This window comes from Thermomicrobium sp. CFH 73360, from assembly GCF_023806465.1.
GTDB lineage: Bacteria > Chloroflexota > Chloroflexia > Thermomicrobiales > Thermomicrobiaceae > Thermomicrobium.
Genome location: NZ_JAMSLS010000008.1, coordinates 1 through 57,671, shown reverse-complemented (window position 1 = coordinate 57,671; position 57,671 = coordinate 1). Strand labels below are relative to the sequence as shown.

Genomic DNA, 57,671 nt, shown 5'->3' with positions numbered 1-57,671 from the left:
CGCCGCCGCGGTCTCACTGCGCGTACGGCAATACGCTTTGTTGGTTATTGTCAAGCAAAAAGAAGGGAGGATCGCCATGTGGTCGTTGCCCCAACCGGTCGCCAATCCTGACGAACTCCGTGAGACCCCGTTGCTCCCACCCGGATACCGGGTGCCCGCTTCTCGTTGGGTGCACCCAAGCACACGGCTGCGCCAACTTCTCGAGACGCTGCCCTTCGTCTTCGCACCCGGTGTGTTCGATCCGCACGGGGCACAGCTCGTGATGTACTACGGCTTTCCCGCTGTCTACTTCAGCGGCTACTCATTTGCTATCGGCCATCTCGGGACAACCGACATGGACCTCTACTCAAGTGTGGAAATCGCCGACGCTGCCCGTCGCATCGTCTCAGCGCTCCGCAAGTTCCAACTGACGATGGCCGTTGGTGACCCTGAGAAGGGTATTCCGCCCAAGCACCTGCATATCCCCCCGGTGGTCGCCGATATGGATACCGGCTATGGGAACATGTTCAACGTCCAGCGCACGACCGAACTCTATGTCACAGCTGGCGTGGCGGGAGCGCACATTGAAGACCAGGTGATGCCGAAGCGCTGCGGGCATATCGGCGGCAAGGCACTCATTCCCGCCCAGGAAATGGTCGGTAAGCTCAAGATGATGCGTGCAGTGGCCGATGATCTTGGCAATCGTGACTTCGTCATCATTGCTCGCACTGACGGCGTCTCAGCCGTTGATGCACCGGAGTCAATCCGCGGCCTCCCGCTCGCTATAGAGCGAGCCCTCCGCTATCTTGACAGTGGTGTGCCTGACCTTCTCTGGTGTGAATTCCCCACCTCGGACCGCCGTCCCCTCGAAACTTTCGTGGAAGAGGTGCGCAAGCGCTTCCCCGATGCCCGCTTCGCCTTCAACTGGTCCTCGTCCTTCAAGTGGTTCACTGACCCGAACCCGATCAGCTTCCGCGAACTCGGCGAGATGGGTGTCCGCTTTATTTTCATTACCCTGGCTGCCCAGCACGCCATGGGACTCGGCTTCAGCCAACTCTTGCAAGACCTCGCTGCTCGCCAGGAGCAGGCCTATATCGACTTGCAGCGCCGTGAGTGGGCACCAGACACCGACTTCCCCACACGCAGCCATCACTTCTTCTCCGGTGTCCCATATCACCATCTGCTCGGTCAGGCATACAACGCACCACGCCTCGGGATCCAATTCGAGGAGGAACTTCCTGAAGAAGCTGTAGTCTGAAGCAACCGCTGACGCCGGGATGTGGAGAGAGCTCTCTCCGCATCCCGGCGTCATTTCGTTACACTAACCGCGAGCATATCGTGCGGTGATCAGGTGAGGGAGGCAACCTGATGGGAGGAGAAATCCGTATTATCGGCCCGGTGACTGCCGAGTTCGCCGAAATCCTCACCGAGCCAGCACTGGACTTCGTCGCCGCGCTCCACCGCGAATTCAACCCCCGCCGCCTTGAACTGCTGCAGCGGCGGGCCGAGCGCCAGCAGGAGATCGACGCCGGACATTTTCCTGACTTCCTTCCCGCGACGGTCCACATCCGGGACAGTGAGTGGAAGGTCGCACCGGCTCCGTCTGATCTGCAGGATCGACGGGTTGAGATCACCGGTCCAGTGGACCGGAAAATGATGATCAACGCGCTTAACTCCGGTGCCCGCGTCTTTATGGCCGACTTTGAGGACGCTCTCTCACCAACCTGGTCGAACGTTATCCAAGGGCAAATCAATCTCCGCGATGCTGTCCGACGGACGATCAGCTTTGAGAGTCCTGATGGACGGATCTACCGCCTTGCTGAACGAACCGCCACGCTCCTCGTCCGACCACGCGGCTGGCATCTCGTCGAGCGACATATCTTGGTCGACGGCGAGCCGATTTCAGCCAGCCTCTTCGACTTCGGGCTCTACTTCTTCCACAATGCCCACGAACTCCTGGAACGAGGCACCGGCCCCTACTTCTACCTACCAAAACTTGAGAGCCATCTCGAAGCGCGCCTCTGGAATGACGTCTTCAACTTCGCCCAAGACCGCCTTGGTATACCGCGTGGCACGATTCGTGCGACTGTCCTGATCGAAACGATCCTGGCTGCCTTTGAAATGGACGAGATTCTCTGGGAGCTCCGTGACCACGCCGCAGGACTCAACGCTGGCCGATGGGACTACATCTTCAGCGTGATCAAGAAGTTCCGACGCCACCGCGAATTCCTGCTTCCGGATCGTGCACAGGTGACGATGACAGTCCCCTTTATGCGCGCCTATACCGAACTGCTGGTCCGCACCTGTCACCGGCGGGGCGCTCATGCCATCGGTGGAATGGCTGCCTTCATCCCCAGCCGCCGCGATCCACAAGTGAATGAAGTCGCCTTGGCCAAGGTCCGTGAGGACAAGGAACGCGAGGCCAATGATGGCTTCGACGGAACTTGGGTCGCCCACCCTGACCTGGTTCCTATCGCCATGGAGGTCTTCGATCGCGTGCTCGGCGAGAAACCGCACCAAAAAGATCGTCTGCGCGAGGACGTCCGCGTCACAGCCCGCGATCTCCTCGATGTGCGTGTCCCCGGCGGTCAGATCACCGAAGGCGGCCTCCGCAACAACGTGAGTGTGGCTCTTCAGTATCTTGACAACTGGCTGCGTGGACAGGGTGCGGCCGCAATCTTTAACCTGATGGAGGACACGGCGACCGCCGAGATCTCACGCGCACAACTCTGGCAGTGGCGTTATCATGGCGCACTGCTGGCAGATGGGCGCCCCGTCACGTCCGAACTCTACTCCCAAATCCGTGACGAAGAACTTGCGAAGCTTGCCGGTGAGCAAAACGGGCGGCTCCGCGAAGCTCGTGAGATCCTCGATCAGCTTGTCCTTGCTGACGAATTCACCGAGTTCCTCACGTACATTGCCTACAACTATATCGACTGAAGAAGCACAGTTCTCCTGAAAGGAAGCGAGGGCGAGAAGTTGCTCCGCGAGAGGCTCCAGCTCCTCGCCCTCGCAACATGACGTGCCTTTCCTTTCGAAATGCCTCGGGGCCTGACAGTACTTCGGCTCGCGCCCCACTTCGATTCTCGGCACCGCTGGCTACTGCCTTCGCCGAGGCTGGAGAGCAACGTTCGGGCCTTTACTTCAATCGCTGGTAACGTGAAAGTTCCAACCACCGTCGACTGTACAATGGGCGCCGCCCTCAGACGATCATCGCCCCGCTCAACTTGACAGCATCGATCCCCTTTCATCGGCAGGTCGTCTGGCCACCGAGGCATCGCCTCACGCACCCGCCTCCGTGCCAACCGGTTCCCCAACCACTGCCGAGTGCTTCAGGGGCGTAATCGTCTGGAGTGCGATGAATGACGTGAGGGCCGGTACGGTTACCTGACCGAGGACCACAACGACTCGAGATGCTGAACTATGTGACAAGCGAGCACGAAAGCCGCCGCACTTTCGGTGCTGAGGCGCAGTGTCGAAGAACGGACGTCTGTCACGCGCGCGGCGTACATGTAGTCGACATTGGGTAAATTCCCTCGCAGCTCTCCCCTCCGCGCCTGGATTTCGTGTCACGACGTCTCCTCTGGCCCATCATCACGAAACACTAGTGCCGATGGCAGCTGACCGCCCGCAGCGGCCTCAAGCTGCGGTACCACTGCCCGCCAATAGGCTTGTCGCCCGGGGACAAGGTTGGCCAGAGTGATCCAGGTTTCACGCCCCTGGGTTGACCCCGATGACGCATCCCACAGGATCCGTGCTGAGATACCGGCGACCGTACCGGAGAGCAACTCCGCCAGCGACGAAAGTGGAACAACAACCACCTGCTCAACCTCTTGTACATCAGGCCAAAGCATCTCTGGTGCTGCCGGGAGCACCCACAGAAAGAGTTCCTGAATTTCTCGATCCCACTTTCCGGTCTCGCGATGTTCGGACCAGCGTGTCCCGATCCAGTGCACGTTCGTCGTGCACGCCACAAGGCCAAGCTCCTCGTGGACCTCACGAAGGATTGGTGTCACGGCCTTTCCCTGCCGGAGATACTGTCGATGGTACTCCCCGTGCCGGAAGTGTCCACCAACGCTGACGTCAATCCGCCCCGGCATTGTGTCCTTCGTTCGACTTCGGCGCTGTAGGAGGACGACCGTACCATCTTCGTCGCGCCAGATGATCCAAAGATGGAACGCTGCATGCCACAGACCCACCCGATGCACGACACCACGCGGTGCCACTCGTCCGGTTGGCTCACCCGTTGGCGTGAGGACGTCAAACAGCTCATCCTGCGGATCAGTTGTCATGGAGCTCGCCATGCCGGCTTCACCTTCACGCAGCGATCGAAGCACTCGACCGTGGTGATGGTACTCTTTCGCCGACGAGAAAGGAGGGATGATGGACGCCAAATCACCGATTGACATGACGCTCTTCCAGCAGGTCGATATGCGCGTCGGGCGCATTATCGGTGTCGAACCATTCCCAGAAGCGCGTAAACCGTCGTATAAATTGACCATCGACTTCGGGCCGCTCGGGATCAAGCGTTCATCGGCCGCCATTCGCCCCTGGTATCAGCCGGAAGATTTGCTCGGTCGGCTCGTCGTTGCCGTCGTCAACCTGCCGGTCCGTCGCGTGGCGGGATTTCCCTCTGAGGTGCTCGTCCTTGGAGCCATTCAACCCGATGGTCGGGTTATCCTCCTGCAACCGGACAATGCAGCCGAACTGGGAACTCCAATTGCCTAAAGAGACGGTAGCGTCCTGGCGCACTGGGGTACTCGTGGCGTAATCGTCACCGCGATCCATGATCATGCAGCAGAGAGGTGAAGCGTCAGCGAGGCTTGTGCTATACTTAAGCCGGAGTAAATGTGAGATAATTTTAGGTAGCTTGGGTCAGGATTGGAGATACAGTGATGAGCACTCCATCACGCAGCCGCTGGCTCGGACTTGCCGGGCTTGCGCTCGGACTGGCGATAATCATCGTCGATGCAACGATTGTCAACGTCGCCATTCCCAGCATTATCCAGGACCTTCGGCTCGAACTCACTGATGCCGAGTGGGTGAATACGATCTACTCGCTGGTTTTCGCTGCCCTGCTCGTTACTGTCGGCCGACTCGGAGACCTCTTCGGTCGGAAACGCATGTATCTCCTGGGTCTTGCAGTCTTCGTGATTGCGAGCCTCATTGCAGCCCGCTCGACATCTGGGTCACAACTGATCGCGGCACGGGCACTTCAAGGGATTGGCGCCGCGCTCATTCTGCCCTCGACACTTTCTTCGGTCAACGTCATGTTTCGTGGGCGTGAGCGCGCCATTGCCTTTGGCATTTGGGGCTCCGTGATCGGTGGCATGGCAGCTCTCGGTCCGCTCCTCGGCGGGTGGCTGACCACCAATTACTCTTGGCATTGGGCCTTTTACATCAACTTGCCGATCGGCGTTGTGGCTGCCACTCTCGCGGCACTGACTGTTCCTGAGACGCGCGATCCATATGCCCAACGCGGTCTGGATCCGCTCGGTATTCTGACGAGTGCCCTCGGATTTGGCGCTCTCGTTTTTGGACTCATCGAAGGGGAACGGTACGGCTGGTGGCAACCGACGGAGACGTTCCGTCTCGGCTCGTGGACCTGGCCGCTGGAGACAGCCTCCCCCGTCCCAGTCGCGCTCGCCATCGCTGCGGTCCTGCTCCCAGCTTTCGCGTTGTTCGAACTCAACCGCGTCCGCGGCGGACACCCAGTACTTCTGGATTTGCGGCTCTTCCGTTACCGCAGTTTCCGTTGGGGAAACCTCGCCGCACTGATTGTCAGCCTGGGGGAATTCGGCATCGTCTTCGTACTCCCGTTATACTTGCAGTCTGTCCTCGGCTATTCAGCGTTCCAGACCGGACTGGTACTTGTTGCGGTTGCACTCGGCGCGTTCTTCGGTGGGCCTGCTGCAGCGAACCTTGCCCAACGTTTTGGCGCACGCCAAGTCGTTCGCGCCGGTATGCTCCTTGAGGCAGTTGGCCTGCTCGCGATCATTCCCGTGCTCGATCCGACCACGACCGGGTGGCGAATTGCCCCAGCACTCTTCCTGTACGGGCTCGGGGTCGGGTTGGCCACGGCGCAACTCACCAGCGTCATCTTGGCGGAGGTTCCGACTGCCCAGTCCGGCCAAGCCTCAGGGACACAAAGCACGACCCGTCAGGTCGGCGCTGCCCTTGGAATCGCGATCCTGGGCACGGTGCTGTCCGCTGGACTTAGTTCTGGAACAGAAAGCCGTCTTTCGGCGCTCCCGGGCTTCCCAGTAGAGCAAGTGACCCAACTCGCCAGAGCAACCAAGCAATCGGCGGGACAGATCCTTGTTCAGCTGCGAGCTCAGCCGGGCACTGAAGCAGTCGTTCGTGCCATTGAAGACGCGTTTACCACTGCTGCCCACCGTACGGCCCTGGTGGCGGCGGCGTTTATCATGATCGGCTTTGTCGCGAGCTGGCTAATCCCGGATATTCGTCCCGGCCAGCAGGACGAGGTAGCCGAGCGACTGGCAATACGTGCCAAGGCTCAGGCTGCACCCCCTGCCTCAAGCCCGTCTTGAACCGTTCACTGGTGGACGCCGGCTGCTGCACACCCGTTGAAGTGAGCGGCAGGCCCTCCTGCCAGATACGCCGCCCCGGGAGCTGGCTCACCCGCTGCCCACCCTGCGAATGCGTGGGTCAGCGTAATACAAGAAGCAGCAACACCGTACCCAGGGCAAGCCGATACAAAATAAACACCCGCGTACTGTAACGTTGGAGAAATCGCAGCAGAAACGCAATCGCGAGAAATCCGGTGATGCTTGCGCTCGCGAGACCAAGTGCGAACGTGATGAACTCTTCCTGCGGGAGACCAGTCCGCAGGAGCTGGAGACTTTCGAGCAATCCAGCACCGAGGATCGCTGGCGTACCAAGGAGGAAAGAAAATCGCGCTGTCGCTGACCGTTCGAAACCAAGAAACAGCCCAGCCGTGATCGTACTTCCGGAGCGGGAGACACCGGGTAACAGTGCGAACATCTGAGCGACACCGATCAAGAATCCGTCACGGAGGCCTAGCTGGCCCAGGGCACGGACATGGCGCGCACGAACTTCCGCCACCCACAGCAAGATCGCCAAAACCACCAGGAGTACCGCGGTGATCGCAATCGCCAGTTTCCCTCCACCACCTGCGTGAAAGAAGTGATCTAAGAGATCATTGCCAAGAAATCCCGCGACACCGGCAGGGACAGAGCCGACGATGATCGCCCAGCCGAGCCGTCCCTCGACCGTCCCGAACGGGTGTCGTGTCCAGAGACCCTGCATCCAGCCACGAGCAATTCCGAGGAGATCCCTCCAAAAGTAAACGACCACCGCTGTCAACGTTCCCAGATGAAGAGCGACATTGAACGCGAGCCCGGGCTCCGGCCATCCAAGAAGCCAAGGAACGACGATCAGATGTGCCGAACTACTGATCGGAAGAAATTCGGTGAGTCCTTGAATCACCCCGAGGATCAGAGCCTGCAACGGATTCACGACCCAGACGCCTCCTCTGCCTGCGCCCGACGGATGACCGTCCAACTCAACTGGTGCTGCCACCAAAAGGCGAGGCCAACAAGGGTTATTGGGACGTACAGAGCCCCATGCAAGACAATGGCATACGAAAAGACTGTCGCACGCGGCAGTCCAGCAAGCCCGGAGAGTGCTAGGAGGATTGCGGCCTCGAACGGCCCCACATACCCAGGAGACGATGGAATAAGGGTTGCGAGGTTCGCAACCGCTGTGGCAAGCAGCACAAGCGCCGGTGAGAGGTCCAGCCCGAAACTCCGAGCAATCAGCCCGTACATCGCCGCTTCGGCCAACCAAGCAACAACCGACAGGACCGCCGCTGTTCTTACGGTGGGTCCATGGCGAAGCGCAGCAATACCGTCGAAACCGGCACGCACCATCCGGTCAATTCGCGGGCGAAATCGTCCCGGCAGGAGCAACGTCACTCGTTGAACCAACTTCATACTGTGCCGTGATCGCGCCGCAACAAGCGCCAGCGCGAGCGTGGGCAAGAACACTCCGGCGGCCAGGAGTGCGACATGACGCAAGGTTGAGTTGAGTGCCACCACGACTGAGGCAACGAGGATAAAGGCAAGCATCGTCAGGCCATCAAGGAGGCGCTCGATCACGATGGTGGCAAGCGTCGCCGTCTTGCTTGCGCCGAACCGCTGCGAGAGGGCATAGGCACGGACCACCTCTCCGGTGCGGAACGGCAGGACGTTGTTGGCCATGTAGCCGATCGCCACAACCGGAAGAAGATCACGCCAAGATGCCCGGCAGACCGGGCGCAGCAGCACCGACCAACGGATTGCCCGCACGGTCACTCCGAAGAAGTACACGAGGATTGCGGGAATCAACCACCAGTATTCGGCCGCTCGAAGTGCAGCGAACAGTGCCGCGAAGTCCTGACCGCGCAGCGCGAGAAAGAGAAAGACGATGCTAATCAGAACACCAATGACGACGCGTCGCACTGGTTCGCTCGTCCCTTCCTCGCGCCTCGCGGTCGGCGCCGCTGGAGTATAGCAGGACGCGTCTGTAAGCGCCGGCGGACCTCACACCGCTGATGGCTCTCACTGCCAGCTCTCAGATTTGGCCAATCGGCCTATGAGAAGCACCCATGATCCCGAGACCTCCGGAATCAATGCCAGTACCACTCCTTTATCTCTTTCGTCGGGCCCGGGAGTTCTCGACTTCTACCAATAGGGCGACCACTCGCCTCTCTGCCGTCAACCATCTACCATCACTAAGGTACCAGAGACATCGATCCGTTACGTCTTCTGTCTTCAGAGAAGACGCGGACAAAAGAGGTGCGGTTCCGCATCGTGCACAGGTCACGGACGTAAGGCACTACCGAGGCGAATCAGCATCGTTTCGGTCAGATCCTCCTGGAACTGCAAGCTCACGCCTTGCTTGGTTGTCCCATCGCTCCTGTTGACAGCGAATGCGTCGGCACGTACGCTGGCCGTGGTCCGTCGACTGTCGACGATCGACGGGCCACGGCATTCATGACCGGGAGATCCGCTGACCGTGCGTCGACTGCGAGCGATCTCGACCTCCACATTGTCACAACGCGTGGAAGAGCAATTGCGTAAGACTATTCTGCTCGGCCAACTCCCGCCAGGTCAGCGCCTCATCGAGGAGCAGCTGGCTCGCGAACTTGGTGTCAGTCGCGCACCAGTGCGCGAAGCGCTGCAGCGCCTGGCACACGAAGGGTTCCTTAGCGTTCGTCCGCGACACGGCTATGTCGTCCAACCGCTGACGGCGACGATGGTCGAGGAACTCTTTGATCTGCGTCTGGCACTCGAGCCACCGGTCTTCCGCACGGTCGCACAAGCGTTTACGGAGGAACTCGCTCGGGAGCTTGACGAGATTCTCCAGCGGATGGACGGTGCTGCAAGCCGCAGTGATTGGGTCTCTCTTGTGCAGGCCGATGCCGCCTTTCACGCTGCTATCGCTGTGGCAAGTCGGCGACCGATCACTGCCCAGCTGCTTCGTCAGCTTGAGACACTGATCGCGCGCACAGTCATCTTGCTTGGATCGATCTACCCGGATCCGCAACTGCTTGTGCAGGAGCATTCTCACCTCCTCGCGGTCCTGGCAAGTGGAAAGCCGGAACGTGCAGAAGCGGCGATCCGCGACCACCTGCGAGATGCCCGTACAAAGCTCCTCGCCTCGTTTGGAGAAACTTCACCGGTGGTCCCGACCCAAGTCCGACGTGAGGAAGAATAGATGAATGAGATACACCGAGCTGCGACGAGCGGCACACTGGGCTCGCGGCGGCAGCTCTTACACGCTCTGCTTGGGATTTCGGCCGGTCTCGTCAGCGGATCACTGCTCTCCGCGTGTGGACAGGAGGCCACGAGTCCCACGTCCACGACGAGTAGCGGCGCCAGCACGGCGAGTACTTCGACTCCCGCGACCAGTGGAGCGCCGACGGTCTCCAGCGGTTCGGGTGGAAAACTGGTTGTCTACAGTTGGTACCAGAAATGGATCAAGGAGCAAGCCATCCCGGCCTTTGAGCAGGAGACGGGGATTACAGTAACCTATCTTGGTGCCTACGCGTCGAATGATGAATGGTGGGCCAAGCTCCCAGCAGGTGAATCGTAGGACGTTTTCATCCCATCCACGAGCTATGTCATACGAGCCATGGCAGCGGATCTGCTCACTCCGCTGGATTTGACGGTGATCCCGAACTATCGGAACTTAATGCCAGAGTATCAGAACCTCGAGTACTACGTGAAAGACGGTAAGACCTACGCAGTTCCTTTTGATCGTGTCTTCTACGCCCTGGCCTACCGCACTGACGTCTTTTCGGAACCACCGAACTCCTGGGCCGTAACCTCGAATCGAGCGTACGCAGGCCAGATCGCCCTTCATGACAATGCGTACTCTCGGATCGCTTACGCTGCCCTGATGATCGGAGACGACCCGATTCAACCGACTCGTTGGGACGAAATCCGACAGAAGCTTCTTGAGCAGAAGCCCTTGGTTCGCAAGTATTGGAAGGATTACCAAAACGGAATGGAACTCTTTAACAATAAGGAAGCGGTGGTTGGCCAGCTCACTGACGGACGCGTACGCATGGCACAGGACCTTGGCGCCCTGGTCGGCTGAACGGTTCCTAAGGAAGGTGTGCTGATCTTCATCGACACCTGTGCGATCCCAAAAACGGCGAAGAACGTCGAAAATGCACACAAATTCATTGACTTCCTCTTGCGACCCGACATCCAGCTTCTGCAGCTACTGAGTATGCGTTACCATGTCGTCAATGCGGTAGCTCGCGAGGAGTTGCCACCCGAGGAGCGCGCTCGCTTCGAACCACCCGCCGGTGCCAAGTTGATCCTTGGCGACCTTGCTTCTGCTGCAGTACTTCAGAAAGCCTCGGAACTCTGGAACGAGATTAGGTTGGCATGAGCGAAACAAACGTGCCACTGATACCGCCATGACGGCGATTTACGACGTCGAGCTGATCACTGTTACCACGTTCTTAATCTTGCTCGGACCATCCGGCTGCGGCAGGACCACCACCCTTCGCCTGATCGGCGGCTTCGAACACCCCGACAGTGGCGAGATGGTCATCCGCGGTCAGCCCATGGGAAGGACCCCGCCGTACCGGCGTCCTACCTCAATGGTGTTTCAGAACTACGCGCTGTTCCCGCATCTGACCGTCGCCGAGAATATCGCTTATGGCTTGCGGGAACGTCGCGTCGACCGCATCACGATCCAGAGGCGTGTCCGCGAAATGCTGGAGCTCGTCGCGCTCCAAGGACTCGAGAATCGCTATCCACGCCAGCTCTCTGGCGGACAGCAGCAGCGCGTTGCTCTCGGTCGGTCGCTCGTGATCGAGCCAGCTGTCCTCTTGCTCGATGAGCCCCTTGGGGCACTCGATTTGAAACTGCGTCGGCAAATGCAACTCGAACTGAAGCAACTCCAGACACAGGTTGGCATCACGTTTATTTACGTGACCCATGACCAAGAGGAAGCGCTCACCATGTCCGACCGTGTGGCGGTTATGAATCACGGACGTATCGAGCAACTCGGGACACCAGAGGAGTTATACGAGCGACCACGTACCCGTTTCGTTGCTGAGTTTCTCGGCGCGGCCAACGTGCTTCCGGCCGTTGTTCGCGCTGCTGATGCAACGAGTGCATGCCTCGAGATCGCTGGGCATCGACTGACCGTTCCGGTGCGTGGTCTCACTCCGGGCCGACCCGAAGCCCTCGTGGTACGTCCTCACTGGCTGACACTTCGATCAGCTGAAAATGATTCGGTCGTGTGGCAAGGGACAGTCGCGGAACGCATCTATAAGGGATCCACAATCACCTACCGCGTCGAGATGCCTGGTGCAGTTAGCGTTTTGGTCGATGTTCCAACTGGTTCCGGCGTGCGCGTTTTTTCGGTAGGAGAAGCGGTCACCGTCGGGGTTGACCCGTCGCGTGTCCACGTTGTCACTGAGTGATGCAATGTCCGCCTTGCGGCTGCGCCATCTCCGCTATGCTTACCACTCCGGTCTCCTGACCGGGTTGCTTTTCGCGACTCCGGCAGTATTCCTTCTCCTCCTGTTTCTTATCCTTCCTGTCTTCTTAGTTGCTAGTTATAGTGTGTATTCAACCGACCCGATTACCAGCCTCATCCAACCGGACTTCACGCTCGCCAATTACGCACGGATCGTCAGCTCACCGGTCTATCGCCGTCTCTTCCTTCGCTCACTTGAGATCGCGAGTGTCAGCACCGTAGTGGCTTTACTTCTCGCCTACCCAATCGGATAGACGCTCGGCACCCTGATTCCGCGACGGCGACAGCCGCTCTTCCTCCTGTTTGTCATTGTTCCCTTCTGGACCAGTTATATCGTCCGTACGTACGGGTGGATCGGCTTCCTCCAGAAGGGTGGCTTCCTGGACAGCGTGGCCTCTTTGCTCGTTCCTGGGCAAGTGGAGCTCGGTCTCCTATACACCCGAGCAGCAGTGATCGTCGGTTTCGTGCACGTTCACCTGCCGCTCATGATTCTCCCGATCTACGCGGCCTGTCGCTCGCTCGATCGACGTCTCCTGGAAGCCTCTTCTGATCTCGAAGCCCGCCCCTGGCGAACATTCTGGCGCGTGACCTTGCCACTGACCCTCCCGGGTCTTGTAGCCGGAGCGGCACTATTCTTCGTCGCTGTGTTCGGCTCGTTCGTTACGCCTCAGCTCTTGGGCGGTACCGGTGATCTCATGATTGGCAACCTCATCGCCGATCAGTTTGGTGAGGCATTCAACTGGCCATTTGGAGCAGCTTTAGCCGTTGTGATCACCGCAGTTGTCCTCTTGGCGTTGGTACTCCTCTTTCGCCTCGTCGACCTGGAGCGCTTCTATGGCTGAGCGATCCGCCGCACAAGTGACTCTCCAACCACACCGTACAAGATCTTGGAGCCACCTCGTCCTCTATACGGTGACCGCACTCGTCTATGCGTATTTATTCGCTCCAATCATCGTCGTCGTGATCGCATCCTTTAACACGAGCGGACTAACCAGCTTCCCACCGACCGGGTTTACATTGGCCTGGTACCAAGAACCTTTACGTGATGGTGATCTCCTGCGTGCCGTGCGGACTTCCCTGCTCGTCGCCACCACTACAGTTTTCCTTACCATTCTCTTCGCGCCGCTCACCGCGCTCGGGCTCGTTCGGCTTCCCTCGCGTCGGCGTCGTCTCCTCCAAGCCTGCTTCTACTTACCGGTCGTCGTTCCTGGTATCGTGTCTGGTATTGCGCTGGACTTCTGGTTCAAACGCATTGGGGTCCCTCTGGGATTTCCCAGTGTGCTCATCGCCCACGTTGTTCATGCATTTCCCTATGCCCTGGCCATCGTTCTGAGCGCCTTCAGCGGCTTCGACCGGCGGCTTGAAGAAGCATCCCAAGACCTCGGCGCATCACCTTGGCGAACCTTTTGGCGTGTTACCTTTCCGCTTGTCTTCCCCGAACTCGTCGCTGGTTTTCTCCTCGCGTTTACGTTATCCTTTGACGAGTTCGTGCTTACCTTCTTTGTTACAGGTAGTGGTGTGATCACCTTGCCCCTGGAAATATAGAGTCGCATTCGCTTTCTGATTTCTCCCGTCGTAAACGCTGTCGCGGCCTTTGTACTCGTCGTGTCAATCACGCTCGCGGTGCAACTCCTGATTTTCCTCCGTGCGCGGCGGGCAAGTTAACGGCAAATGGCAGCTCACGAAAGTCTTCGCCAAGCGATACCAGCTGTTTAGGAGGGGAAGCAAAGAAGAAGACGAACATACTACAGGAGCAAAGCCGTCTGATCTCGATGCCTTACCGTAACCGTGTCGGGGGTAGGCAGTCCTCGTGTTTGATCTTTCCCAGTGCTATCTGTGGTCGAATTGGTCTGCCACCGGTGAACGACGCCTGTGCAAGCATCACCCGAGAGTTTTCATTACACTGTTTCTTGCTTCCGACTCCACAGGAGTCTCCGTGCCCTAGCGTTGTCACCATTCGTCAGCAGACACTTGTCTGCGCCCACCCACAGACAAACAGCAGTTTCCCACGATCGACGCTTCATTACTCACGGTCCCGAGTGCTCCCAGCAAACACATAACGCTGTGATGCCAAGAGATTTTTTGCTTAGTGACTTTTATTTTCGTGCTATTGTCGATAGTCGTTGCAGTATTTTTCAGAACATGATCATGTACTCAGAATAGCTTCTTATTCAAACAAACACACTTCATCACATCCAAGCATCCGCCCTGGGGTCTTTGCCAGAATTCCGCTGACGTGAACCATCCGTGGCGTGCCCCAGAAGACCGTTTCCCACTTTGGGTCCTTGACTCAGTCCTCAGCGGTGATCGATGGCTTGGTTGCTCTTTGGCTCATATTACCTGGGATTTTGGCTTATCCTGAGGCTTTGGCAACCGGGAGACAAGCGTTTTGCCTTGCGTGCGGAATGCCCGTACCGGAGCATCACTTTTCGCTTCGCGCAGACCCCGCCTGTACCGCTGCACCGCACGAGCGCTTCACCAACCGTTCCTTGTCCCGCGCGCCCCTAGCGACGCCTCTCTTGTGCCTCGTGCCTGGCTCGTTGTCGCCGCGGCTCCCCTCATGCGTATGTATCACTTTGTCCCCCCCGGCATTGTCCCTTGCAACCACAACAAGCCACCTTTCACACCGCAACACCCCAACGTCACCCACTCAACCGGGGCTTATCGAATGTCGAAAAACTTGAACGCCTCAGCCAAGAGCATCTGCTCAGCATTGGGCCAGCCACGACGGCGCGCTTCCGCGGCCGTATCCTGCGCCCACAGGCGGAGCATCGGTTCCGGATCCCAGTCGCCCAGTTGACTCCGATGCGCCCGCAAGGCCTCCACCTTCCGCTCAAAGAAGGCTGTGATGTCCACAAACACATCTGGCTCTCGCGCACCCGTGAGATACACGTATGGCACGACGTGAGGTTCCAGACCTTCCCGTAGGAGCTCCGGAAATGTCAGCCGATCGCGAGCGCTTGGGAAGACCGCAGCAAGTGTTGCTTCACCAACGGCAATGTGGTCGGGATGTTGAATGTACTCTTGGCCAAAATACCGGGCGGTTGGATCCTGGCAGACAACCGCATCCGGGCGAAACCGTCGGATCGCTCGGACGAGATCGCGCCGCAAGCGAAGGTCAGCCACAACTTCCGCGTCCCGATACCGGAGAAACTCCACGTGTTGCACACCAAGAAGACGAGCTGCCTCGCACTGTTCGGCCTCACGGATCGCTATCAGCTGTTCTGGCGTCATCGTTGGATCGTTGCTGCCCTTGTCACCACTCGTCACCAGCAAGTAGATGATCTCGCTGCCTTCACTCGCCCACCGCGCGACCGTCCCTGCGCAGACGAACTCCGCGTCATCTGGATGAGCTATCACCACCAGTGCCCGTTGCGGTCGCTCTGGTATCCGCACGACTTCACACTCCCGTCAACTCTTCGTCATTGTCCTTCTCAGAGGTTCCACCACACCAGCGCCACTCCGGCAGTGGTGGGGCGGGAGGCAACGCGCCTGCCTCCAACCAAGCGAGATATCGTGATGCTCCGATACAGAGCGCTTCGATATCGATAGCAAGGCATCCATTCGGGTACTGTTGCACACGCCGAAGCCCCCGTGCCAGCACCCTTCGCGCTCCTACGTCATTACCACGCTGCGCGTGATAGAGTCCAACCGCGACTTGAATTAACCCACGATAGAGGTCGCGGAGTGGCCCCTCTGTGCGTCGCCACAGCTCTTCAAGCACCTCATGGCAAGTGAAATACTGGCCGCTCGCAAAGAGCTCACGGGCCTGCACAAGCTCGGCAGGCGGTGCTCCGCGGCAAGCGATTTCTAGACCGTCCTTCAGCGACATCCGGCGCACTCCGGACCCACCACCGCAGTCTGTACAGAATCTCCACCGTTCAAAAGCTGCCAGGCCGCCGTCAATTGGGCATCGGTTTGGAGATCATCTTTCGTCAGGAGCTGGCCATTCCGAGGAACCAGAGGCATCTCGTTCGGCCCGAGTGTTACTGGCACGTCTGGTTCAATCCCGTTCCGCCAAATAACCCGACCGTTCGGCGTTACCCAGATTTGGGTGCCGATAAGGAGTGCAGACCCGTCCTGCAACCGGAATTCGATGAGCACCGTCCCCGTGCCAAACGTGCGTTCGCCGACGATCCGGGCACGACGATAGTCCTGGAGAGCTCCGGCGACAATCTCCGCCGCTGAGGCGGAGTCGCGATCCACAAGAACGACCAGCGGGAGCGTGGTCGGCTGGCTGTCCGGCTTCGTCCGGTACGTCGTCTCATTCCCGCTCCGGTCACGTGACCGAAAGACAACCGTATCTGGCGGCAAGAACAGTCCGCTCACGTTGACTGCCTCATCCACCAGTCCCCCAGGATTCCCGCGGAGATCAAGGATGAGGCCACGCACGCCGAGCTCCTCCAGTTGCGTCAGAGCTGCGCGCGCTCCGTCCGTTGCCCCGGTCGAGAACGAGCTGATTCGCAACACGCCAACCTGCTCGGGCAGGAGCGCCCAGCGTACTAACGGCGCCCGAACCTTGGCACGCACGAGGGTGACTTCGAACGTTTGGCCATCACGTGGTCGTTCAAGTGTCAAGGTCACTGGAGTCCCTTCTGCTCCACGAACATGCTGCACCACACCATCCAGACCAAGCTCTTTGACCGGGAGTCCGTCCACAGCAACGAGGACATCACCGACCTCAATACCCGCCCGCTGCGCAGGCGACCCTTCAAAGACATCACGGACGACGATAAGCCCGTCTCGCTCTTCGATCTCGATGCCGACCCCAGCATATTCGCCAGCAAGCTGCTCGCTGTGTTGTGCAAGCTCCTCCGGAGTGAGATACCGTGTATGACCATTGTCCCCTACTGCATCGGCAAGCCCTCGCAGCGCGCCAGCAAGAAGACGCTTATCATCAAGCGCTGCCGGATCGACATAGTGCTCATAAAGTAGCGTCCAGGCCTCGTTGAAGATCGCGACGGGCGTCGGCACCTCGGCAGCAGTAGTTACTGGAGCCAGTGGTTCCCGCCATGCCTGCCCGATCAAAAGTCCGGCGAGGAAGAGCGCCAGCGAGATCAGAATCCAGGGCCCTTGCGGTGCCGGTGGCCGTGCCCGGTTCTTGTTACCATTTGTTGTTTGCACGCTTCGCCTCCACGAGAGGGGGATCCACAACCACGGGCACAAGCATAGCCAGTCACCATGCGGACTTTGGCTTCCCGTGGCCTTCAGGACAGACGCTGCTCCTTCTCGGCGCGCAGAAGGTCGAGTGTCTCCACCGCGTGACGCACATGTGGGATCACAATGCTTCCACCTACCATGAGTGCCACCTGCATGGCGTCAGTGAGTTCGCTCTCTGACCATCCGAGTTCCACGCAACGGTCTAGGTGATATTCGACACAATCGTTGCACCGTAGGACGAGCGAAGCCACTAGACCGAGGAGTTCCTTGGTCCGGGCATCGAGTGCTCCGTCCCGATACGTCGCGCTATCCAAGGCAAAGAAGCGGTTCATCTCCCGATGCCCCAACTCGCTGATTCGCTGGTTCATCCGAGCTCGGTAGGCTCGGAACCGTTCCAACCGGTTCTCACCACTCATCCCCAATTACCCCTTTCCTTCGCCGAGCTTCACTGGTACGACCGCGAGAGCAACCTTGTGACAAAGGGTGAACTTGTGTGAGTTCGTCGGCAATAACACTTCCATCGCCGCTCCCTAGACGCATGGGAGTCAGCCAAGCACTGACGACTCGCCCCTCTTCGCAGAGCCAGCTGGAGGCACGCGACGAGACGCAAGATCCTTGTTGCCCTGTCCGGCCGCTGACCCTCTTTGCGTCGACTCTCGCGAGAACGTTGTCCGTGTTGGCACATCGGAGCGTCAACCAACCAGAGAGGCAAGAACGGCCCAGCGATGCTTCCGGCTGGGCCGTCCTCCACAAGTACTCCGACGTCAAACCGTTTTGACCGCTTCCACGAGACGCTTGAGCGTTTCCTTTGCGTCTCCGAACAGCATGCGCGTCTGCGGCATGTGGAAGAGCTCGTTCTCCACACCGGCAAAGCCTGGACGCATGCTCCGCTTCAACACGAGAATGTTCTTTGCCTGATCAGCATTCAGAATCGGCATGCCGTAGAGGGGGCTGGAGGGATCCGTCCGCGCCGCTGGATTGACAACGTCATTTGCGCCCACAACGAGCGCGACATCTGCACGCTGGAATTCCTCGTTGATTTGCTCCATTTCGTACAACTTGTCATAGGGAATGTTGGCTTCAGCCAACAGCACATTCATATGTCCCGGCATACGACCAGCCACCGGGTGGATTGCAAACTTCACCCCAACGCCACGCTTTTCGAGTTCGTTAGCAAGCTCCGCAAGTTCGTGCTGCGCCTGTGCTACGGCCAACCCATAACCCGGAACAATAATGACGAGATTGGCATATGCAAGAAGTACTGCCGCATCGTCAACCGTGGTTTCGCGAATCGGTTTGGCTTCACCGACGGCCGCACCGGCCGCACGGGCACGGTACGCTCCGAAGAGCACATTGGCAAGTGAGCGGTTCATGGCGCGGCTCATCAAGATGGTGAGCAGCGAACCCGAAGCGCCCACCAGCGCACCCGCAACAACGAGGATCTGGTTCTCAAGGACAAACCCCGCGGCAGCAGCTGCCAGGCCAGTCATCGAGTTCAGAACCGAGATGACTACCGGCATATCGGCACCACCAACGGGGAGCACAAGCAAAATGCCAAAGAGGAGCGCCAGACCAAACATGATCCAGACGCTCGGGGTCGAGCCAGCGAACCCCAGTAACCAGATCCACATCGCCACAATTCCGGCCGCAACCGCGACATTGACGGGAATCTGCAGCGGGAAGCGCACCGGCCGCCCGGTCATCAGCTCTTGCAGTTTCAAGAATGCGATCACACTCCCGGTAAAAGCGATCGCTCCCACGGTGGTTCCGAAGGCGACGGATGCGCGCTCACCGCTGGTCACTGCGCCACTGGCGACAAAACGCTGAAACTCTGCAACCGCAACCAGTGCAGCAGTTGCGCCGCCCATGCCATTGAACAGCGCCACCATCTGTGGCATGGCCGTCATCGGAACCACGCGAGCCAAGTAGATCGACCCAGCGGCACCCACGACGGTACCGACAAGGATGACCGCGATATTGGCGGGTCGCCAATGAAGGTGTGGATCGAGTAAAGTCACGGCAACCGCAACGAGGAGTCCGGCCGCAACGAGTTGGTTACCGGAGCGCGCTGTGCGCGGCGAACTCAGCCGCTTGAGACCAAGGATGATTCCAATCGCACAGGCGAGATACGCAAGATCGATGATCGCGTCACGCAGGTTCTCGATCACCGCTGCCCCACCACTTCCTTCTCACGCACCGCAGCCGGCGCCGGCGCTTCCGCCGCCGTGGCCGCCGGCTCCTTCTTCTTGAACATCTCGAGCATCCGATCCGTGACGACAATTCCACCGAAGAGGTTGCCAGCTCCGAAGAGACAACCCAGGAGACCCAGCAAGAGCGTCAGCGTGTTCTCAGCCGTTCCCGCGACAAGGATCCCACCCAGCAAGACAATCCCATGGATAGCGTTCGTTCCAGACATGAGGGGTGTGTGAAGCAAGGTGGGAACACGAGAAATAACTTCAAAACCGAGAAAAATCGTGAGCATAAGGACATAGAGACCGAGCAGCAGTTCCTGATTCACCGCACTTCCTCCTTCAGTCGCTCGAGCGTTGGGCCGTGCAGGATCTGGCCATCCTTGGTCAGAACAACGCCCCGGGTGATTTCATCCTCGAAGTTCCACGCGAACTCGCCCTTCGGCGCAAGGTGCTCGAGCAAGGCAGCCACATTCCGCGCGTACATTTGACTTGCTGTGAACGCCATCTCGCTCGGGAGATTGAGCGGGCCCATGATCGTGACCCCATGGCGCACGATTGTCTCACCAGGTACGGTGAGTTCGCAGTTCCCCCCCATTTCCGCCGCAAGGTCCACGATCACTGACCGTGGCCGCATTTGGCGCACCGTCTCCTCACGGATCAGCAATGGGGCACGCCGCCCCGGGACGAGCGCCGTCGTGATCACCACATCTGCTTCCAGACAGTGGTTGTGGATCAGCTCCTGTTCTCGGCGCAGATGCTCTTCCGCGAGTTCTTTCGCGTACCCTCCGACCTCTTCAGTCGTCACGCCGAGTTCGAGGAACTTCGCCCCAAGGCTCTCCACCTGCTCTTTCACCACCGGCCGCGTGTCGAACGCTTCGACCAGCGCACCAAGACGCCGCGCCGTTGCGATCGCTTGCAGTCCTGCCACTCCAGCTCCGAGGACAAGCACTTTGGCAGGACGAATTGTTCCCGCCGCCGTCATCATCAGTGGGAAAAACTTCGGCAGCTCGTTCGCCGCGAGTAAAACAGCTTTGTACCCCGCAACCGTGCTCATCGACGACAAGGCGTCCATCGGCTGTGCCCGCGTAATACGCGGGATCGTATCCATACTGACCGCGATGACTCCCCGTTCTGCCAGCGCAACGACAAGCTCCGGTGCGATGAGTGGCTGGAGGAAACCGATGACGACTTGCCCTGAACGGAGCAGCTCGACTTCCTCCGGCAAGGGCCGTTGGACCTTCAGGACAATGTCGGTACGCTGGTACACATCAGGTCCTGTTTCGACGAGCTCCGCACCCGCTTCGGCGTACTCGTCGTCCGTAAATCCCGCGGCCAGCCCTGCTTCACGCTCAACCAAAACCCGAAACCCGAGTCGCCTGAACCGTTTCACCGTTTCAGGCGTCGCTGCCACCCGTCGCTCTCGGGGTACCCGTTCTCGGGGAATGCCAATGGTCCGAAGGGGATCGCTCGAAACCTGCTGCACCGCCGCCGCCCTTTCGTCGAGCACGTCCGCTACACGACCGCCCACGCTCTCTATATTGTCTTTTCTCGGGCTCGAGCCACAGCCCGAGTGGATACGCAGCATCTCAGCTAACTCTAGTCGCCCTCCGCCGAACCAGTCAAGGACCGTCCAGTATTGACGAACGAATGGACTTTTCCATAGAAGTTTTCCCTCTTGCTAGTCCCGGTGCTCTTCAGTCATCACAATTCGCTCACAGATGCCTGGCGTCTTCTTCTGCACCACCCTACCGTCTCACGCTCCACCTGTTCTTCCATCTCTACGTCTTCCGAATGAGATTTCGACCGTCCATCCAACGTCATCTGGCAGGAATACACCCGCAGGACGCTGCCTCTCTGGGACACGGCAACCCACCGTTCCATGTGCTCTAGAGCTTGACGTGCAACAGACTGGAGCAGTCGCTCAAGCTCCGCCGTGATTTGGTGAAGCGAAGACCGCCTCTCGGCTCCAGCCACTGGTCGCGCAGGGCACCCAACCGCGAGTGCATGATCTTTCTCGCTCATCGAGACCAGACACCCCTCACCCCGTTTTTTCACGAAGCACGCTGAGACAATGAACTCCTTCTCCGTTCCTCTCGCTCACCAAGCGACAGGCTTGTGCAAGACGCTCCCTGGGGCTGACGCCCGCTTCCTCTCGAACCTGGGGATCAGCAGGACCCGAGAGGATCGCAAGAGGCCTTTTCTGAGGAAGCGTCATTCTCCCTGCGTGCGAGACGAACTCTTTGTGGAAAAAGAGAACTCGGTTGCTCTTGCTCCTCGACGTCGATCTCCATAGGATCACAATTCGTGTCGTTTCGCGACACGCATGCGCAGCGGAGCTCGACTGGGGGGTAGACGATGACCGCGTGGCTGTGGACAACCGTACGATGGATCCATCTTGTGGCGATGGCGTTCTGGCTTGGTGGGCAACTTTTTCTCATCCTCGTCGTTCGACCCGCACTGCGCCGCGAGCTCGACCGTCGCCTGCAGACCACACTCACCGCCACGCTCGGGCGGCGCTTTTCACCACTCGCCTGGGTGAGTCTCGTACTCCTTATCGTGACGGGCTGGCTTACGGGTGAACACCGAGGCGTCGTCTGGAGCACACTCCTCGAACCAAGGAACACTTACGGCCGCATTCTGGCAACGAAAATGCTCCTCGTTGCACTCCTGCTCCTGCTCACACTGATGCATAGTCGCATCTTCGGTCCGCGTCTTGCCGCTCTTGCTCAATCGCGAGAGCCAGCGGACTGCCAGCGGTATCACCGCCTCCTCCGCCTTTCTCTTGTCGTCTCCGCACTCAACTTGCTTCTGACGCTTGCGATCGTGTTTCTCTCGGCACGACTCGTCGCCTAGCCCCACGGAGCTGGCTGGATCCGGAGCATCATGCCCTCAAAGTAACCCCATGAACGGACGAAATCCTCCCAAGCGAAGGCACGGTACTGACCATCGCCAGGATCCGCTACGTAGACTCGCTCTTCGTCGTAGCCGTACACGACTACGACGTGCTCCTGCGGTACGAGCACGAACTGCTCGCCCTCAAATTCCTCGACAAGCGGCGGTTGCACGGATGCCATGTTCGTTATCCAGACGACGACTGGACGTCCGGCGCGAAGTTCGCTCTTCAGAAGCTCGGTGTTCCCCTGCGCGTAGACGGCCTCGGCCTGAAAGCCGTAGCGTTGCAGCAAGGGAACCAAGGGTTCGGCATAGATGCCGTAATCGTCGGTGCCTCCAAATTGCCCATTCATATCACCCCGGAAACCACGGTGCGGATTCGGGTGACGCGGCATGTTCTCGATGAAGACCCACTCCGAAATCGGACGCCCCCAGTACGCCGTCACCATGCTCAAGGCGGCGGCTTCGCAGCTCAGCGGCAGCGACTGACGGTACGCCGGCACTCCCTGCAAACGAACAGTACTGCCTGCAGTTCGCGGGATGACTAACACCTGCCCGACCAGAATTCGGTTTGGATCCGACAGGCCATTGACGACGGCGAGCTCCCCGACTGGGACGCCAAATCGTTCTGCCAGCGCCGTCAGCGTATCACCCGGCTGCACGACGTAACGTCCAACTATCTCGTCGGGTTGCCCCGTGTCCTCCCGCTCTGGGATCTCCAGGGGCTGGCCGACCAGGATCCGATTGGGATCAGCCAGGCGATTGGCTGCGACCAGTGCAGCGACCGAGACACCATACCGTCGTGCAATCGCCGAGAGCGTCTCACCCGGTTGCACTCGGTGGATGCGTGCCCTGACAAGCTCTCGCTCTGGGATGACGAGCCGACTCCCAGCCCAGATGACATCCGGATTTACGATCTGATTCGTTACGACGATTTCCGCAATGGGAACACCATACCGAGCAGCAATCCCGCTCAGGGTCTCCCCCGGCTGTACCACATGGAATGTCGCTGCACTCACGCGCTGTGCCGCGAGGGTCGTGAGCGCCGCCAGAATTCCTGCTACGGCGCGCCGCGCCCGCGGTTTTTCCTGTCGAACTCGTCTGCCGAACCACCTTGCTGGTTCGGGCTCGACCGATGCTGCCAACTCAAGTTGTTGCCGCCGTCGCCAACGCTCGCGCTTGACGTAGTGCTCCACCAAGCTGCACGACACGGCATCCTCCTCCCGTGGACGTGCACGGACAGTGTGTACGTACACTATAGCGTTGCCGGCGCCAATCGCCAAGGGGACGCTGACTTCGCTCGCGCTCGAAGATGGCTCAGATCTCTCCCCTTGTGATGGATCAAGGGTGAAATAATGACTTCCTCGCCTCTGTCCTTCGTTTTTATCTCACGCCCCACCACGTCCAGGCAGCGGAGTGGCAACGGAAGCAACGGGAACTCCGTCCACTTCGCTTTGGAGCGAGCCGGTATTTCAGTTCGCAGACCGTCGGAGTACCCGTACGTCGTTCACACTGCCGACCACGACCGTATCCGCGAGGTGGAGGAAGAGCCCATGGTCGACGACACCTGGCAACCGCTTCACCAGTGCGTCCAACCGCTCAGGCTCCTCAATTTGCCCGAACTGCACGTCGAGTATTAGGTTTCCGTTGTCCGAGCGGTAGGGACGACCATTCGGTCGACGACGCAACGTCGGCTGCCCACCGAGTTCCTTGAGCCACTGGGCGCACCAGAACCACCCGAACGGCACTACCTCGACGGGGACAGGAGAGCGCGCGCCCAGGCAAGGCACCAGCTTCGTCTCGTCAACCACAATGACAAGACGCTGAGCGGCTCGAGCCACTAGCTTCTCGCGGACAAGCGCGCCTCCACGCCCCTTGAGGAGCGCCAACGACCGTTCTTCAACTTCGTCGGCCCCATCGATCGCCAGATCAACCCGGTCGACGGACTCTGGGTCACACAGTTTCAGCCCCATACGCCGCGCAAGAGCAGCCGTCCGACGTGACGTCGGCACACCGACAATGCGGAGCCCGGTGCGAACGCGCTCACCGAGCGCGCGCACCGCCAGCTCGGCTGTCGAGCCGGAGCCAAGACCAACCACCATGCCATCCTCGACCAGTGAGGCCGCATAGTGCGCAGCGCGTTCCTTCGCTCGCTCTTTTTGCACCGTCACGTCCGTTCCAAAAGCTCGATAGCCGAGGCGACGATCCGATCACTCGTCAAGCCATAGGCCCGAAGGAGGTCGTCCGGCGCACCTGATTCAGCATACGTATCGTCGAGATCGACGAATGCCATCGGAGAGGGATGATGCTGCGCCACCGTCATCGCCACGACACTTCCCAGCCCACCATAGTGGAGGTGTTCCTCGGCCACGACGATTCCGCGCGTCTCCCGGGCCGCCCCGACGACTGCCTGCACGTCAAGCGGGCGAACAGTGGCCATGTCCAGCACGCGTGCCTGGACACCGCGCGCCGCCAGCTCCTCGGCAGCATCGAGCGCAGCAGCCACCATCAGACCGTTCGCGATCAGTGTGATGTCGTTTCCCTCGCGAAGGCGAAATGCGCGGCCGATGACAAACTCGACCGACGGCTCGTAGATGACTGGTACCGGTGGACGACCCAGTCGCAGATAGGTCGGCCCCTCCCACGTGAGCATCGCTCGTGTCGCTGCTCGCGTTGCATGCTCGTCTGCTGGCACCAGCACCGCTACACCTGGCAGCGCGAGCGCAAGTGCCACGTCTTCGATCCCCATCTGTGAGGGGCCATCCTCGCCGATACTGATGCCGGCATGGCTGCCGACCAACTTCACGTTGAGCCGCGGAAATGCGACACCCATACGAATCTGATCAAATGCATTGCAGAGGAGAAAGCAGGCAAAGCTTGCAGCAACCACCCGCTTGCCGCTTGCTGCCAGACCGGAGGCAACTCCGACAAGATTCGATTCAGCGATGCCGACATTAAAGAAGCGTTCGGGAAATGCTTGAGCAAAATATTCTGTCCGCGTCGAATTGCTCACGTCACCATCGACAACAACAAGATCAGGAAACTCCCGACCGAGCTCGCGCAACGCCTCTCCGAATGCATCACGCGTGGCCTTGCCCAGCCGAAGTCCAGCTCGCGTCCCGAGATTCATGCTAGCTCCTCCAGTGCTCTTTCGAGCCGATCCCGCGGGACGGCACGGCCGTGCCAAGTGAAGTCGCGTTCGAGGAATGAGACTCCCTTACCCTTGACAGTATGGGCAATAATACAAGCCGGGCCATCGCGGTACACCTTCGCGAAACGCAACGCTTCGTGCACGGCAGCGAGATCGTGTCCGTCCACCTCGCTGACGTGCCACCCGAATGCGCGCCACTTCTCAACATAGCCCCGCGGATCAGTGATTGCAGAGACAGGAGCTGTCTGCTGATAGCCGTTGTGGTCGACGATTGCGACCAGGTTGTGCACGCGCCATTGGGCAGCCACCATCGCGGCTTCCCAGATTTGTCCCTCCTCAATCTCACCGTCACCAAGAAGGACAAACACATGGTAATCCCGACCGTCGAGCCGGGCCGCGACGGCATGACCCAGACCGAGCGACAACCCTTGGCCAAGACTACCGGTCGAGGCTTCCACCCCGGGAAGTCGACGCATGTTTGGATGGCCTTCCAACGGGCTACCGAGCCGACGCAGTGTCCGTAGGAGGTCTTTCGGAAAGAATCCCGCCTCGGCAAGAACGGCGTAGAGGATCGGGGCGGCGTGCCCCTTGGAAAGAATGAAGCGATCGCGATCCGGCCAGCGCGGCTGCCCCGGATCATAGCGGAGAATCCCGCCAAAATAGAGTGCGACAAGGATTTCGACCGCCGAAAACGAACTCGTCGGGTGCCCTGAACCCGCCTCAGTCGTCATGATGAGCACCTCGCGCCGCAGCTGCCGCGCGAGCGCTTCCAACCGAACCAAGTCTTCGGATTTCAGTCGTCCATCCAGCGCCGTCACTGATACCCCCAGCTCCCCGGTTACACGACACGCTCCCGATTGTAGCCCGAGCTCTCTTCACAACACCGTAACGAACATCGAACGAGCCATCGCGCGCCAGCAGTCACTCCGCGCCTCATGCCGGTCTACGCGGCCCAATCTCGATCCGATAGTCATGGAGCACGCAAAACCACTGTGCGGTAAGGTGCTTTCCCGCACTGTAACGTGGCCAGATGTTGCCCGAGTGCGTCCCCGCCTGCTTTGGCGCGCACTCACTCGTCTTGGGGCGTAAAACGCACCGACGAAACTCTCCCAATTGGCACAGTGACGAACAAGGTATCGCAGGAAGCGGCAACGCGCTGGTGGGGGAACACCGAAGTACAACGCTCAACTTGTCAACCGCGGGTCCAGTCTGCTAGATTGGCAGCAATGGCTCATGGAGGCGTTCGGACGCGGAGGTGGGTTTCGTGCGCGAACGGACGCGGGTGATCTCAAGGGTTGCCGTCGTGCTCACTCTCGCACTTCTCCTGCTTCCTCCTGTTCGTGCTCGTGCCGAGGTGTTCCTCAGTATTGGTCAGCCAGCTCGCGTCGCCGGGACAAACGGAGACGGACTCAACCTGCGCTCTGGACCCGGCTATAACTATGCAGTGCTCGTCGTCATGCCGGAAGGTACCACTGTCCAGCTTCTCGCTGGTCCCCAACGAGACAGTGCCGGAAATCACTGGTGGAACGTCCAGTGGGGAAGCTACAGGGGTTGGGCGCTTGCTGACTATTTGGCGCCCGCTGGCGCGCAAGCTCGACTGGGTTCGAGCTTGCAGCGGAAGGCGACATTCCGCATCTACGCACACCGGCTTGGCTTAGTAGGCGAGCGCACGGCAAACGGGCACGTGATTCAGCCCAACGACTTTTTTGTTACGCTCCCCTGTCGCTGCGCACTCTCCAGTAAGGGCGGCCAAGAGTTCCAGGTTCTGGTGGAATATCGTGGACGAAGTCTCGTCCTGCCAGTCTGGGACGTGGGTCCATGGAATGTTGACGACGACTTTTGGAACCCACCCGAGGTCCGCCGATGGAAAGGCCTGCCCCAGGGCATCCCGGCTGCACAGGCGGCGTACTTCGATGGCTACAACGGTGGCAAGGACGGCTGGGGGCGGGTCGTTGCCAGTCCCGCTGGTATGGACATCGCCGATGGGGCATTCGCAGCACTGGGCATGACCCAGTCAGACTGGGTCACGGTAACGTTCTTGTGGATGGTCGGCGATTCTCCCTCTCCCTTGCCTGCACCACCGACCGGATATGAGGACACGGTCACCGTCCATCCGGGAGAACGTCCGCCACTTGTTCCTGTTCCCCCTCAGGATCCCGCTCGGTATGTTCATTTCCCGGAAACCGGTCACAACGTACCACGTTTTCTGGTCGATGCCTGGGAACGTGGGGGCGGCTGGCAACGGTATGGGTTGCCGCTGAGTGAGTTCTTCCGCGAGGTGCAAATTGATGGCTCAGTGCGCTTTGTCCAGTATTTCGAGCGAGCAGTGCTCCTCTACGACGTTACTGCAAACACCGTTCGGGAACTTCCGATCGGATACTATGCGTCTGCTCCGTTCGAAGCGTGGCAGCCAATCGAGCCGTTCCCTGATTCCGATGACCGCCTGTACTTTGACGAGACTGGACACTCACTGAGCCACGGTTTCAAAGCATACTGGCTCGCTCACGGTGGCCGCGAGGTCTTTGGCCTGCCCATCACCGAAGAATTCCGAGTCGATCTCCCTGATGGACGTTGGTACGTGGCTCAGCTTTTCGAGCGTGCCCGGCTTGAGTGGTGGCCCGATCGAATCGGGCAGCCAGACGAAATCACGCGGGGCCGCCTTGTGGCTGAACTGATCGTTGCTAGTGGCTGGTGAAGCGTTGAACAGTGAAGGAGCGAGCAGCCGTCTTGCCGGTCGCGGCGGCGCTCCGTATACTTCCTGCCGAGTCCTTCGCCTCGGGCATAGGCACTCGGAAGAACGGCTTCCCTACCAGATGGACGGTCGTACTACGGCCCGGGCGGACGACGCAACACGCTGGGCGTCGCCCGAGTTCGGGCTATTTCTCGTCTCTGTGAGGTTCTCGATGCGCCGAATGCACGTTCTCCTCGTGCTCGCTATCGCCTTCAGTTGTGCGGTTTGGGCATTCAGAGACCCGGATGTCATCACGACCACACTCAGCCGCCTCTCGCCCACCGTCGCATTCATGTTGCTGGCACTCCTCGGGGCCAATGAGTTGATTAAGGGATTGCGCTGGGCGTGGTATCTGCGGGCTGCCCGCCTTCCGATAAGCCTTCTCGATGGCCTCACGAGCTATCTCGCCGCGCAGGCTGCCAGTGCGGTACCCGGCGGGGCGCTCCTCTCAGCACGTCTCGCGGAAGAACATGGTGATGGTCAGGTCCGCCTGCGACATACGACACCGCCACTCCTCGTCCAAGGACTTGGCGACCTCATCGCCGTCTCCCTCGTGGCAGCCACCGGGATCGCTCTCACCGCACAGTCAAGCCTGCAGCTTACGGTTCCTGTCGGAGGTGTCTTCGTTTCCGTCCTCGCCGTGGCAGCGATCCGCAGTGAACGCATCGCCTCGGCCTTGACTCAGGCACTTGGCAAGCGGCGGTTGACACGTCGCATCGTTCCGGCGGAAGAGGACGCACGCCGGACGTTGCTTCTGCTTTGCCGTCCGCACGCCCTGGGGCCTGGTATCGCCGCAAGCATCTTCTCCACCCTCATCGCTGTGGCGATTCTCCTTCTGCTCGCAGATGCCATGACGCTCCGTGGTCTCGGCCCCCACGAAGCCCTCTATGTCCATGGCATGACTATGCTGGCTCACCTGCTCCTACCGATCCCGAACGGGTTTGGCACAAGTGAACTGAGCCTCGTCGGCCTGCTCAACGTTGTCGGCATCGGCTTTGCACGAGCAACTGCCATCGCAGTCACGTACCGCACCTTGGGACTCGGCTTCCGAACCATGGTGGGGCTGCTCATTCTTGTCCTCCGCTACCATCACCTCCTCGTCGAGCTCCGGCGTCGCCCGGTCACCACCCCAACCTCGACCCCAGCGCTCGACTTTGCAGTTGAGGGTCAAGACTGAGCAGCTTGCCGTTTCGGCCCCTGCAGCCTACAGTTGCTCTTGACCACAACGATGAGCGGAGCGACTCGATGCGTCCCTTACTGGTCGTCCTGCATGAACGCGCACTGCACAGTTTGACCGCAGCGGCCCGATTTTGGGATCTGCCTAGTACGAGTGGGGCATCCGATCTCGTTGGTTCACTCTATCCATTGCTGACCGATCCCTGGCAACTTGCGCTCGGCCTGGAACGAATCGGCCCCTTGGCCTGGAAGACAGTCGCTTTGCTGGCGCGCCTTCGTACCGCGCTTCGCCCCACCGAGTTGGCAAGTGAACTTGGTGCTGACGAGTCCGCGGTTCTCCCCATTCTTCGCAAACTTTACAGTGCTGCCATTGTAGCGAGCCAATCGACAGATGACGGACCAACGCTCTATCTGCCCACCGAGCTCGCTCGCCTCGCCACCCGGCTCCAACATGAACGCGACTACCCACTTTCCGTCGAGGCCGGTATCAGTGAACTCCTGGACCGGCTCACTGACTACGAACTCTTGGAACTTGCCGAACGATACGGGATGCGGGTTCTGCCGACCGTGACGACTCGCGAGGAGGCTGCCGCCTATCTCACCACGCGACTCGCAGATCCTGCACTACAACGCGATATCCGCACCTCGCTCTCTCCGCGTGCACAGCAACTTCTCGACCGTCTGAGCAGTCACCAGCGACCGCTCCCTGTGTCCGTCCTGCTCGGCGAGCCACACTGGTCATTCGGCGAACTCCGGCGCACCATCGCAGAACTAGCTCGTTGGGGACTTGTCTGGCGCACAGAGGAAAGTGGGCGACTCTCTTTGCTCCTTCCGTTGTTACTGACCAGCGTGCGTGTCAAGCCCACTTGCCCGCAGCCGATCGATCTTGCCGAGTCGACGACACACTGGCTGCCAATAGTGACTCTTCTCGATCTCCTTTCGCTCCTGGCACGCGTTCATCGGGACAGCAACGCAGCAGGTTTAGCTGGCTCCGGTACCAAGGACGACAGTGCTCAAGCGGCCACTCATCGCTGGTTCCGCCACGAGCCCAGCGAACAAGCCTTATACGTCGAGTTCCTCCAGCGCATCGTTCGCGCACTCGGTCTGGTTGGGTCTGAGGGAACGGTCGACCGGGTGCGACATGCGAGTTGGCTCCACCTCTCGTTTCCTGAACAGGGACGGCAACTGTTCCGCGCCTGGCGCTTCACGTTGGATCCGGGACAGCGTGCCGAAGTAGACCGCATTCTCAGAACGCTTCGTTCCCTTACAATCGATACCTGGTATGAGTGGGCAGCGATCGTCGGTCATCGCCCGCTGTCCAGTAAGCCCGAATATCGTCACGAGCGCCTCGCGCGCGAACTCGATTGGGTGGGGGTTCTTGCGCGCGGTCAGACGACGGCGGGTATCCTCGCCGTTCGCGTAACGCCGTGGGGTGCTTGGCTCCTCGGGCTCCGAACCGACCCTCTGACACAGTCCGTCACCGCAAGCCTCAGTGCGAAGGGTTGTCCGCCAATAGAACTGGCGACACTCACCCCGGAGCTCGCTTGGCTTCTTCTGCGTCTTGGCGACCTACGCCAAACAGAGCGAGAACCCGGTTGGCAGGTAACCCCGCAGTCGGTCGCTCGCTACGTCGTTGCGGCAGTCCGGAGTGAGTCAGCGCCGCGAGCACCCGAGGAGCTCGGCCATGTGGTGCTGCGCACGCTCGAGGCAGCATACGGTCGCCCACTGCCACCGGTTTGGCGAGACACCCTCCTCACCTGGTTCGCACAGAGCCGACCGGCGTTAGCTCGTGCGGCACTTCACCTCCGTTTCAGCAGCAGCGAGGACCGCGAGCGTGCTCGCGCAGCCTTAGAGACCGCACGGTGGCACGTCGCCCCGCTCGGGCAATTCGATTTGCTCGTCGTCGACTTTGAGGCACGGCACCGAGCTCGGCTCGTATCGCTCCTTCGTCGCGCTGGTTTCGTGCTCGACTGGTCGACTGGGGCCAACGAACACAGCACACCGCGTTGCCCCTAACGTATGTCAACGCGGTGGCCGTGACCATACACGTCTCTACGATCCGCGCTCATGCGCTGATCGTTCTGCTCGGATGAAAACTAACGCTTGAGCGACAGCACTGGAGGGTTCGGGAGCGACCACGTTGGCAAGCGTCCGTCCATGCTCGTCGAACGCCACACAGGCGAACTCGCCGGCCGAATAGTCGAGGACGAATGAGGCGCACTCCTGCGCAAGTTGGGCCAGCAGCCGCTCCAACTTGGGAACCAGAACTTCCTCCTCAGGGACTGACTCGGTCGGCGCCATCACCAGCCGAACCGTGTCGGGATGACCATCTTTCGGAGCCACCCAATCACCTGGCTCGGGACGAAGTTCGGCGGTGAGCCAACGTCGGTAACGCTGGCAAAGGGAGACGTAGGATTGCGACGGAATGCGCATCGAACTTTTCCCCTCACACCTTGCACTGCACAAACACACACTTCACCCTTGACACAGGATGCCTTGCTGAGCATCCTACGTGTGGTTGTGAAGGCGCTCACAGATGCGGCGCCTCGACGACGGCAAGATCACGGTGGATACTCGCGCCACAAAGATCCGCTGTGGTCTTTGGAGGGAAGCGACAGGCCGAGCTCCCCGCTCGGGCGACGTGGAGGAGCGGAGATGACACCGGCAAATGTGACGGCAGAGCAATGGCAGCAGATCAGCCAAACGCTGATCTGGTTCTGGGCCTTTCTCGCCTGCGTGGTCGCGTTCGCCGCGAATATGCTTGTAGCCTACGCCATCATCCCCTCGTTGATTTCGACCCGTGATCTCCCAGCAAAGGTCGGCGCTATTCGTCCCATCCTCTTCGCTCTCGCCGCGCTCTTCTTTCTCGCCGCGCTTTACGCTTTCGTGAACATTGTCAACGGGATCCAGGTTCTGTATGAGATCTGGCCGCACCGCTGGATCTAAGCCACGGTGTGCCGAATCGCCTGCGTTGTCGGCGGGTTTGGTTGAGGAACGGAGCCGAGAGGATGCGGTACATCCGATTGATCTTGTTCGTGTTGGTCGTGCTGGTTGTCATGGCAATTCCGCTTGCTCTGGTACTGGCACGCACGTATTTCCTGTCCCCAACGGCTCAGCCGGTCAAGGCACAGCCGATCCAGTTTCCGCACTCCGTCCACGTCCAAGCTCTTGGTCTTGACTGTACCTACTGCCACCGCAATGCCACCACCTCCGCTCAGGCGACACTTCCACCACTCGAACTGTGCATGCAGTGCCACAAGATCGTCCCGACGCAGGGACGCCCAGAACTTGAGAAACTTGTCGCGGCCTTTCAGCAGGACCAACCCATTCTGTGGAACAAGGTGCATCAGCTTCCTGACCACACCCACTTCGTGCACTCGGTACATCTCAGTTTCGGATTCCAGTGCTCGACGTGCCACGGCGACGTTGGTGCTATGGGCAAGCCTGGGGTCAAGCAGGTACGTGACCTCCGCATGGGTGACTGCATTACGTGTCACCAGCAGAACGGAGCACGGACTGACTGTTCGGTGTGCCATTACTAGTTCGACAGAGACTGTCTCGGTGTGAGGAGGCAGACGTTGGAGAAGGGCATGCGGCGACGAGATTTCCTGAAGGTCGCAGCAACTTCCGCGACGGGCGCCGTCCTTTTCGCTGGCTGTGGTCGCATCGGGGACGGTGTGCCGGAAACCGAATTCAAGATCGCACAGCCGGTCTATACCCCGAACGATTGGGCTTTCGGTCGCGATGCCTGGTTCGCGACCGCCGCGCCGCCAGATCAGGGGGGGTACGGCCTCATCGTCCGGGTATTCGAGGGGCGCGCGAAGAAGGTCGACGGAAACCCTGACTTTCCTGGAGTTCGGGGTAAGAGCGACGCGCGCGCTCAGGCGCTCGTTCAGGAGCTCTATCACCCGGATCGCCTTGCCGGACCACAGCGTGCGACCACACGCGGCAGTGGGCAGTTCCAGCCGATCGGTTGGGACAGTGCACTACAGCAGGTCGCCCAGATCCTCCGCGATGCAGGCGGTCAGCGCGCTGTTCTCATCACCACTCGGCCGAGCAGCTTGCAGGCGGCAATCATTGCGGCATTCCAGCGTGTGACGGGAATACGGCATGCCATTTTGGAACCTGACGAGCTGGTCGTGCTGCGTTCAGCTGTGCGCCGGCTCTTTGGCGTCAGCACGCTGCCGATCCCAGATCTCGCGAATGCGTCCTTCCTTTTGAACTTCGGCGCCGAGTTTCTCCACGGTTGGATCGCGCCGGTCCAACTCGCACGAGCCTACGGAGAGTTTCGGCAGGGGCGTCCAGGTCAGCGTGGCCTCTATTACCATGTGGGGCCGCGTCTTTCCGCGACAGCAGCCAACGCTGACCGGTGGTTCCCGATCGTGCCAGGTACCGAAGGGCTCATTGCTCTCGCCATTGCCAACGTCCTCCTCACTGAGGGTGCCGTGCCACGTGATCGATTCGCCCCATACTTCGCCGCACTCGGCCTCGACGAGGCACGATTAACCAACGACTACAGTCCCGAGCGGGTCGCCACGACGAGCGGACTGACCGCGGAGCAAATCCGCGAACTGGCGCACGCGTTGGTCGAGCACGAGCCTGCAGTCGTCATCGCCGGGACGAACGCTGCAGCATCGACGAATGGTCTCTTCAACCTGGTCGCTACTCTGGGTCTCAATCTTCTTCTCGACTCATTGAACCAGCCGGGAGGGCTGCTGCTGAATCCGGAGCCTCCGCTTCCCGAACTCCGCATTGCGGACGACGCGATCCTGACGCAGAGACAGTGGGCTGAGCTCTTCCAACAGATCCAGTCGGGCGCGATTAGCACGGTTCTCGTCTACCGTGCAAACCCGGTCTACGCCCTTCCGCCAGCGACCGGTGCCGCGGAAGCCCTGCGCGCGGCTCAGCACGTCGTGAGCTTCTCCCCCTTTGTGGATGAAACGACGCAACTCGCGGATATCGTGCTACCCGACCAAGCCTGGCTGGAACAGTGGGGGCTCGAGGTTCCCGACCCAGGCCCTGGCTTTGCTGCGGTTGCCGTCCGCCAGCCCGTCGTCCAACCGTTCGTCGATGCCCACGCCTTCGGTGACGTTCTCATCCAGCTGGCTACGCAGCTTGGCCAGCCGCTCCCCTGGGCGTCCCAAGAAGAGGCGACAAAGACGCTCGCTCTCCAGCTTCGCCGACTTGGGAGGGGCAATATCCAGGCAGCGGACGACAAGCAATTCCTCGTCACCCTCCAAGCTCAGGGCGGATGGTGGGACGAGCAGTCGCGCGGCAGCGGTACTGTGCCGAGCTCTCCCGTTGTGCAGCCTCGCGAGCCGTCTTTCGCTGGGGACAGTGCTCAGTTTCCCTATCTCCTTGTTCCCTACCCGCTCCCCGCGATCGGCTATGGAGAGCTCGCGCATTTGCCGTGGCTCCAAGCGTTGCCGGAACCAGTTAGCACCAACGTCTGGCAGAGTTGGGTGGAGGTCGCTCAACGGACAGCCGACGAACTCGGCCTCTCGACCGGCGACGTCGTTCGTCTGATTACTCCGCAGGCAACTGTCGAGCTTCCGGTGTACGTCAACCCGGCGGGTCAACCAGGCCTCGTTGCGATCCCATTCGGGCAGGGTCATACCGCTCTCGGCCGCTATGCCGAAGGCCGAGGCGTCAACCCACTCACACTTGCCGCACCTGAGAATGATGGTGATGCCGGTACGCTGGCCTGGTGCGCGACGCGTTGTCGGATTGAGAAGACGGGACGGCGCGCACGACTGGCTCGATTCGAGGGTATGGTGCCAGCGTTCCAATTGGAGGAGTTCCCGATCGTGCGCGTCATGGCTCCGTCGGCGTGAACGCGTCAAGCGGGCAAAGGAAGAGGGACGGTACGCATGCCACGCTGGGGAATGGTGATCGACCTCGATCGATGTATCGGCTGCGGTGCCTGCGTCGTCGCCTGTCAGGCAGAGAACAATGTTCCCATCAATACCGAAGACGTCTATCACCAACGCCGTGCTATCGCCTGGATTCGCCTTGAGCGCTATTGGGAGGGCGAGTTTCCCAACGTCAAGGCTCGCTACATCCCGGTGCCGTGCATGCAGTGCACCAACGCCCCGTGTGAGCCGGTTTGTCCGGTTTATGCCACTTATCACACGACTGAAGGCATCAACATGCAGGTGTACAACCGCTGCATCGGCACTCGCTATTGTTCAATCAACTGCCACTGGCATGTCCGGTTTTTCAACTTCTGGGAGCCCAAGTGGCCCGATTCACTTAAGAACCAGCTCAATCCTGACGTGACAGTGCGTAGCCGTGGTGTGATGGAGAAGTGCAACTTCTGCGTGCACCGGATCGTCAAAGCCGAGCAGAAGGCGAAAGTGGAAGGGCGTGCTTTGCGAACCGACGAGGTGACAACGGCATGCGCGCAGGCATGCCCCACCAACGCGATCGTCTTCGGCGACCTGGACGATCCGAACAGCGCCGTGAGCCAGCTCCTTGCGCAAGCTGAGAAAGAGCATCGCGTGTACCGGCTCCTAGAAGACCTTGGCACCGATCCAAAGGTGTACTACCTCAAGAAGATTGATATCGAGGCAACCACGGCACCGGCAGGTGCCCACTGATTGGCACAGACTGAAATGAGGTGAGGGCAAATGGCGACGCACGGTCACGCGCACGGACACGAACTCCAGCGAACCTGGGAGCTCACACCGTCCGACGTCCTTGGGAGCGCGCTCGGCTGGCTCCGAGAGGTCGGACGGCGCCTACGCACACCCCTCCTCATTTGTCTCCTCCTGTTCGTCGTCGGGATCATTGCGATCGTAGTAATACCCCTGCGGCAGGGGTTCGCGAACCGACAAGCCTGGACGTACGTCGCTGCAGCATTTCTGTACTTGATGTCGACTGCAGCCGCGGCGCCGGCTCTCTCCACGGCACTCCGGGTGGCACGCAGTCACTGGCGTCGACCAGTCAACCGGGCGGCGGAGATCTGGGGTGTGACACTCATCATTCCCTTCTTGCTGTATCTCCTCTTGCTCCCAACCTTTCCCGGCACCGAGGACCGGCTCTCGATCTGGTTCGGCTGGCCACTCTCGCCGTGGCTCTGGGGAGCCATTTTGATGCTCACACTCACTGGGGCCGGCTATCTGTTCGCCTGGTTCAGTAGCTTGCCGGATCTCGCTATCGTGCGAGACCACGGCGCGCCGGCGCAGCGCGGCCTGGCGGCCTGGCTAAGCCGTGGTTGGATCGGCTCTCACCTGCAATGGCGCTTCTATGAAAAGGTTGTGAACAATATCGGTGTCCTGTACGTGCTGATCTACGTCGCGGCTATGACCGTCCTTGCTTCCGACTTCATCATTGCGCTTATCCCCGGCTACTTCACTGCCGTTTTCCCGGCGTACTTTACGATTACTTCGTTTCAAGCGGGAATCGCCTTAACCATCGTCACAATGGCGGTGTTGCGGCGTTGGGGAGGCCAGACCGACTACTTGGGACGTGAACAGTTCTGGGCACTCGGCAAGCTCCTTCTCGCCTTTTCACTGCTGTGGTTCTACTTCTGGTGGTCAGAGTTCATCATTTTCTGGTATGGTCGAACCCCCCGTGAGATTGAGATCTTGAAGCTTCTCATGGCTGAAACCTATCGATGGCCCTTCATTCTCTCGTTCGCCTTGAACTTCGCCTTGCCACTCCTCATCCTGATGTGGAACCCCATTCGGCGCAGTATCACTGGCCCAACAGTCGTAGGGGCCATCGTCCTCGTCGGGAACCTCATCGATCGCATCCGACTCACCTCCGCTGCATTTTCTCAACCTGATAGCGCTTTACTTGGCCATGCTCACGAACTCAAAACCCTTCCCGCTGCCTACATCCCGGGGATTGGTGACATCCTCATACTCGTTGGCATGATTGCCGGAGCCTTAGCACTCATTTTCTGGGCAGCGCGCTACCTTCCCTTCCCGTCAGTCGCAGAGGTGGCCGGCGGCCTTTGGTTGCGTGCCCACAAGCCCTTTAAACACGCACGCCTCATCGTCATTGGGAAGCCAGAATGATCGCTCACGGTTGAGTGCAGGAGAGCAAGGCAGGGGGAAATACGATGCAAGAGCGTCATCGGCTCGGTGAAGAGGAAATTACGCGAGAACTCCTGCGACCGCTTGTCACAACGACCCCGATGATGTGGGTTGGGTTCATCGGCCTGGGCGCCGTACTCGCCATCTTTGTGTTCGCAGTGAGCTGGATGTTCTACTGGGGCCTCGGCGTCACTGGCCTCCAACGCCCGAACATGTGGGGCTTCATGATCGTCAACTTCGTGTTCTGGATCGGTATTAGTCACGCCGGCGTGATGATTTCGGCAATTCTTCGTCTCACTCAAGCAGAGTGGCGCCGACCGGTCACTCGCGCCGCCGAGGTAATGACAATCTTTAGCCTCATGACGGCGATGCTCCACCCTGTTATCCACACCGGCCGTCCCTGGCGGACCCTTTACTGGGTCTTCCCTTACGACTTCTGGCGTAACCTCTGGCCGGACGTCCGTGGCCCGCTCGTCTGGGATCCGAGCGCGATCTTGACATACCTCACCGGTTCGACGCTTTTCCTCTACACGACGATGATCCCCGACATGGCACTCGCCCGCGACCGCACCACCGGCTGGCGTAAGGTGCTGTACACCATTCTCGCTCTGGGATGGCGTGGGAACGAACGCCAGTGGAAGATGCAGACGATTGCTGGATTCCTGCTTTCCGGTCTCATCTTGCCGGTTTTCGTCTCCGTCCACTCCATCGTGTCCTGGGACTTCGCTGTTTCGCTGGTTCCAACCTGGCATGCGACAGTTTTCGCACCGTACTTCGTTATCGGAGCTATTCACTCTGGTGTCTCCGCGGTTGTCACGCTTATGGCATTGATGCGCTGGTTGTTCCGGTTCGATCATTACATCCGGCTCGAGCACTTCGACGCGATCGGCCGGCTCCTTATCGCCGTCGGAACCGGCTGGCTCTGGTTCTTCCTCCTCGACATCTTCTTCGCGATCTATCCCCAGGAACCACGCGAGACAGAGATCATGACTTTCCGCCTCTTTGAGTGGCCATTCAATGTCTTCACTGCTCTCATCTTTATCTTCGGCTACTTCATCCCAGTTCCCATCTGGATCTTCCAGCGCTTCCGCCGCAACGTGAAGATTATGTTCTGGACCTCGATCCTCGTGAATGTTGGCATGTGGGCCGAACGCTACTGGCTTATTAAGCCCGGACTCATGCGAAAGTATGAATTTACCTTTGATTGGAACTGGTACCGGCCGTCGATCGTTGAGATCAGCATCGTCCTTGGGTCCTTCGCGTTGGTCGGATTCCTCTTGCTCGTGTTCTCCAAGATCTTCCCACCGATCTCGGTTTGGGAGGAGAAAGAAGGACAGCACTTCGCACAGCAGCTGCAAGTGGGTAAGCGCGTGGTCAACGCGATCGTGCGGGAGTTCTAAGTCGGCGGGCAGGCAAGGGAAAGCGAGGCGACAATGGCCATTCGTGAAGTTCTCGGACTCTACCGCGATCTCGATTCGGCAGTGGCGGCAGCCGATGCGCTCCGCGAGGCTGGGTTCAGCCGGAACGAATTCGAGGTGCTCTCCAACGCACCGTACCCTGAGGGGACCTTCGGTGAAGAGTCTGGTATTCACCGACTCTTCGTCTTCCCCCTCATCGGAGCGGCCTGCGGTTTCGCTGCTGGTCTTCTCATTACTGGCGGCACGCAGCTCTCCTTCCCTCTCATGACTGGAGGGAAACCACTCCTGTCCATTCCTCCGATGATCATCATCATGTACGAGGGCACGATGCTCGGTGCCCTCATCTTCACGGTACTCGGCGTGCTCTTTGAATCGCGCCTTCCTTGGATCGGTCGCGCACTCTACGATCCGCGCATTACGCAGGGATACATCGGAATCCTAGTCCGCACCGCACCGGAGCGCGAAGCGCGCGCCATCGAAGCCCTCCGCAAGGCAAATCCTGAGGACATCCTCACCGAGGGTAGCAAGGCCGGGCAACAGCCGGCACGGGGCTAACGGGGTGAGAGGGAGACAGAATGATGTGGCAGTTCTTCAGCTCACGTCTGAGCCGCCGTTTCCTACTCGGAGTGCTGGCAGGTTCGCTGCTCACCATTCTCGGCAGTGCTTGTGTCTCGAGCAACACCTATCCTATTGACTTTTTTAGCGAAATGCATTATCAGAACTCGTTCCGTGCCCAGGAGCCGCCCCGACTTGACATCCCTGCTGGGGTTGTTCCGATCACTGGCGGGGAGCCGCAGTACACCTTCGAAGAAGCGCGCAATCTCCAGAATCCCCTGGCCAACGATCCTCAAGCTGCGGCTCGTGGGCAACAACTCTTCCAGGTTAACTGTGTCGCCTGCCACGGTCCGCAAGGGGATGGTAAGGGACCACTCGCGGTGTACTGGGGCCTCGTGCAGGGCGCCGTACCGCCAGCCAACCTTAAGGATCCGGCAGTCGTCGCCCGCACCGATGGAGAGTTGTACTGGATCCTGACCAATGGCTACACCTCACCCCAGCACCAGACCCAATATCCCGGTGGCCTAACGAACATGCCCGGGTTCGGCAAGTTGCTCACTCCCGAGCAGCGTTGGGCGCTGGTCAGCTACATCCGTCAGCTCCAACAGCAGCCATAAGTTCACCCTCAGAGACCGCACCTCCGTCGGACGCCCAGCCGTTCACGGCTGGGCGTCGCATACTCTCGAACTCCGTGGCACAGTGCGCATTCCTCACCGCATCGCGGTGCCAGTCCCATTCCAGCCCCTCGTGCGCTGTTTCACGCCCTTTCTCGACTCGAACAGTGTCGACATCCCCTACCATCCATGGCAGCACCGCTGTGACCTCAACCCCTTTGCTACGCACAGTACGCCCCCTCGCACCGCGGATAACGTCAGCGCTGTCCGGGAGGAAGACTGCCGGCAGGAAAAGAGTCCGTTCCCCAAACATCCACAGCTTGCAGCAGCATAGTCCCCCACTGCCACATCTTTGACCACACTGGAGCCCCTTTACCGTCCAACCACCCCCACCTGCACTCGATGAAGGACGAGCGAATGGAGAACAGAGTGGTCCGAACTCGTCCCATGATGCCCGTGAGCAACGCAGTAACGCGGAGCCACCACGCTCTTGCAAACCGCTGCGTTGTCAGCGACGATGCCATATAGCTGAAGGTGGCACTCGATCCACAAGGAGGATAAGATGACGAGACCGGACTACGACGCGATTGTCATTGGCTCTGGCCACAATGGCCTCATCGCAGCTGGTTATCTGGCCCGCGCCGGCAAGCGCGTGCTTGTGCTCGAACGGCGTTCCATCATCGGCGGCGCGACCGTGACCGAGGAGCACTTTCCTGGATACCGGCTCTCAACTTGCTCCTATGTTTGCAGCTTACTCTTGCCAGAAGTAGTCCGTGATCTCGAGCTCCCAAAGTACGGTTATGAGGTGCGTCCCTTCGATCCACAATACTTCGTCCCCTTCCCAGACGGCCGCTCTCTCATGGTTTTCCTGGACGAACGCCGCACACGCGAGGAACTCCGGAAGTTCTCTCGTCGCGACGCTGAGCGCTGGGACGAATACTGGGCAATGTGGAACCGCATGATCGCCCGTTTCCGTCCGTTCCTCCTGCGACCTGCTCCAACGCTGGCTGAACTCGAGCAGGCGTTCCAGGGACCAGAAGGACTCGAGGATCTCCGCACTCTCTTAATGAAGAGCATCGCTGAGGTGCTTGATTTGTTCTTTGAAAGTGAAGAAATCAAGGCCCCTCTGTGCACGGGCGGAGTCATTGGTGTGAACCTCGGCCCCAAGTCACCGGGCACCGCTTATGTGAAGTTTCACCATTTGCTCGGTAATCTCAACGGCCATCAAGGAGCTTGGGGTTTTGTCCGCGGCGGGATGGGTACGATCGCCGAAGCCCTCGCCGGCTTTTGTCGCGATCACGGTGTCAGCATCCTCACGGACGCCGAAGTGGCGGAGATCGACGTTATCGACGGCAGAGCGCGAGGTGTGCGACTTGTCGATGGCCGCCGCTTCACCGCCCGCGCGATTCTCTCCAATGCTGACCCGCAGCGGACATTCCTCCGCTTGGTACCCGCCCACCATCTGCCAGCGTCGTTCCGCGACGCGATCGCGCGGATGAAAGTCAAGGGGTCAGTGGTGAAAGTCCTCCTCGGCCTCAACCAGCTGCCGAATTTCCGTTGCTACCCCGGTACGGAGGTTGGACCGCAGCATACGGGCGGCATCGTGATCAACCCATCGATCGATTATCTCGAGCGGGCCTGGGAGGACTGCAAGCATGGACGTCCCTCGGCACGTCCGTTCATGGATTGCTATATCCAATCCGCCACGGAGGATGGCCTCGCCCCTCCAGGCAAGCATGTCATGTCGCTCTACGTGCAGTACGCCCCGTACGATCTGGCAGAAGGTAGCTGGGAAGAGCGAAAAGACGAAATTGGGCGGAACATCATCGATACCCTTGCCGAATACGCGCCAAACATCTGGGACGCTATCGACTACATGACCGTCCTCGGGCCACGCGATATCGAAGAGATTATCGGTATCACCGGTGGGAACATTTTCCACGGCGAAATAACGCCCGACCAGATGTTCGCTTTTCGCCCTGCACCAGGCTTTTCGGGCTATGAATCACCCATTGAAAGGCTCTACTTGTGTGGCTCCGGGGCCTGGCCAGGTGGTGCTGTCTTCGGCGCACCGGGTCGAAACTGCGCGCTCCAAGTCATCGCTGACCTTGAGCACCGCGCGGGTTGATCCCCGCGGTGCTCTCCCTCACTGGGCGACAGCCGGCACAATCTCCGTCGCGATCAAGCGGAGTGCATCGACGTCGTCAAGGTCGAAGGTTTGGAGCATGAGACGGCGGACACCAATCGCGGCACGTGCCCGGATCTGCTCAAGAACCTCCTCAGGCGTACCAACGAGCCAATGGCGCCGCTTCGCCTCCGCGATCACCTCTGCGGGGCTCAGCGTACTCCAGAAGGGGAACCACCGCCGCAACCGGTGAGCTCGCTCCTCCAGCTCCGAGCCATCGCGACCGATAAGGTGCGCTACCATCCACGAACAGACGACCGTCTCCGGATCTCGCCCAATCGCCCGGCAATGCTCATGCAAGAGTGCAACCTTGCGCGCGTGCTCCTCCACGCCAACATTCGTGACGTTCCACTCGGCCGCGTACCTTGCTGCAAGCGGTAGCGTACGGCGCTCTCCTCTCCCACCGATCACGATAGGCAGGCCAGCCTCACGCAACGGCCGAGGACGAAGCTGCGCCTGTACAAGCTGGTAGTATGTTCCCTGATGAGAGACAACCTCACCCGTCCAGAGGAGGCGGATCACCTCAAGTGCTTCAGCCAGACGCTCCATCCGCTCCCGCACCGAGAGCAACGCAAATCCGAATGCCTCGTGCTCTCGCTCGTACCACCCGGCGCCTACTCCGAGGACGTATCGCCCACCGGAAAGATGGTCGAGCGCCACCGCATGCTGAGCAAGTTCGACCGGATGCCGGAAACTCACCGGTGAAACGAGTTGTCCAAAGGTGATCCGAGTCGTGCGCAGCGCCACTGCAGTGAGTGATGGCCAGAGCGCGAGGGTCTCGCGCTCGACCACGCCGATAACCGAGAAGAGATGATCGGACCGCCACAGTGAATCAAAGCCGAGCTCCTCCGTAAGTGCCACTACACGGAACCAGCGCTCCCAGGTAACATCCTCCTGACCCTCGACCATAATGCCGATTCGCATTCGCTACTCCCTTCCGGACACCGACTCGTTTCTAGGAATGCCTGCTCCGTGCCATCAGGGCGGAGCGACCACTACGCCGCCGGCACTCTCTACGAACGACTGACAGCGGGGAGCACTTCTCGCGCCATGAGTTCCAAGCCGTCCACGTCGTCTAGATCGAACAAATGCAGCATGATTCGTTGAATACCCAATGCCGCCCAACCCCGAATTTGGCTCACGATCTCCCGCGGTGTGCCAACCAGCCACCACCGCCGTCGTAGCTCCTCAAGAATCCGCTCTGGATCGGGCCTATCTCGGTCTTCTCCTCGCCAATGCGCGAACCGTAACGCCTTCTCTCGGAGCTCGGCTTGCGAGCGCCCGATCACAGAGGTCATCATGAGCGTTCGGCGGATCGACGCTGGATCCCGACCCAATTCCCGGCAGAACTCTTCAAGAATCGAATTCTTCCGACGATACGACTCCGGATCGACGAATCCGGGATTCCATTCGTCAGCAAACTCCGCCACCACGCGAAGTGTGCGCCGTTCTCCTCCACCTCCAATCAGAATCGGCACCCCTTCACCACGGAGGGGAGTCGGACGAAGCACCGCACCGTCCAGCGAGAAGAAGCGGCCTTTGTGGTGCACCGGCCCGCCACGCCACAACGCCCGGACTATCTGCAGACTCTCCCGTAGCCGCTCGACCCGCAGACTAGGTGGCGGGAGCTGGAATCCAAACGCCTGATGCTCTCGCTCCTGCCAACCTGCCCCGATCCCAAGGATGTACCGTCCGCCGGAGAGGTGATCCAGCGCGACTGCATTTTGCGCGAGTTCGACAGGGTGCCGATAGGTGGTCGGTGAGACAAGCTGCCCAATGCGCACGCGCGAGGTCAGCAGCGCCGCCGCTGTGAGCGCCGGCCACATCGCCAGGGATTCGCGTGCAGCTCCTGGAAAGACGGTCCATAAGTGATCGGAGGTCCAGACCGACTCGAAGCCTAGGCGCTCCGCATGCTCGACTACTCGCAGCCAACCCTCCCAGGTTACGTCTTCCTGGATGGCCACCATCACTCCAAGTTGCATGCGACTGTCCTTTTCCCAACCACAAACGCGCCCCGCGCATCACCATTCCAACACAGGAGCCTCGCTATTTTAGAACTTTATAAAACGCGCAAAAACCCTGTCCTGACCACTGGACGCACTTTCCGAACTCACACGTGTGGTAGGACTTCGCGGGCGATCAGTTCAATCTGGTCGATATCGTCGAGATCAAGCGTCTGGAGCATGACCAGGTCGACGCCGAGTGCAGCCCACGTTCGCAGCTGATCGACAATCTCCGCAGGCCGCCCGACGAACCACGAACGCCGGCGCAATTCGGCTAAGAACTCATCTGCCTCGTAACGTCGCGTGAAGTACAGTGGTTGCTCCCCAGTCAAATATTCTTGGAGCCGCATCGCTCGCTTCCGGAGCTCCGCCTCCGTCCGGCCGATGACGTATCCTGCCATCAAGGTTCGCCGAATAGTCGCAGGATCACGGCCCAACTCCGAACAGTAAGCGCGAAGACGCTCGTCCTTTCGACGGAATCCATCTGGATCGGTGAATCCTGGATTCCACTCGTCAGCGAACTCAGCCACAAGGCGCAGCGTCTTTCGCTCTCCACCTCCCCCAATCATGATGGGGACGCCACTCGGACGAAGCGGCCGTGGCCGGAGAACAGCTTGTTCAAGACAGAAATGTTGCCCACGATAGGTTCTTGGCTCTCCACTCCACAGCAGCCGAATCACCTCTAGCGCCTCGCGTAGACGCTCTGAACGCTCACGAACTGGCGGTAGAACAAAGCCGAACGCCCGATGTTCCCGTTCGAACCATCCCGCACCAATGCCCAGCACATAGCGTCCTCCAGAGAGATGGTCGAGCGCAACCGCATGCTGGGCGAGTTCTACTGGATGGCGGAAAGTCACCGGAGAGACGAGCTGCCCGAAGCGAATCCGCTTCGTACGAAGCGCGGCCGCGGTCAACGACGGCCACAGTGCAAGGGAAGCCCGCTCTGAAGCTCCAACGACCGAAGTGAGGTGATCTGAGCGCCAAATGGAATCGAAACCAAGGGCCTCGGCAAGATCCACCACGCGCAGCCAGCGCTCCCAGGTAACGTCTTCCTGCCCCTCCACCATGATCCCGAGCTTCATGGCTCTTCCTCACAGAGATCCACTGGGGAACGGGAGACCAAGCCCTCCCGCCAGTGCCCCGACCTTTGCTGTGACCGCCTCATCGACGCGACGCAGCGCATCGTTTACCGCCGCTGCAATGAGGTCCTCCAGCATTTCCGTATCACCGGTCTCGACCACTGCTGGATCAAGTGTCACACGACGCACATGCCGGAGACCGTCCACTTCCACGCGTACCGCCCCGCCGCCAGCCGAGCCCTCAACCACCAATTCAGATAATTCAGCCTGAACCTTTGCGAGCTGCTCTTGAACCTGCTTCAAAAGACGCAAATTTGGCTGCACGACGCACCTTCCTTCACTTGCCCCTACGGGCCCTGACCGCACCTTCACCGGTTCGAGCTGACGCGGATGCCCGCGAGCGCCGCCTTCCGCTGCTCCACGCGCTCCACCATCGCCCGTGCATTCGCCAGCGACTCTGGGGTGATCGGCACGCCATCCATCATCGCTGCCAGCTCCTCCAGGCGCGCTTCTCCACGGAGTTCGTGGACAAGAGTTTCCGTCGTTCCTTCCTCGACATGCTTCGTGATTTTATAGTGTCGATCCGCAAACGCTGCGATCTGTGGAAGATGGCTGATCACAATGACCTGGTGTCGTTGGGCGAGTTCCCACAACCGTTCACCCACAACCTGTGCGCTCCGGCTTCCGATCCCCACATCAACTTCGTCAAATACCAGTGTCGGCGTCTCATCCACCTCAGACAAGATCGATTTCAAGGCCAACATCAACCGTGCCATCTCACCACCAGAAGCAATCCGCGCGAGTGGCCGCGGTTCCTGACCCGGATTTGGCGCGATGAGAAATTCCGCCCGATCCCAACCGCTTTCACTGCAGGTCGCAGCACGCCCGACAATCGACTCCAGGCGAGCCGAATCGTCAAAGAGCACGGTAAATCGTCCTTGGCCAAGCCGCAGCGCCCGCATCGCCTCGCTCATCGCGCGTTCCAAGTCGACAGCCGCTCTGCGCCGACGCTGGCTCAACTCCTCTGCGCGCTGAACCACCTCAGCCGCGAGCGCCTCGGCCCGCGCCTCCAGCTCAGCGATCCGCTCATCACTCGATTCCAGCGTCTCCAACTCTCGTCGCGCCCGCTCAGCGTAGCTTAAGATCTCTTCGACCGTCGCGCCATACTTGCGCTTGAGGCGTCTGAGCAATTCGAGTCGGTCTTCAATCGCTGCCAGACGATCGGGGTCAGACTCAACCGTCTCCGCGTACACCCGCATCGTTCGCACGACATCTTCAATACTATAGAGTGCTTCTCGAAGCTGCCCAACAAGCCCTTGCTGGTCGGGATCCAAGCGTGCAAGTTCCTCCAATCGCAAGCTTGCACGCCGCAGCGCGTCCAACGGTGTGTCGTCTTCGCCGTCCAAGTTGGCGACGACCTCTGCGGCGAGCATCGCGAGACGCTCAGCATTCTGCAGACGAGCTCGCTCTCGCTGGAGTTCCTCCTCTTCGTCCGGCCGCAGCCGAGCACCCGTAATCTCTTGGAGCTGGTACCGCAGGAAGTCGATGCGATGCGCTCGATCGCGCTCCTGGGCCCGTAACTGGTCAAGTTCGCGGAGCGTCGCGCGAAACTCACGAACTGCTCGTGCCAATTCACTGCGCAGCGGGAGCAATCCGCCAAACCGATCGAGGAGCTCAAGCTGCCGTTCAGTCTTGAGAAGCGAGAGATGGTCACTCTGCCCATGAATATCGACCAGAGCTGCGCCGATCGTCGCAAGCACCCCGGCCGGCACAGCCTGCCCGTTCACTCGAGCGATACTGCGCCCGTTCGCTTGCACTTCTCGGGAAAGGATCAATTGATCGTCCTCCGGCACGATTCCAGACTCAGCAAGTGCCGCGGCTAACCCGGTTGCACTAAGCTGAGAGACGTCGAAGATCGCCTCGACCCAGGCACGCGACGCGCCGCTGCGCACGAGATCACTCGAGGCACGTGCTCCGAGCACGAGCCCCAACGCATCGATGAGGATTGACTTTCCAGCGCCGGTCTCCCCAGTCAGCGCGGTGAAACCCGGGCCGAACTCCACTTGGACTTCGCGGATGATTGCAATGTTTCGGATTGTGAGTTGCAGCAACATTGTCCTCACGATCCATCCGAGCCCGTTCGGGCCGCTTCGTTCCGGATGCTGATTCAAATTGTACGGCACCGAGCACAGCTGACCGCTGTTACACTGAGAAACAAGCGACAATCGCCAAGAAGGGGGAAGGAAGCGACGGTGGCAGACGAAGTGACACGCGATACCTGGCGGATTGCACTGGCACAAGTCGATCCAACGGTTGGGGACTTTCCTGGGAACGTCCGATTGATTCGTGACCTAGCACGGCAGGCAGCAGAACTTGGCAGCTCCATTATCGCCTTTCCAGAGCTTGTCATCACTGGCTATCCGCCAGAAGACCTCCTCCTCAAGGTGAGCTTCGTCGAGGCAGCCCGCCGTGCACTCCTTCAGCTCCTCGATGTCGTCCCTGATCGGGTGCTCATCGTCGGTGTCCCCTGGGTGGAAGGCGGCATGCTCTACAACGGAGCGGCCGTCCTCGCCCGCGGCGAGCTCGTCGCCGTCGTACCCAAGCACCACCTGCCGACCTATGGTGTCTTCGACGAAGATCGCTATTTTGCTCGCGGGACGCAGACGTATCGATTCCTCTGGGGGAATCTGCGCTTTGGCGTGACGATCTGCGAGGATATCTGGTACCCCGTGGGACCAGCCAGCAGCCTCGCCACACAGGGAATCGACCTTCTGGTCAACATCAACGGTTCCCCATATCACCGTGGAAAGTGGCAACAGCGTCAGACGATGCTCCAAACGCGTGCTTCAGATTGCGGCTGCTATCTCGCGTACGTCAATATGGTCGGTGGTCAGGACGAGCTTGTTTTCGACGGGAACAGTCTCGTCCTTGACCCGAACGGGACAGTTCTCGCCCGAGGTGCCTCGTTCGACGAGGACCTTATTATCGTTGATCTGCCTGTCACGCGTGTGCTTTCCAGTTGGCTCCACGATCCCCGCCGACGGTGGCTTGCACGCTCCGAGCCGCATCCCACGCTCCCTGTCATTGACCATGAGATCCCGCTGCCGGTGCCAGATGGACAGCTCCCATCGCTGCCGGAGCATGTCCGCCGACAACGGATACCCCTTGAGGGAACCGCCGAGATTTACCAAGCACTAGTGACCGGCGTCCGTGACTATGTGCGCAAGACGGGTTTCCGTACCGCGGTCATCGGCCTCTCGGGCGGCATCGACTCATCATTGACAGCCTGCATCGCAGCAGACGCCCTTGGGCCGGAGAATGTAACCGGTCTTTCGATGCCAAGCCGGTATTCTTCGCGGCACAGTATGGAGGATGCTGAAGCGCTCGCCCGCAATCTCGGAATCCGCTTCATTGTCATTCCCATTGAGCCAGTACACCGCGTCTTCCGCGAGGTACTTGCACCGTTGGGTAACCAACCCGAAGAACCCGATGTCGCTGACGAGAATCTCCAGGCCCGTATCCGTGGAACGATCCTAATGACCTACTCGAATCGCTTTGGGCCGATCGTCCTGACAACCGGCAACAAGTCTGAGATGGCTTGCGGTTACGCTACATTGTATGGCGACATGGCTGGGGGATTCGGAGTACTCAAGGATGTTCCGAAGCTTCTCGTCTACGAACTGGCGCGGTATCGCAATAGTCTGTCGCCGGTCATCCCCGAGCGCGTCTTCACAAAACCCCCTTCCGCGGAACTCCGCCCCAATCAGAAAGACGTCGACACCCTTCCGCCGTTCGAGATCCTCGATCCACTGCTCGAACTCTATGTCGAGCAGGACATGGGGCGAGAGGAACTGATCCGTGAGGGGTTCGATCCCGAAATTGTCGATCGTGTCATTGCAATGGTCGATCGCGCGGAATACAAGCGACGTCAAGCGGCACCAGGGGTCAAGCTCACGCCGCGCGCCTTCGGCCGCGATCGCCGATTGCCTATCGCGAACTGGTTCCGCGGTTGAGTTGCCGCGTCCCTCACAGAATTGATACAGTTGCGCCACACGACTCATGGTGAGTATGTCTTTGTGATGAAACTCGACCGAGGAAAGGCGAGTGAGCGGTGCGCAACGGAGCGGTTCCTGATATCGTCATCAGACGCTTACCACTGTACTTGCGGACCCTCCGCCAGCTGCATCGTGACGGCTGGCGAACAATCTCGTCCGAAGAGCTCGCCCAGCAGCTCGGCTCGACTGCGGCACAGATCCGACGCGACCTCTCCTACTTTGGCCGTTTCGGCAAACAGGGCTATGGTTATTCGGTTGAGGCACTCATCCGCGAACTCGAAGGTGTGCTGCAGCTCGATCGGGTCTGGAATGTGGCGCTCGTTGGATATGGAAATCTCGGTCAAGCCATCGCCCATTACCGCGGCTTCGAGCCAAACGGCTTCCGGATCGCGGCAATCTTCGCTAAGAATCCAGAGCACGTTGGTCAAGTTGTCAACGGAATAGTTGTCCTCCCCGAGACTGAGATCGAACGGGTCATCAGCGAGCTGAGCATCCGCATCGGCATCATTGCTGTTCCGGCAGAGGCGGCACAAGAAGTCGCCAATCGTCTTGTGGCAGGCGGAGTGCGGGCCATCCTTAACTATGCTCCCGTGGTCCTCCACGTTCCCCCCGATGTCACAGTACGCGAAATTGACCCGATCAGTATGCTCCAGAGCATGACGTACTATGTTCGCGAAAATGGATATCGCTCAGAGGAGAACGGACACGCGACCTTAGTTCCAGCGCTTAGGGCAACAATCGCCGCAGAGAGACGTCCGGTAACGAGCTAAGGAAACCGATCAGGAGGAGCAGATCACCGACCAGTAGGACGGCCATCAGTGCGAGCGGAAGTGTCGCTCCAATCCCTTCGAGATAATCATCGAGTCCGCCGATTTGGCTGATCAGTAGCAGGTATCCGGCCCAGCCGAGGCCGATGAGCATCGCGCCCAGCACCAAGACCGGGGTCAAAGACAAGTCACGCCAAACAAGTACAGCAAGATTCAAGAGAAGCAAAACGATACCTGGGAAAACCAACGCGCCTACCACTGTCCAAAGTTGCTGCACCCCCTCCGACGAAGCCCAGCCATTAGCTGGCCGACGTACGCGCGGCCAACTCCGCTCCAAATAGTCTTCTGTTAACTCGATGGTGACCAGCAGTAGTGCGCTCACCAGAATAAGCAACCAGAGCCGCAGGTCGAACGACACGACCCGCCTCCAACCAAGGCATGGCCAGACGGACCTGCACCACCGCTTCGCGGAGTGCGACGGCTGAGCGATACCCTACCATGAACCGCGGCCCCCGACAATCGCCCACCACAAGGGCTGAGCGCGCAGTGCAAGGCAGCAAATCCCGCAAAGCCTCTTCTCGAGCAGCACGCGAGTTCACCTCGCGAAAAAGCCAACGTTAGGTCATGCTGCTCACTGAACCTTATCCGACAGTCGCACCAACACTTGGTGTTAGGGTCAGAACCCTAGGCCTGCCGCGCGAGCACGTGCCAGCGTGCTCTCGGCCATCCGCAAGCTCGCCGCATCAATCATCGTCGTCCCAATTGCCGTCGCGCCACGGCGCTGCTGCTCAGCTTCGTGATAGGCACGCAGCACTTCCTTTGCCCACGCGATTTCCTCTTCTGTCGGTGTGAACACCTCGTTGACGACCGAGATCTGCGCTGGATGGATGCACCACTTGCCGTCATACCCGAGCGCCCTCGCCTGCAGAGCAGCACGGCGTAATCCGTCAAGATCTCGATAATCAGCGTAGGGGCCATCGATCGCCCGGAGTCCATAAGCCCGCGCCGCGACCAGCAAGTGGTGCATCGGATAGTGGAGCCGAGAACCGCCGTACACTTCGTCCCAGCGATCGGTCATGCCGATCGCGGTCATTGGCATTCCCATTGAGGCAGCGTAGTCCCCCGGGCCGAAAACGAGACTGCGCAGCCGATCGCTCGCTGCTGCAATTGCTGCCGCATGCAGAATGCCACTCGCCGTTTCAAGCTGAACCTCTAACTCGACGCGATGCCCAATACCACCCGCCGTTTCCAGCTGGTTCAACAGCAGGCAAACCGCACGGACCTCGTCGGGGTGGTCAACTTTAGGCAGAATGATGATGTTAAGACGATTGCCAGCCGATTCGACAAGTTCGACGAGGTCACGATAGCAATGCGGAGAGTCCAGCGGGTTAATCCGCACCGCTCGTGGACGTCCGCGCCAATCCAGTTCCTGTAAGGCCCGCACCACATGACGGCGCGCCTCCCCCTTGGCAGTCTCCGCGACCGAATCTTCAAGATCGAGAAAAACGAGATCCGCTTCAGAACGCAACGCTTTCTCGAAGAGTTCTGGCCGTGAACCGGGAACGGAAAGGACGCTTCGCTCCGGATGCAGCACCGTCAACTCCTTTCTCCTCTTGTCCTTCCCCAGGCGCAGGATAGAGCAGGAGCGGCTCTACTGTCATCTCTTCTATGTTCTCCGACGCTATCGCTCCACAATTGACTCTGCAGCCGAATCGCTACGTCGCCAACCACGGGAGATTATCCAAACAAGCGCCAAGGAAGCTTGTGTCCCCCGCTCTCGCAATAGTGGGAATCTCAGCAAGACGGTTGCGTCTTTCCATACTTGTCCAGTCGATCCCCTCCAACATGCGGTACACTGACCTCAGGGAGAGTGATGGCACAGGATCAGTCTCGCCTGGCACGAGAGTTTGCCGAGCGAGTTCGCGAGGCAACAGGTCAGGAACTCGATTTCTCGCTGGACGCGCTTGTCGTGCTCGATGACCTCCTCGACGAGTGGTTGCATCTCGCCGAGGTCTATGGTGGCGAGCGTCCGCAAGACCTCACAGAGCTTGCGCAGCCACTTGCTGCCTACGTTGGTGAGACTATTCGGTTGGCCTTTGGAGGCAGATGGATCGAGCGGCCAGGTGGACCGGTTCTCCGGCTCGCGGAAGCAGTCGACCTGGAACTCCTGCCCCTTGTCCAGGCTATTCTTACCCGACAGTATCCTCCCGCCTTTGCCCGTCTGGCTGCCGCATTGGAGCGAGAACTCGAAGAACGCGCATGGAAGTAGAACCGCACACGCGCTTCATCGGCATCGACTTTAGTGCTGCCCGAGACGCTGCCGATCGAACTTGGGTCACCGTCGCTTTTGGTGATCACGATCACCTCACGGTGGCAGAAAGCCGACCGGTGCGGACGTTACTCGAATATCCATCCCAGCCGATTCCGACAGCACTTGTTTCCTTCATCGCACGCAGCGGACCAAGCGTCATCGGCTGTGATGCATGCTTCAGTTTGCCGCTTCCGCTCGTGGATACAATCTGGGAGGACTGGTTGTGCACGTATCCCCGTCGTTTTCCTGATCCTGACGCCCTCCGACGCGCCGGGCGAGACCCCTCTGGCCGCGAGCGCAAGCGACTCACGGATCGCCTGGTACACGCTCCCTTTGCCCCCACCAACCTGCGCCTTTTTCTCCAGACTGATACATGGCTAAGAGAAGTTCTCCACCCCCTCGTCGAGCAACGCATGGTCGCGGTCGCCCCGTTTCACTCACGTGCCTTAGATCGGCCCTATCTTCTGGAAGTGTGCCCTGCAGTATCACTCCGGGCACTCGACCTACCACACTGTCGTTACAAGGGGAGAACCACTGACGCACAAGCTGCCCGGGAGCAGATCCTCAGGGGTCTCCAGGGCCTTGGTGTCACGCTCTCACCGGCGCTCTCTGATACCGTGATCGCGCAACCTGGGGGTGATGGACTCGATAGCATTGTCGCTGCCGTGACCGCCTGGCTCGTGACGATGCGGAACCCTCCGTCATCAAACCTACCGCCTGAAGCCAGTCGCGAGGGCTGGATCTACGTGCCGCAGCCACCATATCCGCTCGTCAATCGGCGGTAGACAGCGAGAAGTTTCTCCGCAATCCGCTCCCACGCGTACTCCTCCTCGACAAGCTGCCGCCCCGCCCTACCGAGCGCTCGCCGCTGTTCCGGAGAAGCAAGCAGTGATAAGACACTCTCGGCGAAGGCCTGTGGCTCCTCCGCGAGGAGGAGATGGCGTCCATGTTCGCACTCCACCCCCTCGGCCCCAAGCCGCGTGGAGACCACCGCTTTCCCCGCTGCGAGCGCCTCCAAGAGTTTGAGACGCGTCCCACTTCCCGCGCGCAGTGGCACAACGACGACACTTGCCCGGGCGAGCCAGGGCCAGACGTCCGGTACGGTACCGACCACCACAACCCCAGGTATCCTTTGGAGACGCCGCACCTCCGCAGGCGGATCAAAACCGACGAGGGTTAGCCGCGCCGTGGGACGACAACGGACGATTCGCGGCCACACCTGTTCGGTGAACCACCGGATTCCATCCACGTTCGGCCAGTACCGAAAGCTCCCAACAAAAAGCACATGATCTGGCTCCGCTAGTTCAGGAGGTTGCAACGGATAGCGGTCCAATTCGACGCCATTCGGGACGATCGCTACGCGTGCTTCGCTGACCGCAGCAATCTCGTGTGCATCGACACGGGACGTGGCAAGACACCACGTCGCTCGTTGCCAAGCCGCCCGCTCGTCCCGCCGGACACGAGCGGTTTCCAGGTGTAGCCACAGTCGGCGCCACACGGGGGCTTGCCCAGCAATACGCTCCAGCGCCCGGTACTCCACGTTGTGCGCGTCGAGGACAAGCGGCATCTCCGGTGAAAATGGCAACAGCCCTAAAGGTCCATATTCCACCTGCACCACATCGAATGCATGCTCCCCGAGTTTCCGGACGACAGGAGCAAGCGGCCACGCGAACGTCCAGTAAAAGGCGGATCGCCGCGAGAAAAGCGAGCGCAGTTGACGAACGCGCTTCGCAAGCGTTGGTCCCTCACCCGGAGTCCAGGCGCTTGGCACCCGGAGGAGACGAACCGGAGCGAATACCTCGCTTGCCTCCTCCCACGGAACATCGGGCGGAGTGCTGGCAAGGAGCGTGACATCATGCTCCAACGCGAGAGCGCGGAGGAGCTGCCAGATGCGCAGCGCTCCTCCCGTTCTCACTGGGTAGGGCAATAATGGCGAAACAACCAGGACGCGCAACGAGATCTCCGCGTTTCCTTTCTCAAAACTCCATCTCTTCCACCGCCGCGTCATTGTAACGAGTCGGTGGGAAAGTATGCGTGAACAGGTTATCCTCGGCAGTGAAGCCGATTCGTGTCGTTGGATGACGAGGAGTCTCTTATGGAGTCACACACGTTTCCGTATCCCGAACTTTTGGACGCCGCCCTCGCTCGTCTCGTTCCCGCGCAGCAGGTGATACTCACAGAATTTCGCCCGCTGCCCTCATTCCGACGGAACGCCTGGCACGTCATCTTCCGTGACCGCTCCGACAAGAGTCGGAGTACCCTTTCTCTGCTGGCACTTCTCGTTCCCCGAACATTGGAGTACTCCACTCCCACAACCTCGTACGCCATCGCGACGTCTGCCGGATTACCGACGCCAACGATCCGCAGCGTGGCTGAAGGCCCTGAAAACGTGCTCTTCCTCTGCTCGCTCCCGTCGGGAACCGCACTCACCAAGGTCTTGCGCGAGTGTGATGCTCCGTGGCAGATCAGTGCCGCTGCAGTGAGCCTGGCTCGGTTCCTGGTACGGCTACATCGCACTCCATCCAGCGCGCTTGGCATCGAGGCAACTGCAGAGCGTACTGCTGAGCTCGACCGTACCCGCCTTGCAACACTCCGCGAGGTAATACGCGACACTCCAGATTTGTTGCGGGGGACACTCGAGAGCATCCTCGACTGGATCGATGACCAATTGCATGTCAGTGCACCCCTTGTACCGACGCTCGGCCACCTCCCGCTGGCGAGTGTGTTTGTAGACAACGGTGAAGTAACCTGCGCGTTCGGTTGGGAGCAGCTCGCTCTTCGCCCGGCCGCCGCAGACTTTGCCGGCCTTCTCACCGAACTTGCGCCTTTTGACGACGCGGTCCGCGCGCTTTTTCTCTCCGTTGTGCAAGCCAGCTACTTACAGGCAGGTGGCTCAACGCTGGCTGATGCACCCGCCCGCGCGTTGCTCGATATTGTCGAGCGAACTCTCATCGCCTGGACCGCCCGCGCCTCGCACGCGTTCAGTGGAGGGCCCCGCGATCCGTTCGGGGTAGTGCGGACCCTCGAGAGCGCCCATCGGGCCGCGCGCTCTGGACTGGCCGCAATGGCGTACCTCTGATTCAGGCAGTCACAAGTTCCTCAGCGAGCTCGCTGAGCACCCGCACTCGCCGGACGATGCTCGCAAGCGTGGCGGGGTCGATCGACTGGCGACCATCGACGAGCGCGGCATCTGGTTCGACATGAACCTCAACGAGAAGACCATGCGCTCCGGCAGCAATCGCTGCAAGCGACAGAGGTGGCACGAGTTCACGTCTCCCCGTCCCATGACTTGGGTCGACAATCACTGGTAGATGGCTCAACTGGCGCACCAGCGGGACTGCATTGAGATCGAGCATGAATCGCGTCGCTGGTTCAAAACTCCGCACCCCTCGTTCGCAGAGGACCACCTGATCGTTCCCACCAGCAAGAAGGTATTCCGCAGCAAGCAGCCATTCCTCAATGGTGGCGGCAAAACCACGCTTCAGAAGAACCGGTTTCCCAGTTGCCGCTACCTTCCGCAGAAGTGCGAAGTTCATCATGTTCCGGCTGCCAATCTGGAGCATGTCTGCATATTGAGCGACAAGATCGACCTGCTCGGTATCCAATACCTCCGTCACGATTGGTAGTCCGGTCTGCTCCCGTGCCTCCGCAAGGAGTTCTAAGCCACGCTCGCCAAGACCTTGAAAACTATATGGGGAAGTTCGTGGCTTGAATGCGCCTCCCCGCAGCAGCGATGCCCCTGCGTCTCGCACTGCTTCTGCAGTGCGGAGCAGCTGCTCTCGATTCTCAACCGTGCAGGGCCCGGCGATGATAACCGGCTCATGACCGCCGACAACAACATCTCCAACTCGTACGGTTGTTCCTCGGGGCCGACTCGCGAGAGCGGCCAAACGGTATGGTTCGGAAGGTGTCACGATTGCCTCGACGCCCGGGTACCTTGCGAGTTCTGCGGCAATACCTGCCGTGATTTCCTGTCCATTCACCGCCAAGATCGGTTGGCCGCCCCGCAGAAGTGTCGTGACTGTGAACCCCCAACGGTGTAAGTCGTCCAACAGTGCCTGCTGGTCATGCGGATCAACATCGGGCCGCAGCCGGAGAATCATCACCTCAGCTCCTTTCCCTTCTGGGTCTCCATAAAACAAAGCGAGCAGAGGTCATCACCTCTGCTCGCCGGCGTCACTGGCTTTTCGGGCTACGGGGTCAGCGCTTCAACACCCGGTGCCCCGCCAGCAACGCCGGCGGGCTAAAGTAGTACGCAAACCAAGCCTGGTGCTGAAGCGACACGCAACCCATAGCGTCACTCACTATAGTCCTCACGGCTCCGGCTGTCAAGGGGGTGCCTGATCGTCCAAAACACCACGCCTCTCCGATGCAGCGCACTGTGCGCACCACTTTGCATCCAACGTGCCGAGAGAATCCTCGAGTTCGCGGATGGCACCATCTCAGGTGATTACCTCCTCATGCAGGTACCGTGGTTGCGTTCGCCACGAACACTTCACTTCAACGGCCGAGAAACCAAAAGAGGCACTTTTTTCATCGCGCACATCCCGCCAGACGCAAACGGTATCAGCGAACAAGCGCTGGCCTCGCTCACCCCAATCATCCAGGACATCGCCCACGAGGTTGGCCGTAATTGGTTTACCCTCTCCTCAATCGAAGACCAGAACACCTCGAATGAGCCGACCTTCCTCGAGATCCAGGAAAGCCTGATTAATTTCGTCCAGCCGATAACGCTTCGTCACGAGCTCGTCCAGCTTCAGCTTTCCGTCGCGATAGAGACTCAGCAAGCGCGGGATATCCACACGCGGCACATTGTGGCCGAAGATTGTCCCGACAATTTCCTTCGCGAGTAGCATGAAATCGACCGGAGTAATGTTCATACGCTGCATCCGTCGGTCTGATGCCCCGACAATCACGGTTCGTCCCGCTTTGCGGGTTGCCCGAACCGCAGTACCAATCACCTCAGCAGTCACCAACGAAACCNCGGCCATGGCGGCACCCTGCACCGCGTTCATCCCGACACCGCCGGTGCCGAAGATCGCCACTGTCTCCCCGGGACGGACCCGGGCGCGGTTGACGGCGGCACCCCAGCCGGTGGGAACAGCGCAGCCGACCAGACATGCCCGATCCAACGGGAGATCCGGATCGATCTTGATAACCGAGTCGACCGGGCAGACCGTGTACTCGCTAAACGCAGAAACGAGGGCAAACTGGGCAATATCTTCACCAGCCTGGTTGTGGAAGCGGAACGTCCCGTCCAGTTGCGTCCCTTGACCAATCAAAATGCCACGATCACAAATCGCGGCCAACCCGCTCAAGCACCAGCGGCACTTG

At 59.9% G+C, this 57,671-nt stretch carries 54 protein-coding genes; 30 read left to right on the top strand and 24 right to left on the bottom strand.

The window, feature by feature from the left end; genetic code table 11:
- Positions 1–76 precede the first annotated feature (76 nt).
- Both NET03_RS12020 and aceB read left to right on the top strand, forming a co-directional pair.
- Positions 77–1,237, top strand: coding sequence for an isocitrate lyase/PEP mutase family protein (locus NET03_RS12020; RefSeq protein ID WP_252129169.1), 1,161 nt, complete (start codon positions 77–79; stop codon positions 1,235–1,237).
- 107 nt (positions 1,238–1,344) lie between these two features.
- Entirely contained in the window at positions 1,345–2,919 is a 1,575-nt protein-coding gene (aceB, locus tag NET03_RS12015) for a malate synthase A (protein ID WP_503008209.1), read from the top strand.
- Positions 2,920–3,548: 629 nt separating this feature from the next.
- Here aceB and NET03_RS12010 read toward each other — a convergent pair.
- The gene (locus NET03_RS12010) at positions 3,549–4,283 is read right to left on the bottom strand and encodes an NUDIX hydrolase (RefSeq protein ID WP_252129167.1); all 735 of its coding nucleotides are present in this window, start codon (positions 4,281–4,283) and stop codon (positions 3,549–3,551) included.
- Between the two features lie 79 nt (positions 4,284–4,362).
- Between NET03_RS12010 and NET03_RS12005 the strand changes: the two genes are divergently transcribed.
- Both NET03_RS12005 and NET03_RS12000 read left to right on the top strand, forming a co-directional pair.
- The gene (locus tag NET03_RS12005; RefSeq protein WP_252129166.1) at positions 4,363–4,707 is read left to right on the top strand and encodes a tRNA-binding protein; all 345 of its coding nucleotides are present in this window, start codon (positions 4,363–4,365) and stop codon (positions 4,705–4,707) included.
- 167 nt (positions 4,708–4,874) lie between these two features.
- Entirely contained in the window at positions 4,875–6,530 is a 1,656-nt protein-coding gene (locus NET03_RS12000) for an MFS transporter (RefSeq protein ID WP_252129165.1), read from the top strand.
- A 118-nt stretch (positions 6,531–6,648) separates the two neighbouring features.
- On the opposite strand, the gene uppP is transcribed toward NET03_RS12000, so the two are convergent.
- A complete protein-coding gene (uppP, locus tag NET03_RS11995; RefSeq protein ID WP_252129164.1) occupies positions 6,649–7,479 on the bottom strand; it encodes an undecaprenyl-diphosphatase UppP in 831 nt (276 codons plus the stop codon).
- Positions 7,476–8,462, bottom strand: a complete 987-nt coding sequence (locus tag NET03_RS11990; RefSeq protein ID WP_252129163.1) for a lysylphosphatidylglycerol synthase transmembrane domain-containing protein — start codon at positions 8,460–8,462, stop codon at positions 7,476–7,478. The genes uppP and NET03_RS11990 overlap by 4 nt, the downstream gene beginning before the upstream one ends.
- 556 nt (positions 8,463–9,018) lie before the next feature.
- Between NET03_RS11990 and NET03_RS11985 the strand changes: the two genes are divergently transcribed.
- Genes NET03_RS11985 through NET03_RS11950 form a run of 8 tightly spaced genes read left to right on the top strand, consistent with a single transcriptional unit; the run spans position 9,019 to position 13,551 of the window.
- Positions 9,019–9,720 (top strand): GntR family transcriptional regulator, encoded by a 702-nt coding sequence (locus NET03_RS11985; protein ID WP_353655823.1) that lies wholly within the window; start codon positions 9,019–9,021, stop codon positions 9,718–9,720.
- A complete protein-coding gene (locus NET03_RS11980; RefSeq protein WP_252129161.1) occupies positions 9,721–10,098 on the top strand; it encodes a hypothetical protein in 378 nt (125 codons plus the stop codon).
- 9 nt (positions 10,099–10,107) lie between these two features.
- Entirely contained in the window at positions 10,108–10,605 is a 498-nt protein-coding gene (locus tag NET03_RS11975; RefSeq protein WP_353655826.1) for an extracellular solute-binding protein, read from the top strand.
- Between the two features lie 18 nt (positions 10,606–10,623).
- A complete protein-coding gene (locus NET03_RS11970) occupies positions 10,624–10,905 on the top strand; it encodes a type 2 periplasmic-binding domain-containing protein (protein WP_252129159.1) in 282 nt (93 codons plus the stop codon).
- 28 nt (positions 10,906–10,933) lie between these two features.
- A complete protein-coding gene (locus NET03_RS11965) occupies positions 10,934–11,950 on the top strand; it encodes an ABC transporter ATP-binding protein (RefSeq protein WP_252129158.1) in 1,017 nt (338 codons plus the stop codon).
- A 4-nt stretch (positions 11,951–11,954) separates the two neighbouring features.
- Complete coding sequence (locus tag NET03_RS11960; protein ID WP_252129157.1) at positions 11,955–12,260, top strand: ABC transporter permease family protein; 306 nt, start codon at positions 11,955–11,957, stop codon at positions 12,258–12,260.
- A 12-nt stretch (positions 12,261–12,272) separates the two neighbouring features.
- Entirely contained in the window at positions 12,273–12,848 is a 576-nt protein-coding gene (locus tag NET03_RS11955) for an ABC transporter permease (RefSeq protein WP_353655825.1), read from the top strand.
- The gene (locus NET03_RS11950) at positions 12,841–13,551 is read left to right on the top strand and encodes an ABC transporter permease (protein ID WP_252129156.1); all 711 of its coding nucleotides are present in this window, start codon (positions 12,841–12,843) and stop codon (positions 13,549–13,551) included. The genes NET03_RS11955 and NET03_RS11950 overlap by 8 nt, the downstream gene beginning before the upstream one ends.
- Positions 13,552–14,667: 1,116 nt before the next feature.
- Here NET03_RS11950 and NET03_RS11945 read toward each other — a convergent pair.
- The 7 genes from NET03_RS11945 to NET03_RS11915 all read right to left on the bottom strand — a co-directional run bounded on the left by NET03_RS11945 (position 14,668) and on the right by NET03_RS11915 (position 20,841).
- Positions 14,668–15,402 carry a PIG-L deacetylase family protein gene (locus NET03_RS11945; protein WP_252129155.1) on the bottom strand — a complete coding sequence of 245 codons (735 nt, stop codon included), beginning with the start codon at positions 15,400–15,402 and terminating at the stop codon, positions 14,668–14,670.
- Positions 15,403–15,406: 4 nt separating this feature from the next.
- Positions 15,407–15,838 carry a DUF309 domain-containing protein gene (locus NET03_RS11940; protein ID WP_252129154.1) on the bottom strand — a complete coding sequence of 144 codons (432 nt, stop codon included), beginning with the start codon at positions 15,836–15,838 and terminating at the stop codon, positions 15,407–15,409.
- Positions 15,829–17,130 (bottom strand): S41 family peptidase, encoded by a 1,302-nt coding sequence (locus NET03_RS11935; RefSeq protein ID WP_252129153.1) that lies wholly within the window; start codon positions 17,128–17,130, stop codon positions 15,829–15,831. The genes NET03_RS11940 and NET03_RS11935 overlap by 10 nt, the downstream gene beginning before the upstream one ends.
- A gap of 83 nt (positions 17,131–17,213) precedes the next feature.
- Complete coding sequence (locus NET03_RS11930) at positions 17,214–17,582, bottom strand: carboxymuconolactone decarboxylase family protein (RefSeq protein WP_252129152.1); 369 nt, start codon at positions 17,580–17,582, stop codon at positions 17,214–17,216.
- 348 nt (positions 17,583–17,930) lie between these two features.
- Positions 17,931–19,334 carry an NAD(P)(+) transhydrogenase (Re/Si-specific) subunit beta gene (locus NET03_RS11925; RefSeq protein ID WP_252129151.1) on the bottom strand — a complete coding sequence of 468 codons (1,404 nt, stop codon included), beginning with the start codon at positions 19,332–19,334 and terminating at the stop codon, positions 17,931–17,933.
- On the bottom strand, positions 19,331–19,684 hold the full coding sequence (locus NET03_RS11920) for an NAD(P) transhydrogenase subunit alpha part 2 (protein WP_252129150.1): 354 nt from the start codon (positions 19,682–19,684) through the stop codon (positions 19,331–19,333). The genes NET03_RS11925 and NET03_RS11920 overlap by 4 nt, the downstream gene beginning before the upstream one ends.
- Entirely contained in the window at positions 19,681–20,841 is a 1,161-nt protein-coding gene (locus NET03_RS11915; RefSeq protein ID WP_252129149.1) for a Re/Si-specific NAD(P)(+) transhydrogenase subunit alpha, read from the bottom strand. The genes NET03_RS11920 and NET03_RS11915 overlap by 4 nt, the downstream gene beginning before the upstream one ends.
- A gap of 872 nt (positions 20,842–21,713) precedes the next feature.
- On the opposite strand from NET03_RS11915, the gene NET03_RS11910 reads away from it, so the two are divergent.
- Positions 21,714–22,211 carry a DUF4149 domain-containing protein gene (locus NET03_RS11910; RefSeq protein ID WP_252129148.1) on the top strand — a complete coding sequence of 166 codons (498 nt, stop codon included), beginning with the start codon at positions 21,714–21,716 and terminating at the stop codon, positions 22,209–22,211.
- Here NET03_RS11910 and NET03_RS11905 read toward each other — a convergent pair.
- The 4 genes from NET03_RS11905 to NET03_RS11890 all read right to left on the bottom strand — a co-directional run bounded on the left by NET03_RS11905 (position 22,208) and on the right by NET03_RS11890 (position 26,219).
- Positions 22,208–23,461 carry a LysM peptidoglycan-binding domain-containing protein gene (locus NET03_RS11905; RefSeq protein WP_252129147.1) on the bottom strand — a complete coding sequence of 418 codons (1,254 nt, stop codon included), beginning with the start codon at positions 23,459–23,461 and terminating at the stop codon, positions 22,208–22,210. The genes NET03_RS11910 and NET03_RS11905 overlap by 4 nt on opposite strands.
- A gap of 261 nt (positions 23,462–23,722) precedes the next feature.
- Positions 23,723–24,415, bottom strand: a complete 693-nt coding sequence (gene rpiA / locus NET03_RS11900; protein ID WP_252129146.1) for a ribose-5-phosphate isomerase RpiA — start codon at positions 24,413–24,415, stop codon at positions 23,723–23,725.
- A 2-nt stretch (positions 24,416–24,417) separates the two neighbouring features.
- Positions 24,418–25,380 (bottom strand): transketolase family protein, encoded by a 963-nt coding sequence (locus NET03_RS11895; protein ID WP_252129145.1) that lies wholly within the window; start codon positions 25,378–25,380, stop codon positions 24,418–24,420.
- A complete protein-coding gene (locus NET03_RS11890) occupies positions 25,377–26,219 on the bottom strand; it encodes a transketolase (protein WP_252129144.1) in 843 nt (280 codons plus the stop codon). Before NET03_RS11890 ends, NET03_RS11895 begins: the two co-directional genes overlap by 4 nt.
- A 446-nt stretch (positions 26,220–26,665) precedes the next feature.
- Between NET03_RS11890 and NET03_RS11885 the strand changes: the two genes are divergently transcribed.
- The 3 genes from NET03_RS11885 to NET03_RS11875 all read left to right on the top strand — a co-directional run bounded on the left by NET03_RS11885 (position 26,666) and on the right by NET03_RS11875 (position 31,324).
- Positions 26,666–28,096: an SH3 domain-containing protein gene (locus NET03_RS11885; protein WP_252129143.1), complete on the top strand. Its 1,431-nt coding sequence runs from the start codon at positions 26,666–26,668 to the stop codon at positions 28,094–28,096.
- A gap of 208 nt (positions 28,097–28,304) precedes the next feature.
- Complete coding sequence (locus NET03_RS11880) at positions 28,305–29,309, top strand: lysylphosphatidylglycerol synthase transmembrane domain-containing protein (protein ID WP_252129142.1); 1,005 nt, start codon at positions 28,305–28,307, stop codon at positions 29,307–29,309.
- A gap of 68 nt (positions 29,310–29,377) precedes the next feature.
- Entirely contained in the window at positions 29,378–31,324 is a 1,947-nt protein-coding gene (locus NET03_RS11875) for a hypothetical protein (protein WP_252129141.1), read from the top strand.
- A gap of 36 nt (positions 31,325–31,360) precedes the next feature.
- Here the strand turns inward: NET03_RS11875 and NET03_RS11870 are convergent, their stop codons facing one another.
- Positions 31,361–31,741, bottom strand: a complete 381-nt coding sequence (locus NET03_RS11870) for a hypothetical protein (RefSeq protein ID WP_252129140.1) — start codon at positions 31,739–31,741, stop codon at positions 31,361–31,363.
- Between the two features lie 222 nt (positions 31,742–31,963).
- On the opposite strand from NET03_RS11870, the gene NET03_RS11865 reads away from it, so the two are divergent.
- From NET03_RS11865 to NET03_RS11825, 9 genes are all read left to right on the top strand, one after another.
- Entirely contained in the window at positions 31,964–32,254 is a 291-nt protein-coding gene (locus NET03_RS11865) for a hypothetical protein (RefSeq protein ID WP_252129139.1), read from the top strand.
- Positions 32,255–32,316: 62 nt separating this feature from the next.
- Positions 32,317–32,850: a cytochrome c3 family protein gene (locus NET03_RS11860; RefSeq protein WP_252129138.1), complete on the top strand. Its 534-nt coding sequence runs from the start codon at positions 32,317–32,319 to the stop codon at positions 32,848–32,850.
- Between the two features lie 48 nt (positions 32,851–32,898).
- Positions 32,899–35,142, top strand: coding sequence for a molybdopterin-containing oxidoreductase family protein (locus tag NET03_RS11855; protein WP_252129137.1), 2,244 nt, complete (start codon positions 32,899–32,901; stop codon positions 35,140–35,142).
- A 36-nt stretch (positions 35,143–35,178) separates the two neighbouring features.
- Complete coding sequence (locus NET03_RS11850; RefSeq protein ID WP_252129136.1) at positions 35,179–35,907, top strand: 4Fe-4S dicluster domain-containing protein; 729 nt, start codon at positions 35,179–35,181, stop codon at positions 35,905–35,907.
- Positions 35,908–35,937: 30 nt separating this feature from the next.
- A complete protein-coding gene (locus NET03_RS11845; protein WP_252129135.1) occupies positions 35,938–37,332 on the top strand; it encodes a hypothetical protein in 1,395 nt (464 codons plus the stop codon).
- A 44-nt stretch (positions 37,333–37,376) separates the two neighbouring features.
- Positions 37,377–38,750: an NrfD/PsrC family molybdoenzyme membrane anchor subunit gene (gene nrfD, locus NET03_RS11840; RefSeq protein ID WP_252129134.1), complete on the top strand. Its 1,374-nt coding sequence runs from the start codon at positions 37,377–37,379 to the stop codon at positions 38,748–38,750.
- A gap of 33 nt (positions 38,751–38,783) precedes the next feature.
- Positions 38,784–39,323 carry a DUF3341 domain-containing protein gene (locus NET03_RS11835; RefSeq protein ID WP_252129133.1) on the top strand — a complete coding sequence of 180 codons (540 nt, stop codon included), beginning with the start codon at positions 38,784–38,786 and terminating at the stop codon, positions 39,321–39,323.
- Positions 39,324–39,343: 20 nt separating this feature from the next.
- Positions 39,344–39,940: a c-type cytochrome gene (locus tag NET03_RS11830; RefSeq protein WP_252129132.1), complete on the top strand. Its 597-nt coding sequence runs from the start codon at positions 39,344–39,346 to the stop codon at positions 39,938–39,940.
- A 559-nt stretch (positions 39,941–40,499) separates the two neighbouring features.
- On the top strand, positions 40,500–42,065 hold the full coding sequence (locus NET03_RS11825) for a phytoene desaturase family protein (protein ID WP_252129131.1): 1,566 nt from the start codon (positions 40,500–40,502) through the stop codon (positions 42,063–42,065).
- An 18-nt stretch (positions 42,066–42,083) separates the two neighbouring features.
- On the opposite strand, the gene NET03_RS11820 is transcribed toward NET03_RS11825, so the two are convergent.
- From NET03_RS11820 to recN, 5 genes are all read right to left on the bottom strand, one after another.
- The gene (locus NET03_RS11820) at positions 42,084–43,046 is read right to left on the bottom strand and encodes a TIGR03560 family F420-dependent LLM class oxidoreductase (RefSeq protein ID WP_252129130.1); all 963 of its coding nucleotides are present in this window, start codon (positions 43,044–43,046) and stop codon (positions 42,084–42,086) included.
- A gap of 89 nt (positions 43,047–43,135) precedes the next feature.
- Positions 43,136–44,104: a TIGR03560 family F420-dependent LLM class oxidoreductase gene (locus tag NET03_RS11815; protein WP_252129129.1), complete on the bottom strand. Its 969-nt coding sequence runs from the start codon at positions 44,102–44,104 to the stop codon at positions 43,136–43,138.
- Positions 44,105–44,232: 128 nt separating this feature from the next.
- Positions 44,233–45,207 carry an LLM class F420-dependent oxidoreductase gene (locus NET03_RS11810; RefSeq protein WP_252129128.1) on the bottom strand — a complete coding sequence of 325 codons (975 nt, stop codon included), beginning with the start codon at positions 45,205–45,207 and terminating at the stop codon, positions 44,233–44,235.
- A gap of 9 nt (positions 45,208–45,216) precedes the next feature.
- Positions 45,217–45,528, bottom strand: coding sequence for a YbaB/EbfC family nucleoid-associated protein (locus NET03_RS11805; RefSeq protein ID WP_252129127.1), 312 nt, complete (start codon positions 45,526–45,528; stop codon positions 45,217–45,219).
- A gap of 44 nt (positions 45,529–45,572) precedes the next feature.
- Positions 45,573–47,318 carry a DNA repair protein RecN gene (gene recN / locus NET03_RS11800; protein ID WP_252129126.1) on the bottom strand — a complete coding sequence of 582 codons (1,746 nt, stop codon included), beginning with the start codon at positions 47,316–47,318 and terminating at the stop codon, positions 45,573–45,575.
- A gap of 138 nt (positions 47,319–47,456) precedes the next feature.
- Here recN and NET03_RS11795 point away from each other — a divergent pair, with 138 nt between their 5' ends.
- Entirely contained in the window at positions 47,457–49,217 is a 1,761-nt protein-coding gene (locus NET03_RS11795; protein WP_252129125.1) for an NAD+ synthase, read from the top strand.
- A gap of 98 nt (positions 49,218–49,315) precedes the next feature.
- Positions 49,316–50,029 (top strand): redox-sensing transcriptional repressor Rex, encoded by a 714-nt coding sequence (locus NET03_RS11790; protein ID WP_252129124.1) that lies wholly within the window; start codon positions 49,316–49,318, stop codon positions 50,027–50,029.
- On the opposite strand, the gene NET03_RS11785 is transcribed toward NET03_RS11790, so the two are convergent.
- Together NET03_RS11785 and NET03_RS11780 are read right to left on the bottom strand one after the other, a co-directional pair.
- Positions 49,986–50,444, bottom strand: a complete 459-nt coding sequence (locus tag NET03_RS11785) for a hypothetical protein (protein ID WP_252129123.1) — start codon at positions 50,442–50,444, stop codon at positions 49,986–49,988. The genes NET03_RS11790 and NET03_RS11785 overlap by 44 nt on opposite strands.
- A gap of 258 nt (positions 50,445–50,702) precedes the next feature.
- Entirely contained in the window at positions 50,703–51,620 is a 918-nt protein-coding gene (locus NET03_RS11780; RefSeq protein ID WP_252129174.1) for an HpcH/HpaI aldolase/citrate lyase family protein, read from the bottom strand.
- 279 nt (positions 51,621–51,899) lie between these two features.
- Here NET03_RS11780 and NET03_RS11775 point away from each other — a divergent pair, with 279 nt between their 5' ends.
- Positions 51,900–52,295: a hypothetical protein gene (locus NET03_RS11775; RefSeq protein WP_252129122.1), complete on the top strand. Its 396-nt coding sequence runs from the start codon at positions 51,900–51,902 to the stop codon at positions 52,293–52,295.
- Positions 52,286–53,122: a DUF429 domain-containing protein gene (locus tag NET03_RS11770; RefSeq protein ID WP_252129121.1), complete on the top strand. Its 837-nt coding sequence runs from the start codon at positions 52,286–52,288 to the stop codon at positions 53,120–53,122. The genes NET03_RS11775 and NET03_RS11770 overlap by 10 nt, the downstream gene beginning before the upstream one ends.
- On the opposite strand, the gene NET03_RS11765 is transcribed toward NET03_RS11770, so the two are convergent.
- A complete protein-coding gene (locus tag NET03_RS11765; RefSeq protein ID WP_252129120.1) occupies positions 53,080–54,291 on the bottom strand; it encodes a glycosyltransferase in 1,212 nt (403 codons plus the stop codon). The two genes, NET03_RS11770 and NET03_RS11765, sit on opposite strands and share 43 nt — an antisense overlap.
- A 141-nt stretch (positions 54,292–54,432) precedes the next feature.
- Between NET03_RS11765 and NET03_RS11760 the strand changes: the two genes are divergently transcribed.
- Positions 54,433–55,416: a phosphotransferase family protein gene (locus NET03_RS11760; protein WP_252129119.1), complete on the top strand. Its 984-nt coding sequence runs from the start codon at positions 54,433–54,435 to the stop codon at positions 55,414–55,416.
- A 1-nt stretch (position 55,417) separates the two neighbouring features.
- Here NET03_RS11760 and aroF read toward each other — a convergent pair whose 3' ends face one another.
- The gene (gene aroF, locus NET03_RS11755) at positions 55,418–56,440 is read right to left on the bottom strand and encodes a 3-deoxy-7-phosphoheptulonate synthase (RefSeq protein ID WP_252129118.1); all 1,023 of its coding nucleotides are present in this window, start codon (positions 56,438–56,440) and stop codon (positions 55,418–55,420) included.
- Positions 56,441–57,671: the final 1,231 nt, after the last annotated feature.

Excerpts from the sequence above, each read along its gene's own strand:
- NET03_RS12020 (WP_252129169.1), top strand. The coding sequence starts at position 77 with ATGTGGTCGTTGCCCCAACCGGTCGCCAATCCTGACGAACTCCGTGAG.
- NET03_RS12010 (WP_252129167.1), bottom strand. The coding sequence starts at position 4,283 with ATGGCGAGCTCCATGACAACTGATCCGCAGGATGAGCTGTTTGACGTC.
- NET03_RS12005 (WP_252129166.1), top strand. The coding sequence starts at position 4,363 with ATGGACGCCAAATCACCGATTGACATGACGCTCTTCCAGCAGGTCGAT.
- NET03_RS12000 (WP_252129165.1), top strand. The coding sequence starts at position 4,875 with ATGAGCACTCCATCACGCAGCCGCTGGCTCGGACTTGCCGGGCTTGCG.
- NET03_RS11980 (WP_252129161.1), top strand. The coding sequence starts at position 9,721 with ATGAATGAGATACACCGAGCTGCGACGAGCGGCACACTGGGCTCGCGG.
- NET03_RS11965 (WP_252129158.1), top strand. The coding sequence starts at position 10,934 with ATGACGGCGATTTACGACGTCGAGCTGATCACTGTTACCACGTTCTTA.
- NET03_RS11960 (WP_252129157.1), top strand. The coding sequence starts at position 11,955 with ATGTCCGCCTTGCGGCTGCGCCATCTCCGCTATGCTTACCACTCCGGT.
- NET03_RS11950 (WP_252129156.1), top strand. The coding sequence starts at position 12,841 with ATGGCTGAGCGATCCGCCGCACAAGTGACTCTCCAACCACACCGTACA.
- NET03_RS11940 (WP_252129154.1), bottom strand. The coding sequence starts at position 15,838 with ATGTCGCTGAAGGACGGTCTAGAAATCGCTTGCCGCGGAGCACCGCCT.
- NET03_RS11930 (WP_252129152.1), bottom strand. The coding sequence starts at position 17,582 with ATGAGTGGTGAGAACCGGTTGGAACGGTTCCGAGCCTACCGAGCTCGG.
- NET03_RS11910 (WP_252129148.1), top strand. The coding sequence starts at position 21,714 with ATGACCGCGTGGCTGTGGACAACCGTACGATGGATCCATCTTGTGGCG.
- NET03_RS11895 (WP_252129145.1), bottom strand. The coding sequence starts at position 25,380 with ATGAATCTCGGGACGCGAGCTGGACTTCGGCTGGGCAAGGCCACGCGT.
- NET03_RS11880 (WP_252129142.1), top strand. The coding sequence starts at position 28,305 with ATGCGCCGAATGCACGTTCTCCTCGTGCTCGCTATCGCCTTCAGTTGT.
- NET03_RS11875 (WP_252129141.1), top strand. The coding sequence starts at position 29,378 with ATGCGTCCCTTACTGGTCGTCCTGCATGAACGCGCACTGCACAGTTTG.
- NET03_RS11870 (WP_252129140.1), bottom strand. The coding sequence starts at position 31,741 with ATGCGCATTCCGTCGCAATCCTACGTCTCCCTTTGCCAGCGTTACCGA.
- NET03_RS11865 (WP_252129139.1), top strand. The coding sequence starts at position 31,964 with ATGACACCGGCAAATGTGACGGCAGAGCAATGGCAGCAGATCAGCCAA.
- NET03_RS11860 (WP_252129138.1), top strand. The coding sequence starts at position 32,317 with ATGCGGTACATCCGATTGATCTTGTTCGTGTTGGTCGTGCTGGTTGTC.
- NET03_RS11855 (WP_252129137.1), top strand. The coding sequence starts at position 32,899 with ATGCGGCGACGAGATTTCCTGAAGGTCGCAGCAACTTCCGCGACGGGC.
- NET03_RS11850 (WP_252129136.1), top strand. The coding sequence starts at position 35,179 with ATGCCACGCTGGGGAATGGTGATCGACCTCGATCGATGTATCGGCTGC.
- NET03_RS11845 (WP_252129135.1), top strand. The coding sequence starts at position 35,938 with ATGGCGACGCACGGTCACGCGCACGGACACGAACTCCAGCGAACCTGG.
- nrfD (WP_252129134.1), top strand. The coding sequence starts at position 37,377 with ATGCAAGAGCGTCATCGGCTCGGTGAAGAGGAAATTACGCGAGAACTC.
- NET03_RS11835 (WP_252129133.1), top strand. The coding sequence starts at position 38,784 with ATGGCCATTCGTGAAGTTCTCGGACTCTACCGCGATCTCGATTCGGCA.
- NET03_RS11830 (WP_252129132.1), top strand. The coding sequence starts at position 39,344 with ATGATGTGGCAGTTCTTCAGCTCACGTCTGAGCCGCCGTTTCCTACTC.
- NET03_RS11825 (WP_252129131.1), top strand. The coding sequence starts at position 40,500 with ATGACGAGACCGGACTACGACGCGATTGTCATTGGCTCTGGCCACAAT.
- NET03_RS11820 (WP_252129130.1), bottom strand. The coding sequence starts at position 43,046 with ATGCGAATCGGCATTATGGTCGAGGGTCAGGAGGATGTTACCTGGGAG.
- NET03_RS11815 (WP_252129129.1), bottom strand. The coding sequence starts at position 44,104 with ATGCAACTTGGAGTGATGGTGGCCATCCAGGAAGACGTAACCTGGGAG.
- NET03_RS11810 (WP_252129128.1), bottom strand. The coding sequence starts at position 45,207 with ATGAAGCTCGGGATCATGGTGGAGGGGCAGGAAGACGTTACCTGGGAG.
- recN (WP_252129126.1), bottom strand. The coding sequence starts at position 47,318 with ATGTTGCTGCAACTCACAATCCGAAACATTGCAATCATCCGCGAAGTC.
- NET03_RS11775 (WP_252129122.1), top strand. The coding sequence starts at position 51,900 with ATGGCACAGGATCAGTCTCGCCTGGCACGAGAGTTTGCCGAGCGAGTT.
- NET03_RS11770 (WP_252129121.1), top strand. The coding sequence starts at position 52,286 with ATGGAAGTAGAACCGCACACGCGCTTCATCGGCATCGACTTTAGTGCT.
- NET03_RS11760 (WP_252129119.1), top strand. The coding sequence starts at position 54,433 with ATGGAGTCACACACGTTTCCGTATCCCGAACTTTTGGACGCCGCCCTC.
- aroF (WP_252129118.1), bottom strand. The coding sequence starts at position 56,440 with ATGATTCTCCGGCTGCGGCCCGATGTTGATCCGCATGACCAGCAGGCA.